Origin of the sequence: Williamsia muralis (genome assembly GCF_051487485.1) — a bacterium.
Classification (GTDB): domain Bacteria; phylum Actinomycetota; class Actinomycetes; order Mycobacteriales; family Mycobacteriaceae; genus Williamsia; species Williamsia muralis_B.
Window position 1 is genome coordinate 576,482 of sequence record NZ_JAHVCV010000003.1, and the last position, 57,671, is coordinate 634,152.

51 protein-coding genes (1 of these 51 cut by a window edge) are annotated in these 57,671 nt (G+C 63.5%); 23 read left to right on the plus strand and 28 right to left on the minus strand.

Going from position 1 to position 57,671, the window contains the following annotated elements:
• From KXR83_RS11055 to malQ, 9 genes are all read left to right on the plus strand, one after another.
• On the plus strand, positions 1-1,094 hold the 3' portion of the coding sequence (locus tag KXR83_RS11055; protein WP_437424957.1) for a ferredoxin reductase. The gene continues 16 nt to the left of window position 1, outside the view; 1,094 of the gene's 1,110 nt are visible here — the last part of the coding sequence; its start codon lies off the left edge, out of view; it ends in the stop codon at positions 1,092-1,094.
• A gap of 37 nt (positions 1,095-1,131) precedes the next feature.
• A complete protein-coding gene (locus KXR83_RS11060) occupies positions 1,132-2,370 on the plus strand; it encodes a fatty acid desaturase family protein (protein ID WP_437424863.1) in 1,239 nt (412 codons plus the stop codon).
• 27 nt (positions 2,371-2,397) lie between these two features.
• Positions 2,398-3,231 carry an adenylate/guanylate cyclase domain-containing protein gene (locus KXR83_RS11065; RefSeq protein ID WP_437424864.1) on the plus strand — a complete coding sequence of 278 codons (834 nt, stop codon included), beginning with the start codon at positions 2,398-2,400 and terminating at the stop codon, positions 3,229-3,231.
• 62 nt (positions 3,232-3,293) lie between these two features.
• Entirely contained in the window at positions 3,294-4,679 is a 1,386-nt protein-coding gene (locus tag KXR83_RS11070) for a bifunctional phosphatase PAP2/diacylglycerol kinase family protein (RefSeq protein ID WP_437424865.1), read from the plus strand.
• A gap of 362 nt (positions 4,680-5,041) precedes the next feature.
• Positions 5,042-5,431 carry a VOC family protein gene (locus KXR83_RS11075; protein WP_437424866.1) on the plus strand — a complete coding sequence of 130 codons (390 nt, stop codon included), beginning with the start codon at positions 5,042-5,044 and terminating at the stop codon, positions 5,429-5,431.
• A 60-nt stretch (positions 5,432-5,491) separates the two neighbouring features.
• Positions 5,492-6,067, plus strand: coding sequence for a (2Fe-2S)-binding protein (locus tag KXR83_RS11080; RefSeq protein ID WP_437424867.1), 576 nt, complete (start codon positions 5,492-5,494; stop codon positions 6,065-6,067).
• Positions 6,064-7,062 (plus strand): FAD binding domain-containing protein, encoded by a 999-nt coding sequence (locus KXR83_RS11085; protein WP_437424868.1) that lies wholly within the window; start codon positions 6,064-6,066, stop codon positions 7,060-7,062. Before KXR83_RS11080 ends, KXR83_RS11085 begins: the two co-directional genes overlap by 4 nt.
• Complete coding sequence (locus KXR83_RS11090; protein ID WP_437424869.1) at positions 7,059-9,170, plus strand: xanthine dehydrogenase family protein molybdopterin-binding subunit; 2,112 nt, start codon at positions 7,059-7,061, stop codon at positions 9,168-9,170. Before KXR83_RS11085 ends, KXR83_RS11090 begins: the two co-directional genes overlap by 4 nt.
• 91 nt (positions 9,171-9,261) lie before the next feature.
• Entirely contained in the window at positions 9,262-11,382 is a 2,121-nt protein-coding gene (malQ, locus tag KXR83_RS11095; protein WP_437424958.1) for a 4-alpha-glucanotransferase, read from the plus strand.
• Between the two features lie 59 nt (positions 11,383-11,441).
• On the opposite strand, the gene KXR83_RS11100 is transcribed toward malQ, so the two are convergent.
• The 3 genes from KXR83_RS11100 to KXR83_RS11110 all read right to left on the minus strand — a co-directional run bounded on the left by KXR83_RS11100 (position 11,442) and on the right by KXR83_RS11110 (position 13,138).
• A complete protein-coding gene (locus KXR83_RS11100; RefSeq protein WP_030162860.1) occupies positions 11,442-11,942 on the minus strand; it encodes a hemerythrin domain-containing protein in 501 nt (166 codons plus the stop codon).
• 301 nt (positions 11,943-12,243) lie between these two features.
• A complete protein-coding gene (locus tag KXR83_RS11105) occupies positions 12,244-12,399 on the minus strand; it encodes a hypothetical protein (RefSeq protein ID WP_437424870.1) in 156 nt (51 codons plus the stop codon).
• Between the two features lie 28 nt (positions 12,400-12,427).
• Positions 12,428-13,138, minus strand: coding sequence for a GAF and ANTAR domain-containing protein (locus tag KXR83_RS11110; protein WP_437424871.1), 711 nt, complete (start codon positions 13,136-13,138; stop codon positions 12,428-12,430).
• A 539-nt stretch (positions 13,139-13,677) separates the two neighbouring features.
• Between KXR83_RS11110 and KXR83_RS11115 the strand changes: the two genes are divergently transcribed.
• Complete coding sequence (locus KXR83_RS11115; protein WP_437424872.1) at positions 13,678-14,580, plus strand: manganese catalase family protein; 903 nt, start codon at positions 13,678-13,680, stop codon at positions 14,578-14,580.
• Positions 14,581-14,615: 35 nt separating this feature from the next.
• Here KXR83_RS11115 and KXR83_RS11120 read toward each other — a convergent pair whose 3' ends face one another.
• The 4 genes from KXR83_RS11120 to KXR83_RS11135 all read right to left on the minus strand — a co-directional run bounded on the left by KXR83_RS11120 (position 14,616) and on the right by KXR83_RS11135 (position 18,055).
• Complete coding sequence (locus KXR83_RS11120; protein ID WP_437424873.1) at positions 14,616-16,106, minus strand: Mur ligase family protein; 1,491 nt, start codon at positions 16,104-16,106, stop codon at positions 14,616-14,618.
• A gap of 93 nt (positions 16,107-16,199) precedes the next feature.
• Positions 16,200-16,880: an IF2 family translation initiation factor gene (locus KXR83_RS11125; protein ID WP_437424874.1), complete on the minus strand. Its 681-nt coding sequence runs from the start codon at positions 16,878-16,880 to the stop codon at positions 16,200-16,202.
• Between the two features lie 33 nt (positions 16,881-16,913).
• Positions 16,914-17,471 (minus strand): CsbD family protein, encoded by a 558-nt coding sequence (locus KXR83_RS11130; protein ID WP_437424875.1) that lies wholly within the window; start codon positions 17,469-17,471, stop codon positions 16,914-16,916.
• Between the two features lie 146 nt (positions 17,472-17,617).
• Entirely contained in the window at positions 17,618-18,055 is a 438-nt protein-coding gene (locus KXR83_RS11135) for a hypothetical protein (RefSeq protein WP_437424876.1), read from the minus strand.
• Between the two features lie 189 nt (positions 18,056-18,244).
• Here KXR83_RS11135 and KXR83_RS11140 point away from each other — a divergent pair, with 189 nt between their 5' ends.
• The 8 genes from KXR83_RS11140 to KXR83_RS11175 all read left to right on the plus strand — a co-directional run bounded on the left by KXR83_RS11140 (position 18,245) and on the right by KXR83_RS11175 (position 33,890).
• Positions 18,245-19,297, plus strand: coding sequence for a LysR family transcriptional regulator (locus KXR83_RS11140; RefSeq protein ID WP_437424877.1), 1,053 nt, complete (start codon positions 18,245-18,247; stop codon positions 19,295-19,297).
• A gap of 83 nt (positions 19,298-19,380) precedes the next feature.
• On the plus strand, positions 19,381-21,063 hold the full coding sequence (locus tag KXR83_RS11145; RefSeq protein WP_437424878.1) for an AMP-dependent synthetase/ligase: 1,683 nt from the start codon (positions 19,381-19,383) through the stop codon (positions 21,061-21,063).
• 168 nt (positions 21,064-21,231) lie between these two features.
• Entirely contained in the window at positions 21,232-22,467 is a 1,236-nt protein-coding gene (locus KXR83_RS11150; protein WP_247208826.1) for an NAD(P)/FAD-dependent oxidoreductase, read from the plus strand.
• Positions 22,464-23,069, plus strand: a complete 606-nt coding sequence (locus KXR83_RS11155; protein WP_437424879.1) for an SGNH/GDSL hydrolase family protein — start codon at positions 22,464-22,466, stop codon at positions 23,067-23,069. The genes KXR83_RS11150 and KXR83_RS11155 overlap by 4 nt, the downstream gene beginning before the upstream one ends.
• 41 nt (positions 23,070-23,110) lie before the next feature.
• The gene (locus tag KXR83_RS11160) at positions 23,111-29,410 is read left to right on the plus strand and encodes a beta-ketoacyl synthase N-terminal-like domain-containing protein (protein WP_437424880.1); all 6,300 of its coding nucleotides are present in this window, start codon (positions 23,111-23,113) and stop codon (positions 29,408-29,410) included.
• A 35-nt stretch (positions 29,411-29,445) separates the two neighbouring features.
• On the plus strand, positions 29,446-31,482 hold the full coding sequence (locus tag KXR83_RS11165; RefSeq protein WP_437424881.1) for a beta-ketoacyl synthase: 2,037 nt from the start codon (positions 29,446-29,448) through the stop codon (positions 31,480-31,482).
• 1 nt (position 31,483) lies between these two features.
• A complete protein-coding gene (locus KXR83_RS11170; RefSeq protein WP_437424882.1) occupies positions 31,484-33,040 on the plus strand; it encodes a PfaD family polyunsaturated fatty acid/polyketide biosynthesis protein in 1,557 nt (518 codons plus the stop codon).
• Between the two features lie 22 nt (positions 33,041-33,062).
• Positions 33,063-33,890, plus strand: coding sequence for an alpha/beta fold hydrolase (locus KXR83_RS11175; RefSeq protein ID WP_437424883.1), 828 nt, complete (start codon positions 33,063-33,065; stop codon positions 33,888-33,890).
• Positions 33,891-33,923: 33 nt separating this feature from the next.
• Here KXR83_RS11175 and KXR83_RS11180 read toward each other — a convergent pair whose 3' ends face one another.
• From KXR83_RS11180 to KXR83_RS11265, 18 genes are all read right to left on the minus strand, one after another.
• Complete coding sequence (locus KXR83_RS11180) at positions 33,924-34,361, minus strand: PaaI family thioesterase (protein WP_437424884.1); 438 nt, start codon at positions 34,359-34,361, stop codon at positions 33,924-33,926.
• The gene (locus KXR83_RS11185) at positions 34,342-36,192 is read right to left on the minus strand and encodes a fatty acyl-AMP ligase (protein WP_437424885.1); all 1,851 of its coding nucleotides are present in this window, start codon (positions 36,190-36,192) and stop codon (positions 34,342-34,344) included. The genes KXR83_RS11180 and KXR83_RS11185 overlap by 20 nt, the downstream gene beginning before the upstream one ends.
• Positions 36,189-36,929: a thioesterase II family protein gene (locus KXR83_RS11190; protein ID WP_437424886.1), complete on the minus strand. Its 741-nt coding sequence runs from the start codon at positions 36,927-36,929 to the stop codon at positions 36,189-36,191. Before KXR83_RS11190 ends, KXR83_RS11185 begins: the two co-directional genes overlap by 4 nt.
• Positions 36,926-38,146: a cytochrome P450 gene (locus KXR83_RS11195; protein ID WP_437424887.1), complete on the minus strand. Its 1,221-nt coding sequence runs from the start codon at positions 38,144-38,146 to the stop codon at positions 36,926-36,928. The genes KXR83_RS11190 and KXR83_RS11195 overlap by 4 nt, the downstream gene beginning before the upstream one ends.
• A 68-nt stretch (positions 38,147-38,214) precedes the next feature.
• Positions 38,215-39,120, minus strand: coding sequence for a class I SAM-dependent methyltransferase (locus KXR83_RS11200; protein WP_437424888.1), 906 nt, complete (start codon positions 39,118-39,120; stop codon positions 38,215-38,217).
• Positions 39,117-39,383 carry an acyl carrier protein gene (locus KXR83_RS11205; protein ID WP_437424889.1) on the minus strand — a complete coding sequence of 89 codons (267 nt, stop codon included), beginning with the start codon at positions 39,381-39,383 and terminating at the stop codon, positions 39,117-39,119. The genes KXR83_RS11200 and KXR83_RS11205 overlap by 4 nt, the downstream gene beginning before the upstream one ends.
• On the minus strand, positions 39,380-40,357 hold the full coding sequence (locus KXR83_RS11210; RefSeq protein ID WP_437424890.1) for an acyl-CoA desaturase: 978 nt from the start codon (positions 40,355-40,357) through the stop codon (positions 39,380-39,382). The genes KXR83_RS11205 and KXR83_RS11210 overlap by 4 nt, the downstream gene beginning before the upstream one ends.
• Before the next feature lie 11 nt (positions 40,358-40,368).
• Positions 40,369-40,983 (minus strand): hypothetical protein, encoded by a 615-nt coding sequence (locus tag KXR83_RS11215; RefSeq protein ID WP_437424891.1) that lies wholly within the window; start codon positions 40,981-40,983, stop codon positions 40,369-40,371.
• Complete coding sequence (locus KXR83_RS11220) at positions 40,980-42,407, minus strand: pyridoxal phosphate-dependent decarboxylase family protein (RefSeq protein ID WP_437424892.1); 1,428 nt, start codon at positions 42,405-42,407, stop codon at positions 40,980-40,982. Before KXR83_RS11220 ends, KXR83_RS11215 begins: the two co-directional genes overlap by 4 nt.
• Positions 42,408-42,501: 94 nt before the next feature.
• Positions 42,502-43,248, minus strand: a complete 747-nt coding sequence (locus tag KXR83_RS11225) for a carbohydrate ABC transporter permease (RefSeq protein WP_038253562.1) — start codon at positions 43,246-43,248, stop codon at positions 42,502-42,504.
• Positions 43,249-43,390: 142 nt separating this feature from the next.
• On the minus strand, positions 43,391-44,344 hold the full coding sequence (locus KXR83_RS11230) for a carbohydrate ABC transporter permease (RefSeq protein ID WP_437424893.1): 954 nt from the start codon (positions 44,342-44,344) through the stop codon (positions 43,391-43,393).
• Between the two features lie 6 nt (positions 44,345-44,350).
• On the minus strand, positions 44,351-45,214 hold the full coding sequence (locus tag KXR83_RS11235) for a metallophosphoesterase (protein WP_062798230.1): 864 nt from the start codon (positions 45,212-45,214) through the stop codon (positions 44,351-44,353).
• A complete protein-coding gene (locus KXR83_RS11240; protein ID WP_437424894.1) occupies positions 45,211-46,572 on the minus strand; it encodes an ABC transporter substrate-binding protein in 1,362 nt (453 codons plus the stop codon). The genes KXR83_RS11235 and KXR83_RS11240 overlap by 4 nt, the downstream gene beginning before the upstream one ends.
• 10 nt (positions 46,573-46,582) lie before the next feature.
• The gene (locus tag KXR83_RS11245; protein ID WP_437424895.1) at positions 46,583-47,749 is read right to left on the minus strand and encodes an ABC transporter ATP-binding protein; all 1,167 of its coding nucleotides are present in this window, start codon (positions 47,747-47,749) and stop codon (positions 46,583-46,585) included.
• Positions 47,746-48,657, minus strand: a complete 912-nt coding sequence (locus KXR83_RS11250) for an alpha/beta hydrolase family protein (RefSeq protein ID WP_437424896.1) — start codon at positions 48,655-48,657, stop codon at positions 47,746-47,748. Before KXR83_RS11250 ends, KXR83_RS11245 begins: the two co-directional genes overlap by 4 nt.
• Positions 48,657-49,187, minus strand: a complete 531-nt coding sequence (locus KXR83_RS11255) for a YiiD C-terminal domain-containing protein (RefSeq protein ID WP_437424897.1) — start codon at positions 49,185-49,187, stop codon at positions 48,657-48,659. The genes KXR83_RS11250 and KXR83_RS11255 overlap by 1 nt, the downstream gene beginning before the upstream one ends.
• 23 nt (positions 49,188-49,210) lie before the next feature.
• Positions 49,211-50,392: an acyl-CoA dehydrogenase family protein gene (locus tag KXR83_RS11260; RefSeq protein WP_437424898.1), complete on the minus strand. Its 1,182-nt coding sequence runs from the start codon at positions 50,390-50,392 to the stop codon at positions 49,211-49,213.
• 437 nt (positions 50,393-50,829) lie between these two features.
• On the minus strand, positions 50,830-51,216 hold the full coding sequence (locus KXR83_RS11265) for a VOC family protein (RefSeq protein WP_437424899.1): 387 nt from the start codon (positions 51,214-51,216) through the stop codon (positions 50,830-50,832).
• A 215-nt stretch (positions 51,217-51,431) separates the two neighbouring features.
• On the opposite strand from KXR83_RS11265, the gene hpnE reads away from it, so the two are divergent.
• Complete coding sequence (gene hpnE, locus KXR83_RS11270) at positions 51,432-52,823, plus strand: hydroxysqualene dehydroxylase HpnE (RefSeq protein ID WP_437424900.1); 1,392 nt, start codon at positions 51,432-51,434, stop codon at positions 52,821-52,823.
• Positions 52,824-52,895: 72 nt separating this feature from the next.
• Positions 52,896-53,609 (plus strand): DUF6319 family protein, encoded by a 714-nt coding sequence (locus KXR83_RS11275; RefSeq protein ID WP_437424901.1) that lies wholly within the window; start codon positions 52,896-52,898, stop codon positions 53,607-53,609.
• Positions 53,610-54,028: 419 nt separating this feature from the next.
• Here KXR83_RS11275 and KXR83_RS11280 read toward each other — a convergent pair whose 3' ends face one another.
• Positions 54,029-54,754, minus strand: coding sequence for an SDR family oxidoreductase (locus tag KXR83_RS11280; RefSeq protein ID WP_437424902.1), 726 nt, complete (start codon positions 54,752-54,754; stop codon positions 54,029-54,031).
• 81 nt (positions 54,755-54,835) lie between these two features.
• Between KXR83_RS11280 and KXR83_RS11285 the strand changes: the two genes are divergently transcribed.
• On the plus strand, positions 54,836-55,420 hold the full coding sequence (locus KXR83_RS11285) for a TetR/AcrR family transcriptional regulator (RefSeq protein ID WP_437424903.1): 585 nt from the start codon (positions 54,836-54,838) through the stop codon (positions 55,418-55,420).
• A 256-nt stretch (positions 55,421-55,676) separates the two neighbouring features.
• On the opposite strand, the gene KXR83_RS11290 is transcribed toward KXR83_RS11285, so the two are convergent.
• The gene (locus tag KXR83_RS11290; protein WP_437424904.1) at positions 55,677-55,808 is read right to left on the minus strand and encodes a hypothetical protein; all 132 of its coding nucleotides are present in this window, start codon (positions 55,806-55,808) and stop codon (positions 55,677-55,679) included.
• Between the two features lie 433 nt (positions 55,809-56,241).
• Between KXR83_RS11290 and KXR83_RS11295 the strand changes: the two genes are divergently transcribed.
• Together KXR83_RS11295 and KXR83_RS11300 are read left to right on the plus strand one after the other, a co-directional pair.
• Positions 56,242-56,598, plus strand: a complete 357-nt coding sequence (locus KXR83_RS11295) for a hypothetical protein (protein WP_437424905.1) — start codon at positions 56,242-56,244, stop codon at positions 56,596-56,598.
• Positions 56,599-56,789: 191 nt separating this feature from the next.
• Positions 56,790-57,098 (plus strand): ArsR/SmtB family transcription factor, encoded by a 309-nt coding sequence (locus KXR83_RS11300; RefSeq protein ID WP_437424906.1) that lies wholly within the window; start codon positions 56,790-56,792, stop codon positions 57,096-57,098.
• Between the two features lie 34 nt (positions 57,099-57,132).
• Here the strand turns inward: KXR83_RS11300 and KXR83_RS11305 are convergent, their stop codons facing one another.
• Positions 57,133-57,645 carry a flavodoxin family protein gene (locus KXR83_RS11305; protein WP_437424907.1) on the minus strand — a complete coding sequence of 171 codons (513 nt, stop codon included), beginning with the start codon at positions 57,643-57,645 and terminating at the stop codon, positions 57,133-57,135.
• Positions 57,646-57,671: the final 26 nt, after the last annotated feature.

A 57,671-nucleotide genomic window follows, 5' to 3' on the forward strand; every position in this document is an offset into this window, starting at 1 on the left:
GGAGTAAGCGCCCGGCTGCCGAGGTCGAGGCAACCAAGCCCCAGGTGAACGTTTTGCGGGGGTTGGTGGCGCGTGCCACCACACCGCTGTTGCCCGACGACTACCTGCATCTGCTCAACCCGTTGTGGTCGGCTCGGGAACTGCGTGGCCGAATTGTGGCCGTACGCAAGGAAACCGACGACACAGCCACCGTCGACATCGAAACCGGGTGGGGTTTCAGCCACCGATACAGTCCCGGACAGTACGTCGGTATCGGACTGCAGGTCGGGGGCCGCTGGCACTGGCGTTCCTACTCGCTGACCTCGATTGCCGGTGACGCCAAGGTGATCTCGGTGACCATCAAGGCCAATCCCGATGGCTTCCTGTCGAGCCATCTGGTCGACGGTGTCTCACCTGGCACCGTGATCCGCCTGGCGGCACCCAAAGGTGACTTCTCGCTACCCAATCCGCCGCCGCAGAAGATCCTCTTCGTCACCGCGGGCTCGGGCGTCACACCCGTGATGGCGATGTTGCGGGCGCTACAGCACCGAGGGGACATGCCGGACGTCGTCCACGTCCACTCGGCACCGGACCGCGAGAGTGTCATCTTCCACGACGAGCTCCTTGCGCTGCAAGAGAATTCGTCGACCTACAAACTGACGATGCAGTTCACCAGGGAGAACGGCAAGGTTGACCTCGCCGACCTCACTCCGCTGGTTCCCGACTGGCGTGACCGCGAGGTCTGGGCCTGCGGTCCCGTTGCAATGCTCGACGTCGCCGAACAGGTCTGGGAAGAAGCGGGGCGCTCCGACCATCTCCACATCGAGCGTTTTGCGATCGCCCGCACCGACAAGGGCGGCGAGGGCGGCACGGTCACCTTCGCCAAATCCGGTAAGACCGCCGAAATCGACGGCGCGACAACTCTTCTCGAAGCCGGAGAAGGGCTTGACATCCAGATGCCGTTCGGCTGCCGAATGGGCATCTGCCAGTCGTGCGTGGTACCGCTCAGCGGCGGCTACGTACGGGATCTGCGCTCAGGAGATGAGCGTCGAGAAGGAGACCGGATCCAGACGTGCATCAGCACGGTCTCCGGTGAATGCACGCTCGACCTCTGACCTGCACACATCCAGACCAACAGGAGGTATCCCACCAGTGGCGATCACCGATATCGACCGATACACACACCTGACAGAAGCCGACGTCGACGCGCTGGGCGCGGAGTTGGACGCCATCCGGCGAGACATCGAGGAGTCTCGCGGGGAGGCCGACGCTCGGTACATCCGTCGCGCGATCGCCATCCAGCGTGGACTGGCCGTCGGCGGACGCGCAATGCTCTTCGCGAGCAACAAGAAGCCGGCGTGGGCCGCGGGCACCGTGATGCTCGGTTTGGCGAAGATCATCGAGAACATGGAACTCGGGCACAACGTGATGCACGGGCAGTGGGACTGGATGAACGACCCGGAAATCCACTCGTCATCGTGGGAATGGGACACCACGTGCCCGAGCAGTCAATGGAAGCACTCACACAACTTCATCCATCACAAGTACACGAACATCGTGGGGATGGACGACGACGTGGGCTACGGCATCCTGCGGGTCACCCGTGACCAACCGTGGGAATGGTGGAACATCGGAAATCCGGTGTACAACCTCGTTCTCGGCACTTTCTTCGAATACGGTGTCGCACTTCATCATGTCGAGACCGAGAAGGTTCGCAAACGCGAGAAGAGCCTGCGCGAGGTGGGTCGTGACCTCCGGGTGATCGGACGCAAGGTCGGGAAGCAAGCGGCCAAGGACTATCTGATCTTCCCGGCGTTGAGTGGGCCGAACTGGAAACACACGATCGCGGCCAACGTCACCGCAAACTTCATCCGCAACTACTGGACCTATGCGGTCATCTTCTGCGGCCACTTCCCTGATGGGGCCGAGAAGTTCACCGTGCAGGAGTACGAGAACGAGGACCAGGCGCGGTGGTACCTGCGTCAGATGCTCGGGTCCGCCAACTTCAGGGCCGGTACCTTGATGCGATTCATGAGTGGCAATCTCAGTCACCAGATCGAGCACCACCTGTTCCCCGACCTCCCCAGCAACCGGTACGAAGAGATCGGCGTCCGGGTCCGCGAGCTCTGTGACAAGTACGACCTGCCGTACACCACCGGGACCTTGTGGCACCAGTACATGCTGACCTTCCGGACCATCGCGAAACTTGCGCTGCCCAATGCTCTGCTGTCTGCCAGTGCGGACGACGCACCGGAAACGGCCTCCGAACTTCGCTTCAACATCCGCGAAGGCATGCAATCCGGGTTCGCCTCCGATCCCCAGACAGGCACTCGGCGCGGTCTGAGAACCGCTCTGCGTGAATTGCGCGAGTCAAAGGTGAAGGTGGCGTAGGACACCGGTGCACCTAGACTTCGAGCTGTGAGTAAGGCCAACAACCGCGGCAGCGATCGCCCAGAAGGGCAGCGACCGTCCATAGGGCGGGTTGCTGACTTCTTGTCTCGCGCCGACAGCAACGACAACGTCCTTCGCGTCGCCCGTGCCGCACGCCGAGCGGTACCTGGTGCCAGTCCCGACGTGGATCCTGCTCGGCTCAGGCACTCGGAACGAGTTGCCAGTCTGATCGCGCAGGCGCGCGGGGAGCGGGCCAGTGCAACCCGCGAGTTGGCGCTGGCAGCCGTCGAGTCGTGGCAGGCGATCGTGACCCGCCGCCGCAGCGGGAAGCCACGATCCGATGGCCCGGTCACCATTTTGTTCACCGACCTTGTCGGATTCTCGACGTGGGCGCTGGGTGCGGGTGACGATGCGGTGCTCGAACTCCTGCGTCAGGTCAACGACGCCAGCGCGGCGGTCATCAAGCGGCGGGGTGGCATCGTCACAAAACACCTCGGCGACGGTCTGATGGCGGTGTTCGCCGACGGCGCCGAGGCGATCGAAGCCGCACATGAGGCGGGCCTTGCCGTCAGTGCCATCACATTGGACGGATATCGCCCGGCGTTACGCGCCGGTCTGCACACCGGCGAGCCACGCCACGTCGGAGACGACTACCTGGGCGTCGACGTGAACATCGCCGCCCGCGTCGCCGACGCGGCGTCCGGTGGCGAGGTGCTCGCCACGGAGGCAACACTCGCGGCAACCGACCAGTCCAAGTACATCAAGCGGCGCAGACGGTTTCGGGCAAAGGGAACACCAAAAGATCTGGTGGTGTACGAAGTCCTGCCAAGGTACGACGACTCGGCCGACCTTTCACGTTGACCGCCTGACTACGCACCCGGCGAAAACATTGCGGTTGCCCGGCAGCGCCATAGACTCCGAGGGTGCTCTCACCCAAAGACGCAAGGCGCACGGTGATCGCCCCCAGTTGGTCTGACACCGCGCTGCGACAGCTCACACTGGCGGCCAACCACGGCAAGTTGTGGATGGCCATCGCGGTGGTGATGTCGCTGATCGGAAAAAGACAGCGGCGCGCGGGTCTACGCGGACTCGGTTCGCTTGCGGGCGCCAGTCTGGTGTCCAACACCGTTCTCAAGCCACTGATCGGGCGGCGTAGGCCGACGTTGGACCCCGCCCATCCGCATCCGCTGGTTCGGATGCCGTGGACGTCGTCGTTTCCCAGCGGACACAGCGCTTCGGCCGCCGCGTTTGCCGTCGGCGCAGCACTCGAGCGCCCCCGGACCGCCGCCGTGCTGTTCCCGCTGGCAGCCGCGGTCGGGTACTCACGTGTGCATGTCGGCGTCCACTACCCGAGTGACGTGATCGCCGGGGCGGCCATCGGTGGCGGTGTCGCCCTGGCCGGCCAACGCCTGTGGCCGGCGGTGCCCACCACAGCTGCGCAGACGGGTCCCGGGTCGGCTCCTGCGCTCCCACGAGGTGCGGGGTTGACCGTTGTCCTCAATTCGGAATCCGGGTCATCGGCAGGCGCCGACACTCGCATCCTCGCTCTCTTACCTGATGCGAAGATCGTGCACTGGGATCCCGATTACCCACTCGACGAACAGATTTCAGACGACTCGCGTGCGCTGGGAGTGGCCGGGGGAGACGGAACGGCCGCCACCGTGGCGCAGATCGCCATCGACAGAGATCTCCCTCTCGCAGTGTTTCCGGCCGGCACCCTGAACCATTTTGCTCGCGCGCTGAGCCTTGAGACGTACGCCGATACCGCAAGGGCAGTGGTCGCCGGCTCGGCAGGCACGGTTGATGTCGGACGAATCAATGGCTGTCTGTTCCTGAACACTGCGGGCCTGGGCGGATATCCGGAGATGGTGCGGCTTCGTGAACGGTTGGAGCACCGGATCGGCAAATGGCCCGCCGCCGCCGTGGCCTTGTTTCGGACATTAAGCGGCCACAAACCGCTCGATCTCGTCATCAACGGCAAGCGCCGCTCGGTGTGGGCGATTTTCATCGGGAACGGGGAGTACCGACCCCGCGGCCTCACCCCGTCGAATCGATCGAGCCTTGCCGACGGCGTCCTCGACGTCCAATACCTCCGAGCGGACCGTCGTCTCGGGCGGACAACGGCAATCGCCGCATCACTGTTCGGCACGGTTGAGCGGGCTCGGGTGCTCGGCGCGATCCAAGCCGATCACCTGGTGATCGAGTCCCATTCGGGACCGATCCTCACCGCCCACGACGGCGAGGTCACCGGACCGGTCGACCACATCGACCTGGAACTCGATCCGTTGGCGCTCACCGTCTACCACTGACCCGCGTCGACGCCCGACCGGACCGGGGTGGATTCTGATCTTTCAGATGATCGTCGGACCCGGGGAGGGATCGGGATTCGGCGGCTGCGGCGAGGGAGACGGCACCGGGTCAGGTGTCGGAAGCGGTGGTTCTGGCGACGGCACCGGGGGTGTGGGCGGCTCGGTCCCCGGTTCGGGAATCGGTCGGTCCGGGGCGGGAATCGGTTGTCCCATGGTCGGACTCCTCAGGGTTGTTCGATCAGGTCGGACGAACACAACGTTGCTTCGCCCGTTTGTCTCACCCTTCCATCAATACCAGCCGTTCCCTCGCCCTCGGGGCATGCACCATTCGGGGGATCGGAACGGTCCGGTAGACATGACCCATGGAGGTACTCAGCGGTCGAGTCATCGTGCAGCCTTCCGACCCCGAAGCGGCTGTCCGCTTCTATCGGGATCAGCTGGGTCTGGCCATCGCACGGGAGTACCCCGGCGGCGTCGTCTTCCACGCGGGTACCGCCCTCATCGAAGTCGCGGCACACATGGGCGGAGGCGACAAGCCGTCACCGGGCTGCGTCCTGTGGTTGCAGGTCCGCGACATTGCCGGCACGAGGTCGGAGTTGGAAGGTCGGGGCGTCGCGATCCTGCGCGAAGCCCGCACCGAGCCGTGGGGACTGATGGAGATGCACATCGCCGACCCGGACGGACTGAAGATCATCATCGTCGAGGTGCCCGCGGATCACCCGTTGAGACGGGATACCCGCGCCGGCAAATGAGGTGATCGGGCGCCGTTCGGGAACTGTTTATGTGCAGCTCCGGGTGGGTAGACCACCCCAATGGACGACCAGCCCCCATCGTGCCATCATTCCTCCGACACCTCGCTCGAAACGATCACCCTGAACGTCAACGGCCGCGATCTCGACGTGCAATGCGATTCGCGCTCAACGCTTTTGGATGCACTACGTGACAATCTGTCCCTGACCGGATCGAAGAAGGGTTGCGATCGCGGTCAGTGCGGAGCCTGCACGGTCCTGATCGACGAGCGCAGGGTGGTGAGCTGCCTGATCTTTGCCGTGGCCGCACAGAATCGCCGCATCACCACCATCGAAGGCATCGCCGACCTCGAGTCCGGATCTGACCTGCAGCAGGCGTTCGTGGATCACGACGGCTTCCAATGCGGCTACTGCACTCCGGGACAGATCTGCTCGGCAGTCGGCATGCTCGACGAAGCCAAACGCGGGTGGCCCAGTGCGGTGACACCGGCGTCCGGCGTGGAAGACGGTCTGCTCGACGACGACGAGATCCGCGAGCGGTTGAGCGGCAACATATGCCGATGTGGCGCCTACGTCAACATTCTGGCCGCTGTACGCACCGTCGCCGGAGACGTACTCGCCGACCAGGACGCATCATGAAGACCTTCGAATACACGGCACCTCAGAACACAGACGAGGCGATGCTGCGTCTCGGGTCGGATCCCGGGGCACGAATACTCGCCGGTGGCACCAATCTCGTTGATCTCATGAAGTTGGGTGTGGTTGCGCCCACCACCTTGGTGGACATCGGGGGACTATCGCTCGACGACGTGACCGTCACCGACACCGGAGCACTCCGCATCGGCGCCAACGTTCCCAACAGTGATCTCGCTGCTCACCCGCTCGTGCGGTCGCGGTATCCGGTGCTGTCGCAAGCGCTACTGGCCGGTGCGTCGGGGCAACTCCGCAACATGGCGACCACCGGGGGAAACCTGTTCCAGCGCACCCGGTGCCCCTATTTCATGGATCCGGGAAAGGCGTGTAACAAACGCGAACCGGGTACGGGCTGCTCGGCCGTCAACGGCCTCAACCGCGACATGGCGATCCTGGGTGCGTCTGACAAGTGCGTGGCGACGCATCCCTCGGACATGGCCGTGGCAATGGCCGTCCTGGAGCCGGATCTCGATGTGCTCGGACCGGCCGGACCGCGCTCGGTCCCCTTCGACGAGCTCTACCGGCTGCCGGGCGAGCAGCCACAGCTGGACACGACCTTGGACCGGGACGACCTGGTGACCTCGCTGACCATCCCGGACAACCCGGCCGCGCAATCCTCGGCCTATCGTAAAGTCCGCGATCGCGCCTCGTTCGCGTTCGCGCTCGTGTCGGTTGCCGCAATTCTCGACGTCGAGGACGGGGTTGTCGCCGATGTGCGGATCGCGCTGGGCGGAGTGGCGCACAAGCCCTGGCGGGCTCGGCGAGCGGAGGAAGAGCTACGGGGAAAGGTCGTGAGCCGCGCCGAGTTCGCCCGCGCTGTGGATTCTGAGCTCTCCGACGCGAAACCGTTGTCCTCCAACGGCTTCAAGATCCCGCTGGTGCGCTCTGTGGTGACACAGGCCTTGATGGGTCTGGTCGACGAGCAGGAGGCATCGCGATGACCTCACTCGGAACTGCGCACGCTCGGATAGAAGCCCAGGACAAGGTGGGGGGCACGGCGCACTACACCGCCGACCGCGTGCCGCCTGGACAGCAGATCGTCCACTGCGTGCACGTCGGTGCGCAGATCAACGTCGGCCGGGTGACAGGCGTGAACGATGGCGCCGCCATGCAGATGCCGGGGGTGTTGGGCGTGATGTGGCATGGCAACGCCACGCGGCTGGGTGAATCGGAGGACGCCGAGCTACACGTACTGCAGGGACCCGACGTCCACTACCGAGGGCAGATCGTCGCGGCAGTCATCGCGATTTCCGTCGAACAGGCGCGCGCTGCCGCCGAGTCGCTCGACATCGCCTACGAGCGGGCCGAGGGTTTCGACAACGTCCTGCACGCCACCCACCCCGCGCGGTACACACCCGAAGAGGTCAATGCGGGATTCCCCGCCGAGGCACGCCGCGGGGATCCCGAGGCAGCGATCGCAGACGCCGACCACGTGGTCGACCACTGGTACTCGACCCCCGCAATGCACAACGCACCGATGGAGCCGCACGCCACCATTGCGAGCTGGGAACAGACCGACGACGGGGAGACCCTGACCGTCTGGGACTCGACGCAGGCGCCTTCGGGTGTTCAGGGCGATCTGGCGACCCTGTTCGACGTCGAGCCCGACAACGTCCGCGTCATCGCCGAGCATGTCGGGGGAGGGTTCGGCGGCAAGGGGAGCACCAGGCCCAACGCCGTCCTCGCCGCCATGGCCGCCAGGTTCGTCGGCCGGCCGGTCCGGGTGGTGCTTCCCCGATCGGCAACGTTTGCGTTTGTCGGCTACCGGACGCCCACATTTTCCCGGGTCGCACTCGGCGCCGATGGGAAAGGCAACCTCGAGGTCGTCTGTCATGACACCGTGCAACAGACATCGAAGATCGTCGAGTTCGTCGAACAGACCGCCGAGGCGACGCGTCACATCTACGACACCGAGCACATCAGAACCACCCACGAAGTGGCAGCACTGGACGTGTCGACCCCGCGGTGGATGCGCGCACCCGGCGAATCTCCCGGTATCTACGCGCTCGAGTCGGCGGTGGACGAACTCGCTCATGAACTGGGGCTCGATCCGATCGACTTGCGCACCCGCAACGAACCCGACGTGGATCCGGCGTCGGGTACCGCTTTCAGCTCCCGGAACGTGGTGTCGGTGTTACGCAGGGGCGCGGACCAATTCGGCTGGGAGCGACGCGATCCCACTCCCGGCAGCATTCGGCGGGGACGCAAACTGGTCGGGATGGGTGTGGCACTGGCGTCATATCCGACGATGACCTCGCCGAGTACAGCACTGGCAGTCGCTCAACCGGACGGCACCTTCGACGTGTCGGTGGCCGCGTCGGACATCGGGACCGGCGCTCGCACCGTACTGACCCAGATCGCTGCCGACGCACTGCACGTGCAGGCGGACAGGGTGCGACTTCACCTGGGGGACAGTGCACTCCCGAAGGCGCCGGGCGCCGGCGGGTCGGCGGGAACGTCTTCCTGGGGATTCGCTGTCCACAAGGCGTGTAAAAGCCTGCGCGACAACATCGGGAGCGGACCGGTCGATCGACCCGTCGAGCAGTTCGCCGACACCACCGCCGACGTCGAAGCCGCCTCCGATCTCCATCGCGAAGCGTTCGGTGCGCACTTCGCGGAGGTCGCGGTCGACGTGGACACCGGCGAGGTGACGGTTGATCGCATGCTCGGCGTGTTCGCGGTCGGCAAGGTCCTGAACCCACGTCTGGCCCGCTCCCAACTCATCGGCGGAATGACCTTCGGCCTGGGAATGGCTCTGATGGAAGAAGGACATCCGGACGCGCAGTACGGCGGTTTCGGGAACGAGAACCTCGCGGACTACCACGTGCCCTCGCACGCAGATGTGCGAGACATCGAGGCCGTCTGGATCGACGAGGTGGACGACAACATCAATCCCATGGGCAGCAAGGGCATCGGCGAGATCGGCAACGTCGGTTCGGCGGCCGCCATCGCCAACGCTGTCTTCAATGCAACAGGAGTACGCGTGCGGGACCTGCCCGTGCGCCCGGACAAGATTGTGGAGCAACTTGACCCGCGATACCGCGACTGAAGCGAACACCGGCGGCAGCGACCAGGACAAGACGGCTGAGGGCACCCCGGTGGGCGAGCGGGGACCTCTGAAACCTGGCAGCATCGGCGCGGTGGGTTACGCCGAGCAGTTGAGAGTTCTGGCCGATCGCTGTGGCGTTGCCACGTCGTATGAGGGCTGGGACAAAGAACGCCGCGACGTCAGCGACGACACGTTGCGGCACATCTTGACCGCCCTTGGTGTGGCGGCTGGCTCGGAGAGTGAGATCCGTCGATCGCTCCAGGTTCTCGACGAGGCACCGTGGCGTCAGGTCCTGCCTCCTGTGGTCGTCATGGTCGAAGACGCGGTTGTCCCTGTTCCTGTCCACGTGCCCCATGGAGAGCCGGTCTCGGTGTGGGTGATCACCGAGGATGGCGAGCGGCTCAACGCTCCACAGCTGGACATCTGGGTCGATCCGAAGGAAATCGACGGCGAAATGATCGGGCGCGCAACGTTTGCCGTGCCGAATGGGTTGCCGACCGGGTGGCACACCCTGCACGCAGAGGTGGGCACCGGCACCCTGGCGCAGACCACACTCGCGGTGACGCCCAAGCGCCTGACAACGGCCGAGAAGCTGGGACCCCAGCAACGATGGGGCCTGACGACGCAGCTGTACTCGGTGCGGTCCGAACGGTCGTGGGGGATCGGGGATCTGTCCGATTTGGCCGACATCGCTTACATCGCAGGCTCGGTGCACGGCGCGGACTTCGTCTTGGCCAATCCACTGCACGCTGCACAACCGCAGCCCCCGCTCGAGACGTCCCCATATCTGCCGACAACCCGGCGGTTCGTCAATCCCATCTACATCAGGGTGGAGGACATCCCGGAAGCAGCGCGCCTCCCCGATGCCGAGTATCACGCCATGCGGCAGTTCGCCGACAAGTACTCACGGTGGAACCGAGACGCCGGCAAGATCCGCCGCAATTCTGTGTACCGGTCCAAACTCGAAGTGCTGGAGGCCATTCACGCGGTGCCGCTGAGCCCGCGCAGACGTGGCGAGTTCGACCGCTACCTCGAGGAGGAAGGCGAAGGCCTGCTCGGTTTCGCCACATGGTGCGCGCTCGTCGAGAAATACGGTGCCAACAGTCCGAAATGGGGTAAGTCGCTGAGGGATCCGGCACGGGTTGCCGAGCTCCGCGAAAAACTGGCCGGCCGGATCGCCTTCTACAGTTGGCTGCAATGGATCTGTGACGAGCAACTCGCCACCGCACAGGCTACGGCGGTCGCGGCCGGTATGGACATCGGCATCATCCACGACCTCGCGGTGGGAGTTCAGCACGGCGGCGCCGACGTCTGGGCACTCGGAGACGCTCTGACGCCTCGTGTGTCGGTCGGCGCCCCGCCTGATGCGTTCAACCAGCAGGGCCAGCTGTGGAACCAACCGCCTTGGCACCCATGGAAGTTGGCGGAACAGGGCTACCTCCCGTTCCGCGACATGCTCCGCACAGTCCTGCGACGTGCCGGAGGTTTGCGCATCGACCACATCCTGGGTTTGTTCCGGCTGTGGTGGATTCCTGAAGGCGAGTCGCCGGCAGCAGGTGCGTACGTGCATTACGACTACGAGGCCCTCATCGGAGTTCTCGTTCTCGAAGCCGAACGGGCCGGAGCAGTGGTGATCGGCGAAGACCTCGGCGTGTTCGAACCGATCGTGCAGGACTACCTGAGCGAGCGTGGCGTCCTCGGCACGTCCATTCTCTGGTTCGAACACGGTCCGGATGCACCCGTTCCCCCTGAGGAGTACCGGCGTCTGTGCCTGACCTCGGTCACCACGCACGACCTGCCGCCGACCGCCGGATATCTCGCAGCAGAACACATCAGGCTGCGGTCCGAACTCGGCCTGCTGGAGCAGGACGAGGCAACCGAGCGAGCGAACGATGCCCGCGACCGTGAGGCCATCCTCGACGTCGCCAGGGAGCGGGGGTTGCTGCCTGCCGATGCCGATGAGGAGCAGACGGTGGCTGCCCTGCATTCGCTCATCACGCGTAGTCCATCTATGCTGCTGGGCGTTGCACTCACCGATGCGGTCGGTGAGCGACGCATCCAGAACCAGCCGGGCACCGACTCGAGCCAGTACGCGAACTGGTCGGTTCCGCTGGCGGACGGGGACGGCAAGGCGGTACTGGTGGATGACTTGGCAGCGCACCCGCGTTTCACCCGTCTCGTGCGGTCCCTGCGCCGCACTGCCGCCGACTGAAACAGGCTCCGGCCACCGACTTGTCGGTCGGTGGCCGGAGCCGTTGGCGCGAAGGCGCGTTACTTGATGACGGCGTCGATCGTCTTCTTGAGAGCCGAAGGCTGCGCCGGACTGCGCGGCGCCTTCTTCTTGAGCTCGAGCAGGTGCTCACCCAGCTCTTGAAGTTCCTTGCGCCCCAATGCTTCTCGGACCTTGGGGAACCACTCTGATTCCTCTTCGTCGATGTGGTGCTCGACGTTCTCGATCAGTACGGTTGTCTTGGCATCGAACCGCTCGCTGTCGGGGCTCAGAGCAGCGAGTTCCATCACCAACACATCCGCGACGTGGTGCTCCTCGTAGGACTCGAGGATGTCGTCTTCGACATCGGGCACGCGCTTGCGCACATCGGGGTACATGCCCTCGTTCTCGATGTACGTGTGAACAGTGAGGGCCTCGATGATCTTGTTGACGATGTCGCCCTTCTTCTTTGTCGCGCCCTCACCGGCGGCGCGAAATTCTCGGAAGAGCTTCTTGATGTCTTTGTGGTCCTGCTTGAGAATGACGATCGCATCTGTGGACATGATCACTCCAGTTGTTGGTCGACGTGGCACGCCGTCCACGGGGCTGCGTGAACGACGTATCGATGAGCGCCCGAAAGCACTTACTGCACTGGGTCTGCCACGGCACAGCCGAGTCTTCTTCCCGGAGTCCGCCGCCTGAGCTTAGCCGTCGCCGGGCACTGTGCGAGTGGTCTTCGACGATCACTCACCTGATCAAGTCACGAGGCCGAATGGCTCACCAATCAAGGGCGGCAACAGCAATCGCCCCGGCTCCTGCGGATGTAAGCCGTTTGGCTTCCTGGACCCGCCGCGAGTGTGAGGGTCAGTCGTCGTTGTCTTCGCCGTCGCGATGGACCAATTCGGGAGTCACCTCACGCGTTGCCATGCCGCCCGAGCCACCCTCGTCGACAGGCCCGGGTCGTCCACCCTTGGGCTCCTCGACCTTGCTGTCTTCTGGCTTCTTCTTGTTGTCGGTCATTGTTCGATCCTATGCGTGGGCGTCGTCTTCACTGCTTCGGCGGATGGTCTTTGTGGACCAGATCAGCTGCCAATCGGGCAAGGGGAGTGTTGGTGTCCTGCGACAATTTGCGGAGCAGTTCGAATGCTTGCACGGCGTTGATGTCGAAACGCTCCATGATCATGCCCTTTGCCTGGCCGATGATGTCGCGGCTGGCCAGAGCGCTCATGAACTGCGAACCCCGTTCGGTCGCGGCCCACGCCACCGCGGCATGTGCCGCATAGACCTGGCCGATTTCCTCGGATTCTTCGGTGAACGCGAGCGGGGCGCGCGAGTAGAGCGTCAACGAACCCAGCGTCTCGCTGTGTGTGTACAGCCGGAAAGACATGAGCGAACGAAAGGGGGTGAGCGCGACCGCGTCTGCCGCGTAGGCCGGCCAGCGAGTCTCCGAAGTGAGGTCGTTGACCCGGACGACGGGCTGGTCCCAGGCGGCCACCAGGCATGGCCCCTGTCCGTGCTTGATCTGAATATCGTTGTGCAACTCGGCAATCGGATCCGTCGCTACCTGAGTGGTCAAGGTGTCCCGGTTGGTTGTGACAGTTATGCCGGCATACTCCGCACCGGGCACGTTCGACACCGCACCCTCGGCGACGTTTGCCAGTACAGACTGGAGATCGCGTTGTTCGGTGGCGTGAAGTTGCCGGGCCAACTCGGCAATGGCCGCATGTACATTCCGTGCGCCGTCGGTGTGGTTGGTCATGGTCGCCTCCTTGGGCCATCTGGCCGTCGAGCAGGTGTTCGTTGTAGGTCGTCGATCTAGGTCGCCCCGCCGCAGACGACCCGGTCTGCCGATTCGGCATCGAGCCGTCGCCGCCATACCCCGAGATTGCAGATGTCTAGTCGGAGTTGAGGTTTCACTCGAAGCAGGCATCCGCATCGTCTCCCGGGCACCACGCGCGGGCAAGCAACGCCAGGTTTAGACCATGCTCACGATCACTTCACCGTACCGCCGCCGACTCGAAGTAGTCGCATTCTCGGTCTCGGAGATCGGCTGGTTTGACTGCATCTGTAGCCGGGTATCGCGATTGCAGCGGTTGTTCATGTTCGGTTGCGCAGCAGACGGCCGCTAGGTGGTGTTCGACGCAACCCGGAGTCGAGAAATGAGCATGGCCGGGCATCGCCGCAAGGTCGGGTTCACCAGACGCCTCGTGCGTTGTGTCGGGGACGGTACCTCGGTATCGACCTGTGAGACCTGTGCCTTGCAATCAGGAACCGCAGATTCCGATTGAAAGAGGACCCATGTTCAAGCACACCGATTACCTGCAATTCGACGTCAAACCAGAAAAGCCGGACCCGGTCTATGCCCACAAACTGCAGGAACTCATCGGCGGCGCGTTCGGTGAGATGACAGTGACCATGCAATATCTCTTCCAGGGCTGGAACTGTCGCATGGAGGGCAAGTACAAGGACCTGATCATGGACATCGCCACCGAGGAGATCGGGCACGTCGAGATGTTGGCGGTCATGGTCGCGCGGCTTCTCGAAGGCGCACCTGCCACGGAGTCCAGCAAGGCTGCCGGCGGTGATCCAGTGGTCGCTGCTGTGATGGGCGGGATGGACCCGCAACAGGCGATTGTCGCCGGCGGCGGAGCACTTCCCGCCGACAGCAACGGTTACCCCTGGAACGGTCGCTATGTCATCGCAAGCGGCAACTTGCTAGCCGACTTCCGTGCGAACGTCACCGCGGAGTCTCAGGGTCGACTGCAGACAGCACGCCTCTACAACATGACTGACGACCCGGGCGTGAAGGCCATGCTGAAGTTCAATCTGGCCCGCGACACACACCATCAGAACCTCTGGTTGGCCGCGATCGAGGAATTGCAGGCTGATGGCCTGGCCAGCGTGGTTGCTCCTGATGCGCTCCTCGATGAAGAGCATGCAGAGCACGCGACCGACATCTGGCATCTGTCGGATGGAGAGTTCTCGTCGACCGGGGGATGGGCAAATCGCACTGCCCCCGACGGTATTCATCAGATGGGCTTCCTCGCCGATCCCCAGCCACTCGGAAACAAGGCGTCGACACCGCCGCCGGATCCGAAACTGTATGCGACCTACGACGGCTCGAAGGGCACGCCGCAGAATGCTCAGCTCGGTACCGAGAAGGGCGTCATGGGCAAGCTGAAGGACGCAATCCCGGACTGATCAGGGCTCGTCTGTCTCGGCAGCTGCCGGCCGGTTCATCCGGCCGGCAGCTGCGTGCTCGATGGGTGCCGACGCAGAACTGCCTCGCGCACCACCGCTCGATCATCGAAGGGTTGACTTCTCTCACCAGAGACGAGGGTGGGGGAGTGACCACGTCCGGCCACCACCACGACGTCGCCTTTCTCTGCTAGACCGACGGCGAGCTCGATTGCTGCGGCGCGGCCGGGTTGTTCGACGACGTGGGCGGCACAGGCTGCCCGGGCTCCGGCGACCACCGGTGCGCGCAGCTTCACAGGGTCTTCCGAATGGGGACTTTCGTCGGTGATCACCACGATGTCTGCCATACCGCCGGCGGTGAAGCCGAGCGGGAACCGTTTGCCGGGATCGCGATCGCCGGTCGCCCCGATCACTGCGATGACCCGACGCGACGTCAACGACCGAAGGAATGGGAAAACGGTCTGCTGGCCTGCGGCGTTGTGCATGTAGTCGACAAACGCCAGGAACGACTGCCCCGCATTGACGGGTTCGAGCCGACCCGGAATGCCGGTGAGCTTCTCGACACCACGAATCGCGGAGACGATGTCGTTTCCGGTGGCCGCGACCGCCGCGACCGCAGCCAACGCATTGTCCGCCTGAGCAGATCCGAGCAGCTGCAGATTCACGGGGAAGCGGCCATAGGGGCTGTGCAGGGTGAAGGACGTTCCGCGCGCGTGCGCTCGTACGTCCGCGGCGTAGAAGTCGGCTACTGGATCGGCAGTGGACACACTGACCGTCTCGATACCGATCTGGGCGGCGAGTCGGTTGCCGTACTCGTCGTCGATGTTGATCACACCCAACCGGCACCGCTCGGCGCGGAAGAGGGAGGCCTTGACCCTGAAGTACTCGTCCATGTTCGGATGGAAGTCGAGGTGGTCCGGGGAAAGATTCGTGAAGACGCCGGCACGCAGATATGTGCCATCAACCCTGCCGTACGCCAAACCGTGACTCGAGGCCTCGAACGCCACGGCATCGACACCTTGGTCGCGAAATGATGCGAGCGTCGCCTGCAGTGACGGCGCTTCAGGAGTGGTTCGGAGCCCGGGACAGTTTGTTCGCGGGCCTCGGACGACAACACCCGTGATGAGCCCGGTGGTGCGATGGCCCCCGGTGAGTGCCGCATCGATCAGGTAGGCAACCGACGTCTTACCGTTCGTGCCGGTTACGCCGTAGACGTCCATGTCACGTGAGGGGTCCCCGTAGACAGCCGAGGCCAGCGGACCGAGCACCGCCCGCGGTCTGTCCACCACCAGCGCAGGCAACATCGATGTGGGCGCATCGCTGACCACCGCGACGGCCCCTCGCCTGGCGGCTTCGCCGACGAAGTCCATTCCGTGGAATCGGTGACCAGGCAAAGCCACATAGATGTCGCCGGGCCGTACCTGCCTCGAATCGACACTGACGCCAGAGGCGAGAAGCCCTGGCGTCAGTGGATCGTCGTCGATATTGACGGGCACATGGAGGAATTCCGCCACGTCCCCGATCGTCATGTAGTTGTGAGTGTGCCGGCCATTGCGGCCGGGTTCGGGCTCACGCGCCGTGATCATCTACTCGGTGACCTGCACCGTGAGCCCGGACCGTACTCAGTTCTTGTTGTTGGCGCGCTCGGCCTGCCGCTTCGACTTCTCGGCGTCGGCCAATTCCTCGACTCGATCAGCCTGCGCACGCTTGCTCTCGGCGTCATCACGCTTGGCGGCGGCGTCCTGCGCCTTCGCCTTCGCCGCTGAGGTCGCCTTGTCTTCGGCGGCCTTGATCTTGGCTTGCTCATCGCGTTTTGCGGACTCGGCTGCCTGCTTACGCTTGGCGGCCAGCTCGTCGGCCTGTTGTTTCGCCTTGGCCGTTCTTTCCTCGGCGGCCTCTTCTGCGGCCTGCTTGCGCTCGGCGGCTGTTTGCTCGGCCTCTTTGATCTCGCGCTGCTTGTTCTCGCGGGCCTGCTTCTGCTCGTCGATCGCGTTGTCGCGCTTGGCCTTCAGCTCAGCGTCGGCCTGCTGACGCTTGCGCGTCGCCTCCTCTTCGAGCTGCGCCGCCCGACCCAGCTTCTCACTGCGCTCGGTCAGGGCCGAACCGCGCTTTTCGATGGCCGGATCACCGAGCAGACCGCCGATTGTGGAGTCGAGCACTCCGAGCGAACGCTCGTAGAGCAGGCGTGCGGGTGCTTCGGAGTCGAGCCGTGACACGACTCGGTCCTCGATCAACTGCAACGGGAATCGGGCAATCTTGTACTGCACGCGCAGTACTGCGAACGGAACTTGGATGACGTTCATGGGTGTACTCCTGAGTCTGATGAGCGCGTTGCTCTAAGAAAGGTCTGCCTGATCGGTGAGGCTGTCGGCCTGACGGCGGATTCGATCGGCCTCTGCCTGTGCGTCAGATGCCTCTTTGACCGACTCTTGATGCTCATCTGCGGCCTCGACCACGTCGTCGGCAGCATCGGCGAGCTCAGCGCGCTCCTCGGCCCTTGCCTGCTTCTCCTTGGCACGGGCGTCGAGCTCGGCCTGGGTCTGCTCGACCGCGACCTTCTTTTGTTCTTGCTGTTCTGCAGCACGCTTCTGAGTTTGCTGCGCCTCATGAGCAGCGCGCTCCGCTGCCGCCGTCTCCGCACTCACCTCGATGCGCTCTTCGGCGCTCTCGGCCCGGGCTTTCTGGGCCTGCGTCCGTGCCTGCTCGGCCTCGGCATCCGCAACGGCCTCGACGCTATTGGCTTCTTTGCGTTCCTGGGCCTGGGTCTGCTCGAGTTGGCCTTCGGCAGTCAGCGAGTCGTTGCCGGTCACGGCACCGGCAACCTCTTTGGCCTTGCCCTTGACCGAGTCGAAGAGGCCCTTGCGGGCCTGGTCGGCCTTGCTGTCCTCATTCATCTGAAAAGACTCCTTCTGGTGACATCTGTTCGAGTACTCGGTGTGAGTCTCGGTGGGTGTCTGCGGACAAGTGGTTCCCCGCGCCGGGCTGTTTGAACCGGATTTGGCCCGCCATTGTGACCGGGACCACAGAATGGTTTCGCTGGTCAGGGCTTCTCTTCGTGATGGCGTCGGCCGTGGGTGCGCCGACGCTGCTTCATCTCCGCCTCGAACACATGCCGGACACCGCCTTGGAGTTCATCCCTGATCTGTTGGTCGTGCTGTCGGAACTGCGACCAGTAGTTGTCGTCGAAGTCTTCGACGATCTGGAAGGTCCACCTGTCTTCGATCACATTCCGGCCGACCATGTCTTCCTGCAATCGGTCGGCCTGCTCGTGATGGCCGGCGTCGCGTAGTGCTTCGACCGCCTCTCCGAGCAGGAGGTCGGCGTGACCCATGAGCTGGTGGAAGGAGTAGAGGTGCCCACGCGCACGATCGGCGCATTCGAGAGCTTCGGACACTTTGCCGACGGCCGACACGGTGGCATCGGTGACCCCTTCGGGCCGGCGCTGATCGAGGGGTGCGGATTCACTATTTTTCGACACGTGCGAGCTGTACCCAGGTGCGGACGAAATATCCCACACGCCTAGGTGCCGCCGCAGGTGACCGGGCACACATTGATCTCAGGGTCCCGCGTCGGCTTGGTTCCTTCGACACCGAGGGGGCACCTGACGTTTCACCGCGGGTCACCCGGCCTCGCTAGTCTTCCGAGCGAGTCCAGATAAGGGGGCGCAATGGATTTTCGACATCTCAAGTCATTCATCACGCTCGCTGAAGAACTGCATTTCGGCAGGGCCGCCGCACGTCTGCATCTGTCACAGCCGTCGCTCAGTGCACAACTGCAGAAGCTGGAAAAGTCACTGGGTGTCACTCTCGTGGTCCGCACGTCCCACGAGGTCCAGTTGACATCGTCGGGTGTCGAGTTCGCCAAGCAGGCCAGAGTGGTGGTCGCACAGATGGAAAAGGCTGTCGATGTCGCGAAGTCGACAGCCGCCGGCCAGGTCGGATCTCTGAACATCGGTTACAACTTCCCGGCGAGCAGACACGTCCTGCCCGCGGCGTTGACCAGGCTCAACGAGCGGCACCCCAGGATGGCAGTGTCTCTGTGGGAGAAGCGCACGGGACCACAACTCGGCGGGCTCCAGGACGGTTCGCTCGACGTCGCCCTGGTCTACGGTCGGCCGCAGCTGCCGGGATTGCGGGCCAGGTTGCTGTTGTCCAAGGTTCCCATCGTGGCCGTGGTCGGTCGCTCGCATCCGTGGGCCGGCCGGTCGAGCGTGCAATGCGCAGAGCTGGCCGCCGAACGATGCGTGCTGTTCGCCCGCGAACAGTGCCCCGCGATGTACGACGTGATCGTCGCTGCGGCGACGGAGGCCGGGGTTTCACTGACGATCGCGCAGACCTCGGACGACCCGAGCGGGACAGCGCACATGGTTGCGGTGAAACCATATGTCGCATTTGCATCGCTGTCGCGAGCGGCGGCAGTGGGCATGGGCACCGCGGGTGCGTCCTCCGTGGCGGTCAAACTCGTTGACCCGATTCCCACCATCGACCTGTACATGGTGTGGTCGGCTTCCACGGTGAACAGCGCGGTGGATGCCTTCGTCGAATGCGTCGACGAGATATGTGACGAGGACGAAACAGCCAGGCGCGCCGGAACGTTGGCAGCTCAGTCACAGAACACTCCTCCAGATGCGCATTCGCAGAACGTGTCCAGGACCTCGTCGTCCCGGGTCCCGGCACAATCTCCGGCCGGCCCGGGCCACCGGATTGCTGCTGTTCACTGACTGCCATAGGCAAAACCTCTGGCACGGTCGGAAAGTGACGCTCGTACTGCCCTGCCGGAAGGCCACGAACAACCATTGTTCTCATGAAGCAGATATCGCACGGCGGTACCGGCCTTGACCTCCTGGCCGACGAGAACCTGTACGACCGGGTTCGAAAAGTGTTCGGAAGCAATTCTTTACGGCAGATACTCGTCGCGGGTGCGGATGGAACCGCGCTGTCCGGCGCCCAGGCCGACGACGAGGTTCGCCAGCGTGCGGGGATCCTCTCCGAGCGTGGTGTGCGCCGGGGTGATCGGGTTGCGATCCTGTCGACAACCAGCCTCGACTGGGTGCTGATCGACCTTGCTGTTCTCGCGCTCGGAGCCGTGGTGGTTCCGGTGTACCCGACGTCGTCCGCCCACCAGATCGCGCACATTCTGGCCGATTCGGGGGCGGTACTGGGCATCGCCGACACCGACACGGACAGTGATCGACTCGTCGAAGGGGGCGTACCGGCGATCACCTTCGACGATCTGATCGACGCGTCGGCGGCCGCGCTCGACATCGAGGACACTCTGGCAGCGTGTGTGGCCGACGACGTCGCGATGATCGTATACACCAGCGGCACAACGGGTCCCGCGAAGGGATGTGTCATCTCCCACCGCAACATGTTCGCAGCGGCGTCGAACACCGTGCTGCGAACCGGTGACATGTTCGTCGATCCAACAGCGGTGACAGCTCTGGCTTTGCCACTGTCGCACGTGTTCGGTCAGACGATTTTGTTCGCCGGTTTGCTGGGCGGCACCAAGACCCACTTCATCAGCAGCATCCCTGAGCTGATCCCGCAACTTCCCTCGATCTCGCCGAACTTTCTCGCCCTGGTGCCTTACGCACTGGAGAAGATCCGCAAGATCGCCCGGCAAGGTCTCACCCCGGCAGACGAGGCCGGAGCGATCGCGCGTGGTCACACGGCGTTGACGTCGACCGAACTCGAAGCCTCCGAACCCGTTGCCGGATTGCTCGGCGGTCGCCTGACCAACGTGATCTCAGGTGGCGCATCGCTCGATGCGACAACTGTTGCGTTCTATGCGGGGTTCGGGGTGCGACTCCTCAACTGTTACGGCATGACAGAGACCGCCACCGCCGTGACGGTCAACGAGCCCACGACCAACCGGGTCGGCACTGTGGGACGCCCCATCCCGGGGACGACGGTCGCGATCGCCGACGACGGCGAAGTGCTTGTGGGAGGAGTGAACGTCAGCCGTGGGTACTGGGGCGCGGCCGCGGACAAGACCGCCGTGGACGCGGAGGGATGGCTCCACACCGGCGACATCGGCGAGCTGGACGCCGACGGGTACCTCGTCATCACGGGCCGCAAGAAGGAGATCCTGGTGACCAGCGGGGGAAAGAACGTCGCCCCCACACCACTCGAGGACAGGATCCGCCTGCACCCGCTGGTGAGCAATTGCATCGTCATCGGCGACGGCCGACCATTTGTCACCGCACTGGTGACGCTGGATCAGGCCCAGTACGCTCGCTGGCGGAAAGAAACGACGGACGCCACCGACGACCTCACGGATACACGGTTGACCCGCGCTGTGCAGCAGGCGATCGACGATGCCAACAGCCTGGTGTCGCGTGCCGAGTCCATTCGCGAGTTCCGAATCGTCGACGGTGACTTCACGGTGCAGGAAGGCCTCCTGACCTCATCGTTGAAACTCAAGCGCAGCAACATCATCGACACACACCGGCATCTTGTCGATGAGCTGTACGCAATCCGGGTGTAACCAGTCCGTAGCAGCATGAACGCGCGATGAATTCTGAAAGCTGTTAGCTGGCAATAGCTTACGTCGATGGACCGATGAGACTACGCATGACGGCCTGGAGCCCTCATCCATTCCGCAGAAGACTGAAGTCATCACACATCAGATCGCACTGATCGCAGGGAGAATCGCATGTACGACGTAATCGTGGTCGGCACCCGGGTTTCGGGATCGTCGGTGGCAATGTTGTTGGCACGCAGTGGGCTCAAGGTGCTCGCGGTCGACGGGGCAACATTCCCGAGCGACACGGTCTCCACCCACTACATCCACCAGGCCGGGCTGTCCCGACTGCAGGATTGGGGACTGCTCGACCGGGTGATCGCCAGCGGCTGCCCGCCCATTCGGCACCTGAACTTCTCTTACACCGACATCGCACTGAGCGGAATGGCCGACCCCATCGACGGAATCGATGCGGTGTACTGCCCTCGCCGGACTGTGCTCGATTCCATTCTCGTTGATGCCGCGCGTGAGGCCGGTGCCGAGATGATCGAGGGATTCACTGTGCGCGACCTGATCTTCGAGGGTGACCAGGTGGTGGGTATCCGCGGCAGCCGCGCCGGTGGGTCCACCGAAGAGTTCAGAGCCGCCTTCGTGGTCGGAGCGGACGGCGCGAACTCCACCGTGGCCAAGCGTGTCGACGCGCAGAAGTACGACCAGTCGGCCGGCGCATGCTTCGTCTACTACTCGTACTACTCCGGGCTCGACTGGGGCATGCAACATCGCACCGGTTTCGGGGAACAGCAGTTCGCCGCATGGCCGACGAACGACGATCTCTATCTTGTTGCCGTGATGCGCAAGCGCGACCGTCTCAAGGAGTTCCGTAAGGACCCCGATGCGAACATCCAGGAGATCGTGGACGCCATCGACCCGAAGTACGGAGAGAGCCTCCGTGACAACGGCACCCGGGTGGAGCGGTTGCGGCCGATGACCTACCCGGACAATTACCGCCGTACCTCTTTCGGCCCGGGGTGGGCATTGGTGGGCGACGCCGGCTATCACAAGGACCCGTTCACGGGCTGGGGCATCACCGACGCCTTCAAGTATGGCGAGATGCTCGCGCATCGCCTGGTGGAAGGCCTGGGCGGCCAGCGCCCGTTGTACGACGCCCTCGCCTCCTATCAAGCCGATCGGGACGCTCAGAGTGCCGGGACGTACGAACTCACCAAGAGCATCTCGGAGCTCTCCTTGACCCCGTACTACGACTCGGTCTTCCGGGCTGCGAGCAAGAGCCCTGACTACACGACGAAGTTCTTCGGTCTCATTGCCGGTGGGTACCCGGGTGAAGAGTTCTTCGCGCCCGACAATCTCGCAGAGTTGTACGCGACCGTCGATCTGCCGGTCGGCGATCGGCACCTGGTCCAGGCATGAGCGGCTACGGGCTATGTGCCATCGGCGACAGTTTCGTCGAAGGCCGGGGCGATGAGAATGCCGGTGGCGGCTTCCGCGGATGGGTTCCTCGACTTGCCGGCCAACTCGGCCTCCGCTCGGCCAAGGTCTGCAACCTCGGCGCGCACGGCGCCACCAGCTCCGTTGTGATCAGTGACCAACTCGAGCGGGCAATCAGCGCGCGGGCACCATTGACCGGAGTCATCGTGGGCGTCAACGACCTTGTCAGCGACTTCGACCGAAATCGATTCAGCGACAACGTGAACACCATCTTCGAGACATTGAGAGCTGTATCACCGACCGTGTTCACGGCCACCTACCCCGACATCCCGGCTCGTCTGCCGGTCCCCGCATCGTTCGCCGATCTGCTCCGCGAACGTTTCGAGTACGCGAACACCGTACTGGCCGACGTGTGCGACCGCACCGAAACAGTGCTGCTGGACATCGCTGCCGACCGGCAGTGGGCGCGCAGTGACCTCTGGTCGGCAGACGGATTGCACCCCAATGCGCTCGGGCACAGCACTTTTGCGCAGTCCATTGCGGCAACCATCGCACGGCGTGCGGACACGGACCTCGCGGCCTGACCCGATCGATCCTCGCACTACCAACTCCAGTGGAGACAGACGTGACACTCGCATCACCCCACGACGCGGCCGGCCACGGCCCCGAATCGAGCGATCCCAGAAGCGATTCGCCGCAGTCCGATGGACCCGACACCGAATATGTGAACCGGCGGCTGGCCGACACCCCGATCGCGATCGTCGGCATGTCAGCGCTGCTACCCGGCGCCAAGAACATCCGAGATTACTGGCAGAACATCGTCGACGGGACGGACTGCACCACCGAGGTGCCGCAGTCGCGGTGGGACCTGGAGGACTACTACGACGCAGACAGGACTGCGCCTGACAAGACCTATTCCAATCGGGGTGCGTTCATCCCGGACGTCGAGTTCGATCCCATCGAGTTCGGTATGCCACCGAATCAGCTCGAGGTGACCAGCACCATGCAGACTCTGAGTCTTGGTGTTGTGCGTGACCTCCTCGGAGACGCCGGCGCAAAGGATTCGTCCTGGTATGACCCTTCCCGCACCGGCGTCGTCATCGGCACCACCGGTCCGGTGCCTCTGATGCATCCTCTTGCCGCCCGGCTGTCGACACCGGTCCTCAAGGCGGCCGCTCGTAGCTGCGGTCTCAGCGAGGCCGACACCGAGGCCGTTGCCGAGAAGTACGTGGCCGCCTTTGCGCCGTGGGAAGAGAATTCGTTTCCAGGCCTCCTCGCCAACGTCGTCGCAGGGCGTATCGCCAACAGGTTCGGCCTCGGCGGTATGAACTGCACCGTCGATGCCGCCTGCGCCGCATCGCTGGCAGCCATTCGTACCGCGATCGCGGAGTTGGTCGACGGCCGAGCAGACACGATGATCACCGGTGGTGTCGACACAGAGAACTCGATCTTCATCTACCTCTGTTTCTCCAAGGTCGGCGCGCTGTCGCCGACCGGGCAGATCAGCCCCTTCTCGGACAACGCCGACGGCACGCTCCTCGGTGAGGGCATCTGCATGCTTGCCCTGCGTCGACTGTCGGACGCACGTCGGGACGGCAACAAGGTCTATGCGGTCATCAAGGGAATCGGGTCATCGAGTGACGGACGATCCAACAGCATCTACGCTCCCCACGCCGATGGCCAGCGGGTGGCGCTCCAACGTGCGTACGACGATGCCCGCTGCGAGCCTTCGTCGGTCGAACTGTTCGAGGCACACGCCACCGGTACAGCAGTCGGCGACAAGACCGAACTCACCGCACTTGGAAAGATGCTGCGTGCCAACACCGATGAGGAGGCGTTTGCTGCGCTCGGTAGTGTCAAATCGCAGATCGGGCACACCAAAGGCGCAGCCGGTACAGCCAGCCTGATCAAACTGGCGCTTGGCCTGCATCACAAGATCCTGCCGGGCACCATCAACGTGAGCCGTCCCAACCCGGTCATCACAGATGGCGCGCCCTACTACGTCAACAGCCTCACCCGCCCCTGGGTGCTCGATCCACATCGCCCGGTGCGGAGGGCGGCGGTCTCGGCAATGGGATTCGGCGGCACGAACTTTCACATGGTTCTCGAGGAAGCAGACACGGACCGAAGTGAGGTGCGGACCTGGCACCAGACGCCGACGGCGTCGCTCTGGCACGCGCAGGACGTGCCGGCGCTCATCGAGAAACTCCAGAGCGGTTCGCCGGTCGATGGGGGCGACATCCCGCCAACCGACGCCAGAATCGGCTTCGTGTGGGTCGACGAGGAACAGCGCACCCGGCTCATCGAGGTCGCGTTGGAGACATTGGCGCGCGACGCTGACTCGCCGGCCTGGAATCACCCAGAAGGCATATATTTTCGCCGGCATGCGCAGGCCGACCTCAAGGTGGGCGCACTGTTCTCCGGACAGGGCAGCCAGTACGTCAACATGGCGTCGTCCTCGGCCATGAACCTACCGCCGGTGGCAGGGGCCTTTGATGACGCCAACGCCGCTTTCGAAGGTGTGAAGCGCCGACTCGGCTCCATCGTGTTCCCGCCCCCGGCCTTCGACGACGATGAACGGGCCGAGCAGGAGGAGCTCCTCAAGCTCACAGAGCATGCGCAACCGGCGATCGGAGCGGTATCGGTCGGTCAGTACCGATTCCTGTCAGAACTGGGCTTCACCGCCGAAGCGTTCGGCGGACACAGTTTCGGGGAGCTGGGCGCGCTCTGGGCGTCCGGCGCACTCGAGACCGGAGACTACTTCCGGCTGGCGCGCGCTCGCGGCGCCGCGATGGCAAAAGATTCGGGCTCGGACCGGGGAGCGATGTTGGCCGTTCGCGCTTCGCGCTCGGACGTCGACGAGCTGGTCGACCGCACCGACGACGTTTACGTGTGCAATCACAATGCCCCTGACCAAGTGGTGGTCGGTGGTGGCAGTGAAGCCGTGGCGGACTTCGCCGAACAATGCGCTGAGCTCGGCTGGAACACAAGGGCATTGCCGGTGTCGGCGGCGTTCCATACGCCTTATGTCGCACACGCCACCGGCACGTTCCGCGAGGCGGTGGACTCGGTCACCATCGGCGCCCCCCAGGGCGCGGTGTACGGAAACGATCCCGAACGTGCCTACGGACCCGACGCCGCAGGCAACGCCGACATCCTCGTCGATCAATTGATGCACCCCGTCGAGTTCGTGGCGGTACTCCGAGGAATGCGCGACGCGGGCTGCACGACCTTCGTCGAGTTCGGTCCCAAACAGGTGCTCACGTCTCTGGTTCGGCGCACGCTGGGTGATGAGGTCATCGCGATTCCCACCGACATCGGACCGATGGGAGACGGGGACCTCGGGCTCAAACGGGCCGCGGTCGCCCTGGCGGTGTTGGGAATGCCGTTGTCCGGCATCAATCGGTATCAGGCCGACCCGCCGGCCCCACCGCGCACGTCGGCGATGGCGGTCACCATCTCAGCACCGGAATACGTTCCGGAAACCCGTCGTAAGGCGTACGCCGACGTACTGGCCAACGGCTATCGGATCAAGACGGTGGGCACTGACGACCTCGATGACCCCGTTCGACCCGCTCCGGTCCGCCCCCAACCGCTCGATGCCGACGAACACCCGACGACCACACCACTCACACCCGTAGAACGTCCTGAGGAGTTCACAGTGACACAACACCTTTCCCGCGCCGGGGACCCGAATGACGGTCACCTGAACTCGGCATTGAATCAGCACCTCGACACCCACCGCGAGTTCCTGGGGGCCCAACTCGGAATCGCTCGCGACCTCGCCGACGCGCTGCGTCGCGGCAACCTCGACGACGGATCGATCCGAGCGATCGAAGCGGTCAGCAATCAGTCGGTCGCATTGAGTGACAGCCATTCCCAGGCAGCCCACGTGTTGGTCGGGCTCGCCGAGCTCGAAGCAGGGTTGTCGCCTGAGGCAACTGCGGTCCCGGCCCGCGCTCGGCGGTCTGTCACCGTTCAGTCGTCGCCGGCGCCCGCCATCTCCGCACCAGTCGGCACGGAGCCGTCACGGTCCGATCAGACGCCGAACGCTCCGGCCGCGCACACTGCCCGGCAGGACAATGCTGCATCGGTCAGCACCACCTCGACGCCTCCGGCCGAGCCCTCGATACCCGGTTCGGATCTGTCGGAGCCGGCCGCCGAGCCCTCCGCGGCCCCTAGCGTGCCGGCAGTGGACGGGAACGAGGCTGCTGCCGATGACCTGCACACCGCCCTTCGGGAGGTCATCGCCGAAAAGACCGGGTATCCGGTCGAGATGATCGGCAGCACGATGGATCTCGAGTCCGACCTGGGCGTCGACTCGATCAAACGGGTTCAGGTGCTCGGAGCGGTACAGGAGCGGTTCCCACATCTACCGAGTCTGGGTCCCGAGCAACTCGGTGAGCTTCGAACGATCGACCAAATCGTCGAGGTCATCTCCGAGGGGAGTGATGCTTACCCAAAAGCGCCGGCCGCGGTGGCGCCGCGGCTCACTGATCACGCCCTGACCTCAGAGCACACTGATCCGATCTCCGTAATTCCTTCGGCCGAACGGACACCGGTCGAACTCGTCGCCCTGCCTCGGATCGACCGCGCTGTCGACGTGTTCACTGCCGATCCGACCGCATCCCTGTTCATCGTCGGGAACGTCAGCTCCCGGCTCGTCGACGCGCTGTCCGAAGCACTGCGGGCGCAGCGCTGGCGGGTGACGGGCTCACATGCGCACTCCGGCACCAACGGTTCGTCCGAAACTGCAACGGATCAGCCGGCGGAATCGCAGGCTGACCTCTGCGTGGTGATCCTGGGTGAGCCGACGACGATCTCAGAGGCTCAACAAGTTCTCACCGACTCGATCCTCGCCATCAAGGCAGCCTCCAAAGCACTCATCCCGAGGGATCGGCGCGCCGCCTTGCTGGCAGTCACCACCGTCGACGGTGCCCTCGGCTTCGGCGACCTCGATGTCGACCCGGTGGCGGCCATGGCCGCCGGCATCGGCGGTGCAGTGAAGACTCTTGCTGCGGAAAGGCCCGAGCTGTTCTGCCGCACAGTGGATGTCAATCCTCTGGTCGACCCGGACCAGTTCGCCCGGACGATCATCGACGAGTCACACGATTCGGCGGTCGACACCCTCGAGGTGGGTGTCGGTGAGCTGGGGGAGCGGCACACCCTGGTTCCCAGCGGACACGGAGCCCCGTCCACAGAGTTGTCTGCGGTCGGTGAGGACCCGCTCCACGACATGTCGGTGGGCGCGGACGATCTCCTGGTGGTGTCCGGCGGAGCCCGCGGCGTGACCGCCCTCTGTGTTCGTGAACTGGCCGCCCGCACCGAAGCCCGCTTCATCCTTTTGGGGCGCACCGATCCTTCACCGGACCCGGATTGGGCGAAGGGAGTCGACGACGCCTCGCTACAGGGTGCGGCGATCAGGGCGTTGGCCGGAAGTGGATTGACGCCCCGCGACATCAACGCTCGCTGTGCGGGCGTGCGGGCGGGACGCGAGATTCGGGAAACCTTGGACGCGCTGGGAGAACGTGGGCGATACCTGAGCGTCGATGTGACCGACGCCGACGCATTGCGCACTGCGCTTGCGCCCTACAGGCAGTCGGTCACGGGCATCATCCACGGTGCAGGTGTTCTTGCCGACTCACTGATCGCGACGAAAGAAGATTCAGAGATCGCGCGGGTCCTCACCCCGAAACTGCGTGGGATCGACGCGCTGATGGACGCCTTGGACTCTGCCACCGATGACTCGCCGGTCGAGCACCTGGTGTTGTTCACCTCCGTGGCCGGGCTCTTCGGCAATCGGGGTCAGAGTGATTACGCCACCGCCAACGAAGCCCTGGGTCGATTCGCGGTTGCCACGAAGCGTCGGCACCCTGACCTTCACGTCACCGCCATCGACTGGGGAGCGTGGGACGCCGGCATGGTCGATGACGTGCTACGGGCGCACTTCCGCGACAACGGGGTCGAGTTACTCCACCCACGAACCGGCGCAGTGGCTTTCGCAGAACAGTTCTCGGCAGAACGCAGGGACGATGTAGTGGTCTTGATCGGGCCGACGCGTCCGTTGGCTTCCGGGTCCGCCACGGATCCGGTTGCCTTCACCGCACACCGCGTCATCGAGGATCTGGCGCGCCACCCGATCATCGAGGCGCACCGGATCGGCGAGAAGGTGGTCCTCCCCGCCACTTTCGCACTCGGCGCGATGATCAACGTGGCAGAGAGAGCGTTGCCGGGTCGATGCGTCCGAGGGGTCAGAGACTTCCGTGTACTCAACGGCGTCTCCTTCCCGTCGGGTTCGACGGTTCCGCAGCTGCTGGTACATGCCGAGCCGACACGCGACGCGACCACGTTGTCGGTCCGGGTCACGAGTGTTGACGGTGAACGCGTCATCCCTCATTACGTCGCTCAGCTCCTGTTGGCCGACAACGAGCCGCCGACCGCATTCGATCCCGACTGGGGCCACGTCGGCAAGGACGCTCAGTTCATCTACGACGAGGGGCGGCAGTTCCACGGACCAGCCCTTCGTGGGCTCGCGGAGGTTCTGGAGTTGTCCGAATCGCGATTGGTGGTCACCGCCTCGCTACCCGAAGCGGTTGTGGCGCTTGGTGCGTATCAGGGAATGTTGCACAATCCCGTGCAAGCCGACCTGATCCTGCAGGTGCCACCGGTACTCGCGCACAGCGCGCTGGGAGCGGCGTGCCTGCCGATGGGCGTGGGTTCCATAGACTTCTACCACCAACTGCCGACCGGCGAGGCATTCACCATCGTCGCCGACAATCTCAGGCGCGATGCGTTGTCGGCCACTGTTGATGCGGTGGCGGTCGCGCAGGACAACACGGTCTTGCAACGCTGGAACGACGTGTCGGTGGTCACCGCGCCGGACCTTTCAGCAATGTTCCTTGAGTCGGCCCGGCAATGGAACTGACCACCCGGGACCGCGCATCGAAGACAGGAAGATCTATGGCACACATCCGCTTTGACGGCATCGTGTTCAATCCCGTACCTCCCCGACCCGCGGACGTGGTGGAGGCCGCGCCGAGATCCGCCGGCAGCCGGACGCGCGAATCGATTGCACCGCGAGAAGCTGTGCCGGTGGGGACGATGGCACAGCTGGCCGCAGTCCGAGACAGCGTTGTCCGTGCTCACCAGGCCACCATTGCTGCAGCGTCGGCTGTCGCACGGGCGACACTGCACGGTGGCCTCAACCCGGCACCGAGACAACTGGTGGAAAGGACGTGGCCCGAGACCGTGGACACGTTCTCCACCACTCGCGCTGCCGAACTCGCGGCTGTGCGTTGCTTTCGACCTCTGGCCCGATCCGCCAAACGGGAGCTGTCCTCCGAAGACCTCGATGTCCTCACCCGCGGCGGGATCGAGCAGGTGTTCGGCCCGACGCACCGCCAAACCGCCACCGATCATGCGACCGGCCGAACCACCACCGCGAACAGCATGTTGACGGTCGCGTCCCACGGACAGGTACAGAGCATCGAAGGTCTGGAGTCGTCGGCACGCGGGGCCGACTTCGGCGGCCTCACAGTGAGGTACGACGGTGACCCCGTTGCGGCCGCACGGTCCGCGGCCGAGATTTTCGGTGTGTTCGTAGGTCTGCATCTGTGCATGTCCGATTGCGTGGCCGAATCGCAGGCACACGGCACCACACCGAATCCACCGTCGTCACAACGATTGTCATTGCGCGTGGTGGAGATCGATCTCGTCCCGATTCCGCATCTACGGGCGCGCGTGAGTATCGATGGGTCAGAACCATCCCCGGACAACGGTTTCGATGTCACCGTTGACTTCATACCTCGCGGTGGTGTCGCGTTGGGCCCCGGTACCAACGGTCACCTGCAGGACTGGACCGGACGCGTGGCGACCACCGGCCGGCAGGCACTGTTGAGCGAGTTCCACATGGCGCATCTGGCCCGCGGTGATCAGGGGATCGCGTTCGGACCTGAGTTCTCGCGCTACACCGGCAACCGGGCCACCCGGCTGCCCACCGGCGGGTTGTTGCTGGTTGACCGGGTCACAGAGTTCTCCGGCACACGAGGCAACTGGGACGCCGGTGCGGACTATCGCACCGAATACGACGTGCCTGCCGACGCGTGGTATCTGGAGGACACTGCAAACGGATCCGTGCCGCACTTCGTCTACATGGAGACATCGTTGCAGGCCGCGCTGCTGATGGGCTACTACCTCGGGCCCACGCTCGGGTCCACAGAAACCCTGCGACTTCGAAACCTCGGCGGAACCGCCACGGTCAGTCGCAGACTCGACCTCAGGGGAAAGACGATAGATCAAAGCTCGACGCTCGTGTCGACGACGCTGATGCCCGGGTCATCGCTACAGAGTTTCGACTACTCCCTTCGGGTGGATGGAGATGAGTTCTACAGCGGCACGACCATGTTCGGGTATTTCAGCGATTCGGCCCTGGACAATCAAACCGGGCTCGACGCAGGACGCCATCGACCGAACTGGCTCGAGACACTGGAGTCGGCACCGCAGATACGCACCATCGATGTGGCGGCACGTAGGGACCGACGCGAACCGCTGTGCTCCACGGGGGCGTTGGCTCTGGTCGACCACGTCGATGTGGTCGACGGAGGTGGCCAGTACGGCAACGGATATCTGCACATGACCCGCGACATCGAGGCAGACGAGTGGTTCTTCGACTGCCACTTCTACCTCGACCCGGTGATACCGGGTTCGCTCGGCGTCGAGTCGGTGATCCAGTGCATCCAAGAGTGGATGGTGGATGCCGGGATGCACCGGCAATGGCGTGACCCGCAGTTCCACATTCCCGAGAACGTGCCCTTCAACTGGAAGTACCGCGGTCAGTTCGTCCCAGACGACGGTCATTGTGAGCTGGAAGTCCACGTGAAAGACATTCGTACCCAGTCGGACTCGGTTGTTGTCGTCGCAGATGCGTCGTTGTGGAAACCGGGGTTGCGCATATACGAACTCATCGACATCTCGGTTGAACTCAGGGAAGGGATCTGACATGGTTGCGTCCTCCACAACATCCGGGACCGATGAGATCGCCCAGACGACAGCGGCTTTGTCAGACCTCTCGCGACCGTGCTGGGTGATCCGGGACCAAGACGACATCCGGGTGACGTCTGACGAGGCAGTCGCAGCTCGGTCAGAGGTGCTCACTGCCGTCGGGGCGTTGACGCCCGACCGTCTCGGCGATCGATCCTTCCAGCATTTTCACGGTGTGCGTTACGGGTACATGGCCGGCGCGATGGCCAATGGAATCGCATCGCCCGATTTGGTCAGCGCGCTGGCCAAGGCCGGATACCTTGCCTCCTACGGCGCTGCAGGCGTCGTACCGGCGAAGGTCGATGCTGCGCTGGCCGAGTTGGCCGCAACACTGCGCGATACCCCCTTTGCCTGCAACGTCATCCACAGTCCGAGCGAACCCGCTCTCGAGCGCGCCATCGTGGATGCATGCCTGCGCCATCGGGTGACCTGCGTCGAGGCGTCCGCCTTCATGTCCATGACGGCGGAACTGGTCCGCTATCGAGTACTCGGGCTCAGATCCGCTCCCGACGGGGGAATCGTCCGGGGTCACAGGGTGGTCGCGAAGGTGTCCCGGCTCGAGGTGGCGGAGGCCTTCTTACGGCCGGCGCCCGCTGCGTTGCTGCGTCAGCTCATGGAATCGGGTGACATCACCGCAGACGCGGCTCACCTGGCCGCGACGGTACCGATGGCCGATGACGTCACCGTCGAGGCGGACTCGGGTGGTCACACCGATCGCCGGCCGTTGCTGGTGGCATTACCTGAGATCATCGCGCTGCGCGACCGCATCGCCGGGGAATCACCTCTCGCCGCGGATGTTCGAATCGGGGCGGCGGGCGGCATCGGTACGCCGGCGGCCGCCGCGGCGGCTTTCGGACTGGGAGCGGCGTACGTCGTGACCGGGTCGATCAATCAGGCAAGTGTGGAGGCGGGTACCTCCGCGGCCACGAAAGAGCTTCTGGCCACCGCTGGTTCAGCCGATTGCGTGATGGCGCCGTCCTCGGACATGTTCGAGATGGGCGTGCAGGTGCAGGTACTTCGACGAGGAACCATGTTCGCCGGCCGCGCCGCTCAGCTGTACGACGCGTACCGCGCTTACGACTCGATCGACGCGATCCCGCAGAAGGTGCGCGACGGGCTCGAACGCGACATCTTCCGCCGGCCGTTGGAATCGGTGTGGGACGAATGCGTGCGTTACTTCACCGAACGTGACCCGAACCAGATCGCGGCTGCCCAGAACAACCCGCGGCGCCGGATGGCGCTGGTGTTCCGGTGGTACCTCGGCCTCTCGTCGGGATGGAGCATCGGTGGGGACGAGACCCGAACAGCGGATTACCAAGTGTGGTGCGGCCCGGCCATGGGAGCGTTCAATTCCTGGGCGGCCGGAACGCATCTGGCGTCCGCCCGCAACCGTCGCGCCGCGGACATCGCGCATCACGTCATGACCGGTGCCGCATTCCACACCCGCGTGGGCATCCTGCGCGGTGCGGGTGTGCACTTCCCGGCGCAAAGTGCGACCTACTGGCCGTCGCTGTAGTGCGTTCGACGGGGGAGTAGGCATGTCTGAGGTGGTGGTGGACGGGACCACCATCGGGTACCACGACACCGGCGTTCCAGCGGGCGTGCCCTGCGCGCAGACAGTGGTGTTTGCGCACGGGTTGTTGTTCGACAGCACGATGTTCGAGGCGCAGGTCGAGGTGCTGCGGGGACGCTACAGGTGTGTTGCCTTCGATTGGCGAGGGCAGGGAACATCACCCCCGACGGTCGACGGGTACGACATCGAAACCCTCACCAGGGATGCGCTGGGCGTGCTCCGGGCTCTCGACATCGGGCCCGTGCACTGGGTGGGGCTCTCGATGGGGGGATTTGTCGGTTTGCGCCTCGGCGCCCGCCACGGCGAGATGCTTCGGTCCCTCGCACTGTTGGACACCAGCGCCCGTGCCGAAACGCCCGGCACTGTACGGGAGTACAAGCGGCTGGCGTGGGCGCAGCAAGTGATCGGATTCGGACCGATCGCATCGATGGTCACGCCGCACATGTTCGGCCCGTCGTATCGGCGCGACCCGCGGAACAAGGCGTCGCTCGATCGCTGGCGACAAGCGGTGGGACGACGGACGCGCGCCAGCGTGCGCAAGGCGGTGTACGGCGTTGCCGAACGCGCCTCGGTAGATCACGAAATCGGCGCGATCGCCATACCCACTCTTGTGCTCGTCGGTGCGGACGACGTCGCCACGCCACCGTCGGAATCCGAACACATCGTGTCGTCGATACCGACGGCCCGACTGCAGGTGATCGACAACTGCGGTCACAGCAGCACGGTGGAACAGCCGGCGGCGGTTTCAGCTCATCTCGCGGACTTCCTCGCAGAGGTGTCCAGAACTCAGTGATCGGCCCGAGGGCACGTAGCTGAATCGCTGGTGTCAGTTCTTCATCAGTCGGATGTTGCGCATCGTCACCAACCCGGTGGCACATAACGTGTCACCGACTGCGGTTGACGTGAACACGTCTGCGGCAGCCACCGTGATGGTGCTGCCTGCCTTGAGTACTCGACCATGAACCACCAGTTTGTCGCCCTGTGCCGGTGCCAAGATCTTGATCGTGTAGTCGACCGTCATGTTGATCCAGCCGGGTGGGAGCAACGTTCCGGCTGCCGAACCGCCGGCGAAGTCTGCCAGGGAGCCGATGACGCCACCCTGGAAGAATCCGTTGTGTTGGGTGAGCTCCTCGCGGTAGGGCGCCACGAGTTCGACATCCCCGGGTTCGATGCGGGTGAAATCGAACCCCAGATGTTTGGCCGCGGGCATGCTGAGGACGACGTCCCTCACCGCCTGCTCGAAATCAGGGTTTGGAGCTTCCATCTCTACCGTCCTTTTCTGGGAATACTGAATCCGAGTCGATGCGATGCGGATCCAGCGTTGAGGTCTGTGTCTGTACACATTCGAAATCCCTTGCGACGTAGCGACGTCGAGCTGCGGCTCGCATGATCTTCCCGCTGGTGGTCTTGTGGAGTTGTCCCGGCGTCACCAAGAGAACATCGCTGACTGTCACCTGATGTTCGCGCGTGACCGCGCCTCGAATCGCGAACGAGATGTCGTGACACCGCGACTCGGGAAGTGGCTCTTCGCCTCTGATCTCCGCTACCACCACCAGGGCCTCCACACGGTCTCGTAACGTGGAGAACGCAGCGCAACCACCAGGCCGGACCGACGGATGTGCCGTCTGTACTGTGTGTTCGATGTCGTGAGGGTAGTAGTTCGTTCCCCGGATGATCACCATGTCTTTAAGGCGCCCCACAACAAAGAGTTCATCATCGATGAATGCACCGAGATCGCCGGTACGTAAGAAACTCACAGCGGGTGAGCCGTCGATGTGGGCATCGAAGGTCGCTGCCGACTCGTCTGGTCGACGCCAGTAACCCTGTGCCACATGATCTCCGGCCACCCAGATCTCACCGATCTGATCGGCGCGGCTTGGCCGTCGGGTATCAGGATCGATGATGCGGACATCTTCTCGCAGCAGGACTGTTCCCGATCCGACAAGCGTGGGTGACGGTTGCTCCGGACTGTGATTCGTCTCAGGAACAAGGCGTTTACGACCGCGCTCCGCGGGATCGACCCCGATGTGGCGAGCGCCCCGGCCTTTTCTCGCGGCCGTCACCAGAAGCGTCGCTTCGGCCAGGCCGTAGCAAGGCATGAACGCGGCCTCGGTGAACCCTGCGGGTTCGAATCGTTCAGCGAACCGTCGTACGGTGTCGTCGCGGATCGGCTCGGCCCCGTTGAACGCAACTTTCCAGTGGCTGAGGTCGAGTCCTGCGACCGTGGCGTCCGTGGCCCGCGCAACACACAGATCGAAGGCGAAGTTCGGGCCTCCACTCGTGTGCGCGCGATAGCGCGAAATCGCCGACAGCCACATCAGTGGCCGCCGGATGAACGCCGACGGTGACATCAGGACGCTGGTGGCACCGACGTAGAGCGGCTGCAGGACATTGCCGATCAGCCCCTGGTCGTGAAAGAAGGGCGCCCACCCCACCACGGTCGATTGACTGTCATGGCCGAAAGCCGCCTGGATCATCCGTTGATTGGCGACAAGATTGCCGTGCGTGACCATCACCCCTTTGGGGTCCGAGGTCGAGCCAGAGGTGTACTGCAGAAAGGCGACGTCGCCGATTGCGGGGCGCCGCGCCTCCAGTTCCGCATCCATCTGGTCGGTGAAGTCGGTGCCTGTAGGTGGCATCTGGTCGACGACAATCCAGCTGATCGTCTGCACGGTCAGCGCCGGCAGCGCCTGTGCCGACTCCAGCATCGAGCTCACGGTGAGGACAGTCGTGGGTTCACAATCCCGCACAATGCTCGCTGTGGTGGCCCGCAACCCATGTGCTCCCGGCGGAACAACCGGCACAGCGACAACTCCTGCGTACAGGCACCCGAAGTAGGCGACGATGAACTCCGGACCCTGAGGGAACACCAGAAGCGCGCGATCGCCGGGTCGGCAGCACGACAGCAGTCGCGACGCCACCTCCGTGGCCTGCCGGTACAGTGCCCCGTAGGTCAGCGTCACCGTCTCGACACCCGAATCATCCAGAAAGACATACGCTTTCCTGTCCGGATCTGAGTCTGCACGTTCACGCAGCAACTGCGGCAACGTCGTCGCCGTCGTCGATTCGGTCGGGGACCGTTGCGCCACGTTCACGTCGCCGGCACCACGTTGTCGAGCGCACGGACCATGTGAGCAGCGATGGCGTCGCGGTGCTGCTGGTGGAAGAAGTGGTCTCCTGTGAACTCATACGATCGAAATGCATTGTGTGAGTGTGCTGCCCAAGCTCGAACTTCTTCGGGGTCAACCACCGGATCTCCTGTCCCGTAGAAGGCCGTGATCGGACACGGCAGTGTTGTTGTGCGCCCGAACGTGTACTTCTCGGACAGTTCCAGGTCGGCTCTGATCAGGGCCAGCACGTACTGACGGAACTCCGGGCTCGTTGCCTCGATATCACCCATGCCCCCCATCGCGCGCAGCGCGGTGATCAAGTCCGGTTCTGAAACGTCATGTATCGGTGTCCTACTCGGCGAACGGTGAGGTGCTCGCCGTCCCGACACAAACAGGTGAACAGGTGGCGCACCGGCAGCACAGAGCTCGTGCGCCAGTTCGAACGCCACCAGTGCCCCCATGCTGTGGCCGTACAGCGCAACCCGTGAGTCGAGAAGACAAATGTCGGAGACCAATGCACTGACCGCCTCGCCGACCCGGCGAAAGTGCGGCTCGGCCGCTCGATCCTCTCGGCCAGGAAGTTGGGTTCGCACCACTGCGATGGTGGTGGGGAACAGGCCGAGCCATCGATTGAAGGACGCCGCGCCACCGCCGGCATGCGGGACGCATATCAAATGGACAGGGGAGTCGTCGGCGCCCCTCAACAGCACGGACGTGGTCATGCTGCCCCATTTATCAGTCGAACCGGGAGCTGGGAGAGCCCGCGGACGATCAAACTGTCTGTCTGCCAGTCGACGTGCTCGGTCGCCAGTTCCAGGCGCCGTACGGGATCGCCGAAGAGAACGCCGATCGCAACCTCTGCCTGTAGCCGCGCGAGGAGGCCGCCGAGGCAGCCGTGCATGCCGTGACCGAACGCGAGGTGCCGCTGACCGGTGCGGGTCAAGTCGAACTCATCTGGTTTCTCGAACACAGCGGGGTCTCTGTTCGCAGCCCCGATACAGAGCAGTATCTGGTCGCCGGCTTCCACCTCGCTCCCGCTGATCTCGACTCCGCGGGTGGCGACTCGTTTGGTCATCTGTAGCGGGCTCTGAAAGCGAAGGGTCTCTGTCACCGCTGCGGTTGCCAGGGACCGGTCCGACGTCAGCAGGTTTCGTTGCTCGGGGTGCTGCAACAGGGCCAGCACAGCGTTCCCGATCAGTGATTTGGTGGTCTCGTTGCCGGCGACAAAACACATGATGCACAGAAAGACGATCTCCTCGGATGCGAAGGCGTCGCCCCCTGAGGTCTTCGCGGCCAGTAGGTTGCTGATCAGGTCCGGGCCGGGGTGCGCTTTGCGGTGAGCCACCACGTCGTCGAACGCAGTGGTGAACTCCTCCACCACGTCGCACACTCGACTGAAGACCGCGGCACTCATCAGGCCTGGTTCCAGCAGGAACCGGATATCCCGAGTCCACGGCCCGACCTGTGCACGAATGCTGTCCGGAACGTCCATCCAGTCACACATCACGGTCACGGGCAAAGGTGCGGCATAGTCACCGATGATGTCCATGCCGTCGTGCCGCGTCTGCTCGAACAACTTCTGCGCGACACCGACAATTCGTGGCCGTAGCGAGGCGACAGCTCTACTGCTGAACGCCTGATTGATCAGGCCGCGCAACCGCGCGTGGTCCGGATTGTCGGTGAACACCAGCGACTTCTCTCCCAATCGCTCGATCCGCGCAACGTTGCTCTGCGACAGACGATCTGCTTGCCGATTCACCAATTGTGGTATCACCGCTGAGCTGAACGTCCGGTCCATCAACACCGATTCGACATCCGCGTGTCGGGTCAACACCCACATACCGAGTGTCTTGTGCGGTGCCGCTTGCTCTTGAAGGGTGCGGTACTGACGATAGGGATCGTCGCGAAACGCGGCGCTGAAGGGGTTGAACCGTGGCACGGGTCGAACTGTGCCGGGGGGAGTGACGGGGGTCGGACCTTCGCGAGCTACCGATGATGTGGTGCCGGTCATCTCGACGCACCGCCGAAGTGGCCGTCGGCATACGGCCGTAGAACCAGGCGCAGAAGACAGATCTTATTCATCCGGAACCCGATTGCGGACATCTTCAGGTACCGCTCGTACCGAGCAACCACATCTTCACCGACGAGGGCAGTGGCTTCCTCACGACGGGCGCGAAGCCGCTGAGCCCACTGTTCACAGGTCCAGGCGTAGTCGAGCCGGCCGTTGGCAACCGACTGCACCTCGAACAATCCGTCGGCGGCGCTGACTATCTCAGCCAACGAGGGAAGGTCGGCGTCGGGAAAGATCTCCTGTTGCATGAACGAATTGGCGTCGCTTCGGGACATGTTCGCGTAGGCGATGGTCTGCAGCGACAACGTCCCGTCTGTGTTGAGCCAGGTGCGGCACCGGGAGAAGAACTCGCGGTATATCCCGATCTTCTCCGTAGGGGTGTCGTCTGGTCGGGCGAAATGCTCGAAAGCACCGATGGAGATGATTCCGTCGAAACGGTCATCGGGCGCGAAGTCCATCCAGTTCTCGGTGCGCACTTCCACGCCGCGTAGGGCGAGCTCCCGAATGTGCCGAGTTTGAGCCTCACTCAACGTCAGACCCACCGCACGTGTCACGCCGTACTCCACCGACGCCTGCTCGAGTATCGCGCCCCATCCGCATCCCACATCGAGGATCGAACGCGCAGTGTCGGCCCGCACCGCATCGAGGTGGAAGCGGAGTTTGCGGTGCTGCGCGACAGCGAGTGTGTCCGTTGCGACAGTGGGCATGGCGCACGAGTACGACAGCGACGAATCCAGCCAGAGCCCGTAGAAATCGTTGCCGACGTCGTAGTGATGACGAATGGCGCGCGTGGCGGCGGACTTCCGCTCCTCTCCGGCGATCTCGTCGACCCGGGCGATCACAGTCGCACGGACTTCTCGTGTACGTAGCCGGCCACTGCCCGGAGTGTCGGGTTGTCGAACAGGGCCTCTGGCGGAACCTCGACTCCGAAATGCCCTTCGACGTCGATGAGCAGAGACACCGCCAGGGCCGAGTCGATGCCAAGCCGGTCGAAGGTCGCATCGGGATTCACTCTGTCGCCCGGCACTCCCAAGATGTTGCCCACGTAGTCCTGACACCAACTGACGATCTCGTCGCTGCGAGCGTTCATGTCTTTGTCACTCATGCCGGCACTCCACTCGTCGATGTGTCACAGGTGTTGTCGGGGATGCGTTTTGCCGCTTTACGTTCGTCTGACGGTAGGCCGACATCCCAGACGAGCCCGCACGCTGCCAGCAACCTGATGAGCCAGTACCCCGGGTCAAGCCGGTACCAGTCCAATCCGAACGAAGCCGACTCCGGGAAAGCGTGGTGGTTGTTGTGCCAGGACTCGCCGAGCGTCACTAGCGCGAACACTCCGCCGTTGCGGCTGTTCTCCCTCGACGCGTAGGGCCGCGTACCGAACATGTGCAGGAAGGAGTTGATGGCCCAGACGATGTGCTCGAGGACAAACATCCGGACCAACCCACCCCACAGAAGCCCACTGATCACCCCGGTCCAGCTCTGATACACCACACCGCCGATCACGGCGGGCAAGATGAGACCCAAGGCAACCCAGTAGTAGTACTGGCGCGCGACGCGGACAAGGGCACGATTCTTGATGAGGTCCGGTGCGTAGTGGACGACGTTCGGATACTCGTGTCGCCGCATCCACAGGAAGTGTGAGTGCATCAGGCCTCGGAGACGTCCCTTGACGTCGGAACCATAAAGGTTGGGGGAGTGGGGGTCTCCGTCCCGGTCACTGCATTCATGATGTCGGCGATGCAGGGCGACCCATGAGACCACTCCTCCTTGACCCGCCATGGATCCGAGGATCACCATCGCGGTGATCACCGACTGCTTCGCCTTGAAAGTGCGATGAGTGAAGAGCCGGTGGTAACCAACGGTGATTCCCAGGCCCGTCAGCAACCACAGCGAGAAGAACAAGACGAGCTCGGTGAGTCCGAGGGGGTGTACGAACAGGAACGCCAGCGCCGCTACGGTTCCGACGATCGGGAGGATGTCGAACAGCAGAAAGTGCCGACGTTGCAGCCGGTGCAGATACGCATTGCTCACCGTCTTGGTTCGCGGGGCCTGCGGTGCGCGGGGACTGTCGGTCATCTGTTCCCTGCCTACGCGGACCGAAAGATGGGATACAGACTGGGGCCCCCCGGAAGTGTGATCTCGCCACCGATTCGCTTCGATCCGAGACGTTCCCACAGCCGGAGACTGCGCAGCGACGAAGCCTCGGCGTACACCCCGAAACCGTGCGTGACACGGAGTTCGCGGAAGGCGCCGATCAACATCTCGCGCGCTCCGGTACCGCGGGTTTCCGGTCGGATAGCGGCGTACAACGCGTGAACGTGCAGCGGCAGATCAGTGGGGTGGTGCGCATCGAGAGTCTGCATGAGCGTGCTGACCTTGGGACCGCACGGTCCGCATGCCTGTTCCAACTCGGCCAGGACCGCGATGTCGTCCTCTTCGCTCGATGCCTCTGTCCCCGACCAGACGAGCACGCCATCATAGGACGTCGTCGCCGCGACGGCACCCCCGTTGTCGAGCAGCTGCCGTGTGGTGATGTCGAAGAACGCATCGAGGTAACGCGCCCGCTCCGGAACATCCTCCGGGATGGCCCATTTGATGACCGGGTCGTCGGCGAAGGCGCACGACAGCGTGGCGACGACTGCCGCGAGGTCGGGGTCCGAGGTGACTATGGGATCAGTTGATGAAGGTTGAGCAATGGTCATGGAACCAGAGGCCTTTCGGTGGTGTCGGTGTATGCCTTGATGATTGCCGCTGCGCAGGCGTCTATGTCCTCGGCGGTGGTCTGCCAGTTGCACACCGACAGCCGCAACGTGGGGATGCCACGCCAGACGGTGGGACTTGCCCAGCCCGTGCCACCGCGTTGCAGGGCTTCGACGATGTGGTCGAGACGAATCGAGGGATCATGAGGGTCGTCGGTGTCGAATACGACCAGCACCTGATTCAGTACCACGTCGTTGACTATCGAGATCCCGTCGACGAGTACCAACTGATCGGCCAATCGCCCTGCCAGCGAACAGCATCGATCGATCAGCTCGGCAACACCACGTGTTCCGAGGTGCCGCAACGTGGACCACAACACCAATCCACGGGCACGGCGAGACAGATCAGGTGTGTAGTCGGCGGGATCACGGGCACCCTCGGGTGCGACGGTGAGATAGTCGGCAGTGGTGCGCAGCGCGGCGCGATGGGCCTCGGGATCGGCGCAGAAGACCAAACCGCAGTCGTAGGGCACGTTGAGCCACTTGTGAGCGTCTGTGGCCCACGAATCGGCCGACGCCAAACCCTCGACATGTTGTCGCGCAGTAGCACTCGCGGCCGCCCACATTCCGAAGGCGGCATCGAGATGCACCCACCCGTCTCGTGCATGCGCCAGTTCGGCGATGGTGTCCAGCCGGTCGACCGATCCGGAGTCGACGTTCCCCACCTGACCGCAGACGATCAACGGCCCGGTTGTGTTCTCGAGAGTCGCCTCCAGTGCCGGAATCGACATCCGGCCCTGATCGTCCACATCCACGGGGTGTATCTGCCCAGCCATGCCGAGAAGCCGAAGCGCCCGATAGACGGTCGTGTGGCAGCCGCGGCTGACCAGCACCCGGGGCACCGGAGCGCCGAACAGGCCGTGGCGCTCCACATCCCATCCGGCTCTGGCCAGCACGGCGTGGCGGGCAGCGGCTAGGCCGCTGAGGTTGGCCATCGCGCAACCGGAGGTGATACCGGTCGATGTGCCCTCCGGCAGGCCGAACATATCGACCAGCCACCGGGCGACGGTCTCTTCGACAACGGACGCTGTCGGACTGGTTGCGTAGAGCGCGCCGCACTGATCCCACACAGAGGTGACCCATTCGGTCGCAATGGCCACCGGGTATGCGCCTCCCATGACAAAGCCGAGAAACGTCGGAGCACCTGAATGCAGCAGTCCGGGTTCCCCTTTGGTGAACAGCTCGCCGAGCACGGACCACGGGTCCAGACCCTGGTCCGGTAGTGGCCCGGCGAAGGAGGCCTCCAGCTCGGCGCGGGCCATCACACGCTCGGAGTTGTCGTCGGCCAGATAGTTGATGCTGTAGTCGCACACTGCGCGCAGCAAGTTGTCGATGTCGGTGGCAGAAGCGCTCTGTAGTGTCCTCATCTCGCGTCCCAGTCTTCTGCGGGCCCGCCGCCGGGAGGGGATGACGGGGCTCTTTGTCATGGACCGATCGGGCAGTGCTATCGCCGGAGCTGATCTACTTGAGACCGCTTCGCACAAAGGCGTTGACGATGTGGCGCTGCAGGATGACATAGAGAACGAAGATCGGCAGGCACGCCAGACCGGCCAGAGCCATCATCGGACCCCACTGATCGCCTTCGGTGCCCATGAAACTCCGCAGACCGAGTTGCAAGACGTCGTTGCTTGATTGAAGTACCACTGCGGGCCAGAAGTACTCGTTCCAGGAGTTGATGAACAACAAGATGGCCAGCGCCGCCAACGCCGGACGCAGGTTCGGAACCACGACTGTCCACAGGATCGACCACGAGGATCGCCCGTCCATCCGTGCTGCTTCGATCAATTCCTTCGGGAATCCGGACATGTGTGTGCGCATCATCAGGACGGCGAGCGCTGAACTGAGAGTTGGGACAACCACCCCGGACAGTGTGTTGAGCAGTCCCAACTGGTTCAGCAGAACGTAATTCGGCAGCATGGTCACCTGGTAAGGCACCAACCAGGTGCCGACAAACGCCAGGTACAGCAGGCCCTGGAACTTGAACCGATAGACCGCAAACGCGTACGAGGCGAGGATCGCGATGAGAAGCTGGCCGCAGGTAGAGGCAAGCGCAACACCGAAAGTGTTGAGCATCAACCTCGTCACGTCGACTTTGTCGGCGGCGTCGAAGTAGTTCTCCACCGACAGCGGCCACGGCAGGGGCGTCAAGGAGCTGACGTCGCCGGGACGCCGGAGCGACGTCGCGACCAGCCAGTAGATCGGGAACATACACGTCAGTGCGATGACCGCCAGTGTGAGGTGCCCCCAGATCCGCGCGAGCACACCACGTCCCGCGCCCGCGGTCGAGGCGGGCAATGTCGGCAGGGGAGGACGGACAGGCTCCGCCTTGTCCTCTGTCTTCAACATGCTGTCAGTTGTCATGGAAGGTGATCCGTTCCGACAGCCAGACCAAGAAGCCGGCGACAACGCCGAATCCGAGGAACAGGACGATGCCTGCCGCCGCGCTCAGGCCGGCATTGAATGAGTGGAATCCGTAGTCCCAGAGGAGGTAATAGATGTTTGTGGTCGCACCGGCCGGCCCACCCTGGGTCAGGGTGTCGATCAGCGGGAAACTCCACTGGGCGCTGAGCAGGATGGTCATGAGAGTGAGGAACACAAGAGTTGGCGACAGCAGAGGCAGGGTGATCCGCCGGCCGATCTGGAGCCGGGTTGCTCCGTCGAGCTGTGCGGCCTCGTCGTAGTCCGAGCTGATGCCGGCGAGACCGGCGGCCACTGCCAGCACCGCGAATCCGATCAGGTGCCATCCGGTGATGACGATGATCGCCAGTTGCGCCGTGTTCTTGTCGTAGATCCAGTTGTGGTCGGTTCGCAAGACCCTGTTGACGATTCCGCCACTGGGATCGAGCAACCACCGCCACACCGCTGCCCCTGCTACCGGCGCCACCAGGAAGGGCGCGAAGATGAACCCCTGGTAGATCCGCGAGCTTCGTACCGAGACACCCCGCATCGCGAACCCGATCACCACCGGAACCACCACGGTGAACGGCAGCAGACCGATGATGAGTACAACCGTCAGCCACACGGCATCACCGAGTGCCGGCAGTTCGAACAACTGCTTGTAGTTGTCGGTGCCCACCGACTTCATGGGACTTGCCGGAAGAAGGTTCCACGACACGGTGGACAACTGCACCGCTTGGACAAGCGGCCGGTAGGTCCACACCACCAAGAGGATCAACGCCGGGGTGAGGTACAGATAGGGCACGATGCCCCGCGTGAGCCGCGACCACCGCCGGGACCGCACAGGCGGTACCGGGGTGGTCGTCGAACTGTGTACGGGCGTCGGTGTCTCGACCGGAACGAACATCGTGGATCAGTTCGCGTTCGGGGTGAGCGACCAGAGTCGTTCGAGGGCCACCGACTGCGGTTCGCTGTACACATCCTCCACGCCGACGACGTCGACGGATGTGGCAACCGCAGATTCACCGAACAGATCGATTCGGCTGAACCCGAAACCGACACCGGCCCGGTGCCTTCCCTGCGGCGGTACCGGATCGGTGCGGTACGACAGCGGCGGGCCGATCCAGACCGGGATGCCCGATATGGCCGAGGCGCCGGTGTAATGCGCGTGGCCGCAGAGGATCATTCGCACATCCGAGCCGGCGATGACCGACTCGAGCGCGCTCGGGTCCGTCAGTCGGAGAAAGTCGACCGTGGCGACGGGCGACCGAACCGGCGGATGGTGCATCACCAGCAGCGTGCCGCGCGGGGCCCTGTCCTCCAATACCTTTGCCAGCCAGTCCAGCTGGACATCCTCGAGACTGCCGTCATGACGCCCCGGCGTGGTGCTGTCGAGTACCACGATGCGCAGTCCACCGATGTGGTGGACCGCATCGTACGGCGCGCCGAGGTCGGTCGACCCATTGCGACTCAAGTCCAGGCCGATGCGGAACCCGGCGCGGTCATCGTGATTTCCCATCGCGTAACACAGCGTTGCGCCGAGCCTCGCCGCGGTGGGCTCCAACATCGTTCGCAGCGTTCGGTAAGCCTCGGGGGACCCCGCGTCGGCGAGATCGCCGGACACGATGATCGCGTCCACCGACCCTTCCCAAGCGTCCAGGTGGTCGAGAACCTTACGCAGATTCCGTGTTGTGTCCATCATCCCGTGCATCAGATCGCCGCCGCCGCTCAAATGCGTGTCGGTGAGCTGGATGACGGTGTGGTCGGGCCCGGTCATGACACCGGCAGAAGCGTGTTCGCCTGCTCCTGCGCGGCCGTCAAGGCAGTCGCCGGATCGGCACCCTGGAATACCGCGGACTCCACGGCAGACATCATGCCGTCGCGAATCTGCAGATATTCATTGCCGGGCATCGAGATCCACGGTTCCATCGACTTCAGCTGCTCCAGGTTCGGCTCGAGGAGCGGGTTCTGAGCCGCCCACTCCTGCAATCCGGCCGGGTCGTCCATCAAACCGGTGCGCAGCGGGAGATAGCCGATGCCACTGGAGATCTTGACGTAGGCCTGTTCGCTGGTGAGGAACTTGATCAGCTCCCACGAAGCACGCTGCTTGGCGGGGTCTTGCGAGAAGATGAACAGCGAGGCACCGGAGTTGGTCGGCACGACGGGCTTGTCGCCGAAGCTCGGCATCGTCGTGGATCGCAGGTCCCATTTGTCCTTGGCGCCCTTGACGAACTGGTCTTGAATCGCGCTCGTCTCCAGGAGCATTCCCATCTCGCCGCGAGCAAATGCTTCATACCCCTGCTTTTGTGTCAGCTTCGGAGTGGCTCCCGAGTTGACCATCTGCTGTGCCATGCTGACCACCTCGACCGCAGCCGGGTCGGCGAACGTCAGCGTGTCCCGGTTCTCGGAGATCACCCGGCCGCCGTTCGAGCGCACCAGGCTCTGGAAGCACCAGTCTTTGGCGGTCTTGGTCAGGCAGTCGATGTAGGCGCCGCCCTTGCCCGTCTTGTCGGCGATGGCCTTGGCAGCGACCGCAACTTCGTCCCAGGTACGCGGCGGGTTGTTCGGGTCCAGGCCGGCTTGCTCGAAAAGTGTTGCGTTGTAGTAGAACACCGGCGTCGAGAACACGAACGGAACGCCGTATGTCTGACCGTCCCAGTCGCTCAACGTTCGGGCAGTCGGAGCGAACGGATGCGTGGTGCCCTCGAAGTTCTTGTCCACTGCCTCTTCGCCGACCAATTGATCCAGCGACTTGGCCTGGAGTTGATTCACCGTGAAGTCGAGATCGGAGAATCCCAGCTGTGCAACGTCAGGGGGATTGCCGGCGGTCATCTGATTGCGGATGCTGGAAATGGTGTCGGTGGCCGGGTTGGGACTGTTTCCAGCCGGCTTCTGCGGGGTGACGGTGATGTTCGGATGCTCTTTCGAGAAGTCTGCGAGCAAGCTGTTGAACGTGTCCGTCCACGCACCCGCCAGTCCATAGTTGTAGCTCTCGAAGACGATCGAGACCTTCTGGTCGTCCGCCAATTCGGGAATGGCTGAGGTTTCTGTTTCGTCCGAGGTACTCGACAAACAGCCGGTGAGCGTCAACAGTGACGCGATCAACGGCACGGCGATCTTGAGTCTGGCCTTCACGGCAGTGCTCCTACGTAAAAGAGAGTTGAGGATGGACGGGTCGTGCCGCCGGGTGCTGCCACTGCAGCCGCCGGCCGTTTTCGGGATCGAAGAGATGAAGATCGGAGCTGTCCGCGACGAGAGTGATCTCCGATCCGATGGTGATGTCGCGGACACTGCCCACCCGGGACACCCGGGCGCACAACGCGACCGAGTTGACCGAGCAGTGCAGCAGGACATCGCCACCGAGGTTTTCGGTGAGCGTCACCACGGCAGGCAGTCGCACCACGTTGCTGGTGGGGTCCTGGACGTGTTCCTCGAAGCGGTCGTCCAGTCGGAGACGCTCGGGCCGGACACCGAGGGTCAAGCGAGCGGTGTTCACCTCTGCCGGTGTGGCCTCTATGCCGAGGGGGACAACAGAGTTCCCGACATGTGCGACCAGTCGACCCGCTTGGACAACGACGTCGACGTCTATGAGATTCATCGGTGGGGCGCCGAGGAAGGCTGCGACAAACACCGACTGGGGCGTGTCGTACAGCTCCTCCGGAGTACCGACCTGCTCGACGCGCCCCTTGTTCAGCAGCGCAATTCGGTCAGCCATCGTCATCGCTTCGACCTGGTCATGGGTGACGTACAGGAAGGTCTTGTTGACGCGCTTGTGCAGTTCGATCAGCTCGGTACGGGTGACGGCACGCAGTCGTGCGTCCAGATTCGACAGTGGTTCATCCATCAGGAACGCGCCGGGATCGCGAACCATGGCTCGTGCCAGTGCGACACGCTGTCGCTGACCGCCCGACAGCTGTCCCGGTCGCCGGTCGAGTAGTTCCGTCAGGCCCAGCGAAGCGGCCACACGTTCGACCGTCATTTTTGCCTCTTGCTTGGCCACTTTCGCGGTACGCAAGGGGAAACCAATGTTCTTTGCCACCGTCAGATGTGGGTACAGCGCGTAACTCTGGAACACCATCGCCAGATTGCGCTCTCGGGGTGGTACTTCCGTGACATCGGTGCCATCGATCACCACGCTTCCCTCGGTCGGTGTCTCCAGACCGGCGATGATGCGCAGCAGGGTCGATTTGCCACATCCGCTCGGTCCCAGGAGCACCATGAACTCGCCGCTCGGTACGGTCAGATCAACCGACTCGAGTACCGTCGTCCCGTCGAATCGCTTGGTCACCCCATCGAGTAACAGTTCGCTCATTCGACAGGCCCGGGTGTGGCAAGCTCGCCGGTCTCGATCCACTGTCGCACCACGGGCGCCAGCAATCGCGAATCGGCCAGCCAATCGACGTGACCGCGATGGGTGATCGAAGAGTCGCCTTCGATGTGCCAGCGAGTTACTTTGGCGGAAGCCAGCTTCCGCACCAGGAAGTCGACGTTCGATTTCGGCCCGAGGGTGTCGTCGTCCAGCGAGATGGCCAGCACCGGGAGGTCGAGCTTGCTGATGAGCTCGTCATAGTTCAGCTTGGTGCCCTTCGGCCTGTAACGGGCGGTCAACGAATGCCTCGACCAGTCGATCATCACTCCGCCGGCCATCGGACCAGGGATCAGGATCCCGCCTGGCCAGGATCCCCGGACTCGAGCCACGAGTCCGATCCACTGGATGGTTGACAGCGCCTCGATCCAGCGTCGAGGCCCGAATGCGCGCCAGAAGACGGTGCCGGTCCCGATGATCGTGACAGAGGCGACCGGGCCCTGCGTTCCTTGTGCAGCGGTTCGCAGCAGAGCCAGCTGGCCACCCAGGCTGTGCCCGAAGAGGTGTATCCGGGTCGCCTCAAATCGTTGACAGACGGCGTCGATGATCGCAGGGAGATCTTCTTCGAGCATCTCTCGGTAGCCGAAGTCGGGACAGTCAGCGAGTGCCGGCCGCGCTTCACCTTGCGCACGTAGATCGCAGGTGGCCACCTGCACTCCGGACTTGTTGAGTGCTTTGATCAGGGGCGCATAGTGCTTGGCCTTCATCGCCATCGCGGGGAGGATCAGGACAACGGGTGCCTGCGCGTCGGTCGTGGGCCAGACGCGCACGGTGATCGTGATGCCCGGTGCCGACTCGACGACGATCGCCTCTTGCTGTTTGAACGCGTCCGGACGCCCGGTTGTCTGCGTCATCAGACGGCCTCTCCGTGCACCACATCGCAGACGTACTCGAACGTGAATTTCGCAACGGTGATGTCGTCGGTGTTCAAGACCACCGCTTTGGCCGAGATCTCGTGACGGCCGGTGCTGACCGACGACGTGATGACCTGGAGTTCGCGTTCGTCGACCGTCGCGACGGTTCGCAGGACACCCATCGCGGGCTTGCGGTACGACGCCGTGGCGGACTTGAGCACGAGACGTTCGATTGTGTGCAGCTTGGTCGCTGCGGCGCCGACAAACGCGGCCGCGCCTGCGATATCCGCCGCCGTGTAGATCGCGCCCGCATGCACGGTACCCATGTGGTTCAGACCCGATGCCTCGCCACCTATTTCGACTATGGCGTGTTCTGGGGTCAGTACGGTGATCGTTGTTCCCACATGCTTGCCGAAGGGCACGATCTCGTCAGAGCGTGATCGAAGTGTTTCGAAGTCGGGATCGGCGTAGTCGATGTTGCCGAAGGCCGCGCCGAAGCTGCCGACAGGAACTGTGGAGCTGGTTGACATGATTCTCCTGGAGTTGATGTTGGTCAGTTGGGTAGCCGGCGTAGTGCACGCCGGGCAATCGACCAGCGCAGCACCTCCGTCGGCCCCTCGTAGATCCGAAATGCCCTGGCCTCCACCAGGAACCTGGCCACCAGGTGGTCCTCACAGACGCCGAGCCCGCCGTGCAGCTGGACAGCGCGATCGAGGATCCGCCACACCGCCTCTGCCACAAATGCTTTGGCCACCGACGCGGCATGACGTGCATCAGAGGCAGCAGGCCCCTGAGCATCGATCACTTCCGCCGCCCGTCGGATCAGCCCCTGGCTCGCCGCAATGTCGATTTCGGTGTCCGCGATCATTGCCTGTGCAAAGCCGCTCTCCGCAATCGGCGATCCGAATGAGGTCCTAGTGGTCACATGCCGGCAGGCCAGGTGATGGGCTCGAATTGCGACGCCCAGCCAATTGACGCAGAAGATGACACGGGAGGGAGCAAGACGGGCCTGCGCGTAGACCATCGCGCCACCCACCTCACCGAGGCGCGCATCATCACCGACCTCGCAGTCGGCGAAACGAACAATGCAGTGGCCACCGGGCACACATCGGTCGAGCGTGGTCATCCGTTCCACGACCTCAACACCGGGGTTGTCGGCGTCGACGATGAACATCGTGGCACCGTGTGCAGTGTCGGCAATACAGATGAAAAACGCCGCACCATCTGCTCCGGTGGTGAAGTGCTTGTCTCCGTTGATGATCCAACCGGTCGACGTCTGTAGCGCCGAAGTCATGAGCATCGAAGGATCAGAGCCGGCGCCGGGCGCAGGTTCTGTCATCGCAATCGACGATCGAACCGTGCCGGACGCCAGGGGAGCGAGGTACCGCTCCTTCTGGTCCGGTGTTCCGGCGTGCTCCAAGAGATGCATGTTGCCGTCATCGGGTGCCGAGCAGTTCACCGAGATCGGACCGAGGAGGCTGGTGCCCGCCACCTCCATCACGTCGATCAGTTCCGTCAAACTCAGGTCCAACCCACCATGTTCACGCGAGGACAGCGGACCGAAAACTCCTGCAGCTCTGGCTTTTTCCTGGAGCTCGAGACGCATGTCGTCGGTTACCCGCAGGTTGTTGCGGATGACATCGATCTCGACCGGGATCACTTCGTCCGTGATGAACGTCTGCATCCGCGCCTTCAGTGACGCTGGTGCCTGTGGTGGCGTCGTGGTGGCGGTCATCGAAGCACTCCGTCCTTCGGAACGGGCCAGAACTATCAGGACCCGCTCGTGGCTGCCTCTAACCGAGGCGGTCTGGAGTCAGTTTCTCCGAGCAGACGAGCCTGAGCGATGGCGATAGGGAGCGTCGATTGCGCGAGTGAGACGTACCGGCCACAAGCCCCCTTGTCGTCGGTCATCAGGGCGAATTGCGAGCCCGTTTTCGGTCGACCACGCGCAAGCACTTCAACTGGCCGAGGGAGCTGAACCGTCTGGCGGCGATCCGAGCAATGCTCCTCCCGTCAGAGGGACGGCCGGTGGATCGCCGGTCAACCCGCAGCAAAGTCCGGACGACAACACTCCGCTACGACACGGCGTCGCATCGCAGACGCCCAAACGAGGAAAGTCCTGACAGTTTCGTTACCCGAGGCAGGCGATTGCTCACGACCTCGATGAACGGATCACGCAGGCTGGAACAGCTCGACCAAATTGCCTGAGGGGTCAGAGACAAGAATCTGCTGACCTCCGGGGCCGGTCACGATGTCACTGCGAAATGGGACGTCGGCAGCTCGGAGTCGGTCGATTTCCGCGGCCAAGTCTTCGACGATCAGGTGAATCCGGTTCCAGCCGCCCGCGGTTGGAACCGCACCGTCCGGCTGGGTGCGAGCGCCGGAACTCGTCGGTCCGGAGAGCAACAGACGCAGTGGACCTCGAACCACATCGGCGAATGCGGGAGCCGCGCTGTAACGCAGAGTGAAGCCGAAGTGTTCTGTGTAAAAGGCGATCGCAGCATCCACGTCAGTGACGATGTATCGCACATTTGCGAGACTCGGATCAATAGATGTCATCACAACGCCTCTCCGGTAGAACGGGTCTTCCGCCATCGGGATTTTAGCGGACAAGCACCGTCGATTTGCCGGCCCATCGGTCATGTCGCCCGAGGGCCACCGGTCGATGACCTGAAAACCCGACCTTGACCCCCTTGCCGTACCCGGGCCGGCGGCCATGCGCGAGGTTTACCCAGTCCGACCACACAGTCAGCACTGACCGTTACTGTGGCGGAATGCACTGTGTGGTGGTCGGCGGGGGACTGGCAGGACTGGCTTCGTCGGTGTGGCTCGTCGAGGCGGGGCACCAAGTCACGTTGCTGGAGCGGCGCGGATCACTCGGCGGACGAACTATCGCGATGCCGGTCGCCGCCGTCGACGATGTGCCCGACAACGGGCAGCACGTGTTCGCCAGTGGGTACCAGCATCTGATGCGTTACCTCGACAGTGTGGGGACGCGGGCCCACGTCGAGTTCCCGGGCCACATGACGATTCGGATGCCGGGAGGCGGAAGCCGCGTGTCCGCGTTCGGCGGGCTGTCCGGACTACGCGCTGCGGTCGGCGACCTGCCGGGTGTCACCGGGTTGGATCGGCTTCGCACCGCACGGGCGCAGGTGACATTGATTCGCCAAGCCCTGCGGCAGCCGACCTGGCTCGACGACATCACAGCAGACGAGTGGTTCCGTCGAATCGGTATGCCACAGAAGGCGCGTGACGCACTCTGGGATGGCATCGTGATCGGCCTGACCGGCGACAAGCCCGAGATTTCGTCGGCGAAGGTGCCCGCCGATTTACTCGTGACCGGCTTCAGGCGTGCCCGTGAAACAAAGACACCGATCTCGATCGGCTATCCCACAGTCGATCTCGACACATTGTTCGTTGACGGCGCAGAGAAGATCTTCGCCGACAAAGGGGTACAGGTCCGACATCGAGCCGTGGTGACTGCCGTTGATGTGTCCGACGGCGTTGTCGCGGGCGTGACGCTTGCCGATGGCGAGCGCATCGCTGCCGACGCAGTCATCTGCGCGGTACCTGTGTGGAGCGTGAAGGGGTTGCTCGATCAGGTTCCCGGTTACGAGAAAATCTACGAAGCCATCGAACAGCTGACGCCCGTACCGATCGTCAGCGTCAATCTCTACTTGGACCGATCCATCGGCATGACCGACTGGGGCGAGATCCTTTACGGCGGAACAGGTGTGCTCGAGCAGGTCTGGGATCGACAGCGGATGCATGAGCGCGACCAATCACGTCATCACCTGTACTCGACAACCGTCTCAGCGGCTTACGAGCTCATCAAGAAATCGAACGACGAGATCACCCGGATACAGATGGACATGCTCCGTCGGTTTTACCCCGAGGCCAGCGATGCTCAGGTGGTCCACAGTCACGTGGTGCGCATGCCGCGATCGACGTTCGCCCAGCGGCCAGGCACGGCCGGCATCCGGCCCGACCAGCGAACCAGTGTTCGCGGGTTGGCACTCGCGGGGGACTGGACTCGGACGGACTGGACAACCACCATGGAGGGCGCCTGCCAGAGCGCAGCCCGTGCAGTGGACGTCATTCTGGACGACGCCGGACGAGGAGTCACTACCGAGGTGTCGGTCTCTCGAAGAACACCGCACCCATGACGGTTCTTGCGGCTGGACTCCGCCCTTCTGCCATGGTCGCGTTATTCGCACACATGTGCGAATATGATCTAGATGAACGCGCGCGGAAAGACCGGACTGAGTACCGATGACTTGGCATCGCTGACCACGGCGCTTGCTGCCGGCAAGCGGGTCACCGTCTACCTCCGTGATCCGATGCCATCGCTTGATCTGCCCGCGGGAGCATCGGCGCGCGTGATATCCGTCGATGGGTCAACTGTGACAGTGCGCCCGAAAGGTGTCGACGACCAATTGCCGTTCGAGGCCGATGAACTGCTGAAGACCCGGACGGCAGCAATCCCAGCACCAGCGCGCCAGCGGCCGGTCAAGGCGACGCCCGCGCCATCCGCACCGTCAGGCGCGTCGACCGCACCGAAAACCATTGCGCCGGAGACAAAGCCAGCATCTGAACCTGTGAAAACACCATCGGTGCAACCGAACCCTGCGACGCCAAAACCGGTGCGACGCCCTAAACCTGCCACCGCGGTGAGTGTCACCATCACGTCGGTTGGCGACACCGCGTGGACGGTGTCGTTGTCGCACGGAACCAAGAAGCAGGGCAAGGCCACCGATGTCACCTCAGACCGAGTGGCGCGAGCTATGCAGATGCTCGGTGACGACGCCGCGATCCAAGCCGTCAACGCAGTGATCGAGTCGGCACGGGCGGCGGCCCAGAAAAGGATCGATGAGTTGAGCCAGGAGCTCGAAGCAGCGAAAGCTATGCTCGCACATCTTGAGGTACAGGCCGAGGGCTCTGACGACGAGTAGCTCGCCCCGCCGCGCCCTGTAGTTTCGTCACACGTGACGGAAAAGAGTACCGGCGGTATCAGCCTGGCGCGCCGAGGACCGTCCCGATTAGGCGAGAACATACGCATGGTCGTCGCTTACAGCCTTAGGTGACTGTCGACGCAGGATATTGGCAGTTCGCGCGACGAACGAGATTTTCGACGCGAGCTCGGCCATACGAACTCAGCACGCCGCCGGTCGCATCGAGTCTGGGCTGTAAACCGTGAGTGAAAGATTGAAGGCGAAACCAGCTCACATGTGCGCCGTTTAAGGGCGCGCAGGCTTCGAGCGTGCAGCGAAGCGGCGTCACCATTGGTCTCCAGTGGTCTTACACCAACGCCGATAAGAAACATTATGTCAAGTAAAGACGACATGGCGGGCTGGTGCCAAGCGACCATCTGTCAGGGGGTGAACCCGGCTAACTGCTCGTCAAGCCACGGATAGAGTTCCTCGGCCCTTACGCTGAGGCGCGACTTCAACTCCCGGGTCGTGTCGTCGGCCAACACCTCGAGCGAACCGTTCACCACGCCGTCGTAGGCCTGCGCCACAACACTTTCCGAACTCACCTTGGGAACGTCCAAGGCGACAGTCATCGGCGTGTCGATCATGCCCACCTGCAGGCCGACCACCTGCGTTCCCTGTCCGCGCAGCACCGTCCGCAACGCATTGGTGGCCGACCATGTCGCGGCCTTCGATGCGGCGTATCCAGTTGGAAGGTTGATCCAGCTCGACAGGGACAGGACGTTCAGCAGGGTCCCACCCCCGTTAGCGGCCAGCACCGGGGTGAACGCGTTCGCGACCCGTAGTGTGCCGAAGAAGTTTGTCTCGAAGATGCGGCGAAGGTCCTCCTCCGGGCCCGAGATCAGGTCGCCGGCCGGTGCGATTCCGGCGTTGTTCACCAAGAGATCGACATCCGATGCGGTGGCGGCGGCGCGCGACACATCCTCAACATTCGTGATGTCAAGCGTCAACGGCCGGATGCGCGGGTCATCCCACTGCCGCGGGGTGCGCGCCGCGGCATAGACCGCGTCGGCTCCGCGATCAAGCGCCTGGGCAACGAATTGTTCTCCAAGACCGCCATTTGCTCCGGTGACTAGCACCGTCCGCCCGGCCAACGACTTGTTCATCTAGACTCCTCCTATAAATGGGGATGCTCCCCATAAACAGTATGTGGGGATGCTCCCCGCATAGTCAAGAAGGGCGGGTTGATGGCTGTGTCAGATGCCACCGCGAAGGCGCCGCGTCCGTTGCGCGCTGACGCCAAGCGGAACCGCGACGCCATCCTGCGCGCTGCGCGTGAGGCATTCGACAACGAAGGGGTACTGGCTTCTCTCGATGGCATTGCCGTTCTCGCGGGCGTGGGAAATGCCACGCTGTATCGCAACTTCCCCACACGCGACGACCTGCTGTCGACGGTCATAGAAACGAACATCGACGCAGCCGTTCTCGAGTCAAAAGAGTTGTCGCGCAACATGGCGCCGCGCCAGGCGCTCGTGGAGTGGCTGATCTACCTGACGTGGCAGCTACGCATTTGGCACGACCTGCCGTATTGCATCGCCATTGCCCACTCCGACCCGAGCTCTCCCGTCACTGACGCGTGCAACCCGCTCGCGGCCGCGACCGCAGACCTTCTCGGCGCCGCGAAGAGTTCAGGCGACGTGGCCGAATCCATCACCGCCGATGAGGTTTTTGAGCTGGTCACTACCCTGTCGTGGGGGGTGGATCGCTTCCAGGACGACATTGTGGCCGCGCGACGACGGGTCACCGTGGCGACAGCGGGCATCTTCACGTAACGGCTCACCTTTGCCCGGCCGATGGAGTTGAATGCCTCGGGTCACCCCTCGCCGAGACACGTGCCAACCCCGTAAAGGTCAGCCGTTTGTCGTCCGCCGAGCCAATTAATTGATTGTGTCCCGTTGAGGATCAAAGCAATTGATGCGCAACGCATAGAGTAGTTTGTCGCTTCACCTGAGAGTGCAGTGTTACGGATAGTGACCTTCTGCGGGATTGAACCCCGCGCTGAGTTGCCGGGTGGAACCGTTGCGGGGCTCAACCGTCCGCGTCAACGCTGTCTTCGAGTACCGCGGCTAGGGATTCCTTGTAGAAGGTGTCAAGCACGTCGACTGCTTCATTGACGTAAGCCGGCTCGTCGTACATCTCGTAGTGACCTGCACCGTTCACGACATGGAAGCCCTTCGCATTCGGAGCTGTCTCCCACAGGGCGAGGCCGTCGGCATATGAGAATGTGGTGCCGAGGCGACCTCCGACGATGACCTGCAGTAGCGCTTGCGCATTGATTTGTTCGCGGCGAGCTAGGCCGGATCGAGCGACAGCAGCAGCTCGCGAATTCGTCCGGGGTATGTCGTTGCAGCGGTAGCGTCAAGACATGCGGATCACAGTTGCGTCAGTGTCGACAATCGTTGTAGTAACACTCGCCAGCTGTGCAGTCTCAACATCCGGTCCTTCAGACGTTGAACCCGCGTCGGCTTCGAGCTCCGAACCGGTGGCTGCACCGCGCGCCGAATTAGAGATCTATGCGGCTGTCGTTCGGCAGTTGGTAGTCCTCGACCACTCTTTCGGCAGTGGGCCACCCACACCGTTTAAGCAGGTGTACGTGATCGACAGCTATGCATCGCGGAGCGGCGACCTGTTCATCGTGGCTGACGGACCACCCTTGGACGCTGAACTCAGGCGTGCGATAGCGAACCAGCCCGACGAGATGCCCCCGGTTGAGTTCATCGCCGAGATCGAGGACAAAGCCAACCCCGAACGTCAGGGCCTCACCGGAGTCGAAAACGATGGAGTCATCGTCGGCCTCGCCGCCCTGGCGCATCAGAGCGACGGAACGGTGCATGTTGGTGCCGGTTACTGGTGCGGCGGTCTTTGCGGATTAGCTCTGACCTACGTTGTCGGAAAGTTGGACGGTCGTTGGCAGGTCACCGGCAGGACCGGCCCGGTGTCCATCTCCTAACACCCAGGGCCCAGCGCACCCTTCTCAACGACGTCATCCACCCGGTCACCGCCACGAGCCCGCGCGCGGACTACAGCCCCGGCGGACGATCGCGGTACCCCTGCCGTTCGGCGTTCTTGTCGCCTCGGGTCTGCTCGGGCCTGCTCGCATAACCGAGCGAATACGACAATGCTCGATGTAGTGTTCGCGAAATGGAGACCTCGATCCCCCGGGACGTGCTCGCAGATTTCGGAGCCGCACTGTCTGACCCGGTGCGTGCGGAAATACTGCTGGCACTCCGATTTGGACCCAGTAACCCAAGCGAGCTTGCACGAAGGCTCAGCATTTCCCGCCAGTGCGTGACCAAACATCTTGCCCGCCTCAGCCAATCCGGAGTCGTCGTTGCCAGCTCCCACAGTGGTCAGCACCAGCACGCACTGGCCGATCCGCACTTCGGGCGTCTGTTGAACGACTTGGCCGACATGATGGTCGCGGTGAGGCGCCCCGACACCCAGGTGTAAATGCACGATTCGGCGCGGTCCAATAGCGCCGTCCTCACAGACGGCGGCGATCGCGCCGTTGAATCGTCTCCCCGAAGCGTCGAGCTGCTTGGACGTCGTTGTCATCAGGGCGGCCCTTGTTCACGCCGCCAGTCAGTTTGAACGGTCCCCACGTGTCGACACCTCGACACGTAAACGAACCCACAACCTCGAATCCACGGTTCTCAAGAATGCTCCCCAGCCGCTGCGTGTACCGAAGAAAAGGCGGCTCCGGCAGCCCGCTGGTACCAAACACGAATGCCTCGCGGCCAGTCATGTCGGAAAGCGCTTGAATGCAGTGCAGGAGCCGCTTGTCGAAGCCCATCCAGTAGATCCCCGAGCCAAACCCGACTCGATCGGCTTCACGGAGGACGGTAGGAGTTGCTTCTTCGGGAGCCAGCACGCGGGCGCCTAGGACCTCGCCGATGGCGTCGGCAATTCGACGGGTGTTGAGATGCTCCGACCGAGATGATGTCACCAATACGGTTTGCACGAGACAACCTTCCTGTTGTGGAGTTTGCGGATACATCTATCTAGACCGTGGCGACAGCTGAT

Excerpts from the sequence above, each read along its gene's own strand:
- KXR83_RS11155 (WP_437424879.1), top strand. The coding sequence starts at position 22,464 with ATGAGCGGCTACGGGCTATGTGCCATCGGCGACAGTTTCGTCGAAGGC.
- KXR83_RS11115 (WP_437424872.1), top strand. The coding sequence starts at position 13,678 with ATGTTCAAGCACACCGATTACCTGCAATTCGACGTCAAACCAGAAAAG.
- KXR83_RS11275 (WP_437424901.1), top strand. The coding sequence starts at position 52,896 with ATGAACGCGCGCGGAAAGACCGGACTGAGTACCGATGACTTGGCATCG.
- KXR83_RS11265 (WP_437424899.1), bottom strand. The coding sequence starts at position 51,216 with ATGACATCTATTGATCCGAGTCTCGCAAATGTGCGATACATCGTCACT.
- KXR83_RS11190 (WP_437424886.1), bottom strand. The coding sequence starts at position 36,929 with ATGACCACGTCCGTGCTGTTGAGGGGCGCCGACGACTCCCCTGTCCAT.
- KXR83_RS11140 (WP_437424877.1), top strand. The coding sequence starts at position 18,245 with ATGGATTTTCGACATCTCAAGTCATTCATCACGCTCGCTGAAGAACTG.
- KXR83_RS11165 (WP_437424881.1), top strand. The coding sequence starts at position 29,446 with ATGGCACACATCCGCTTTGACGGCATCGTGTTCAATCCCGTACCTCCC.
- KXR83_RS11080 (WP_437424867.1), top strand. The coding sequence starts at position 5,492 with ATGGACGACCAGCCCCCATCGTGCCATCATTCCTCCGACACCTCGCTC.
- KXR83_RS11145 (WP_437424878.1), top strand. The coding sequence starts at position 19,381 with ATGAAGCAGATATCGCACGGCGGTACCGGCCTTGACCTCCTGGCCGAC.
- KXR83_RS11170 (WP_437424882.1), top strand. The coding sequence starts at position 31,484 with ATGGTTGCGTCCTCCACAACATCCGGGACCGATGAGATCGCCCAGACG.
- KXR83_RS11245 (WP_437424895.1), bottom strand. The coding sequence starts at position 47,749 with ATGAGCGAACTGTTACTCGATGGGGTGACCAAGCGATTCGACGGGACG.
- KXR83_RS11260 (WP_437424898.1), bottom strand. The coding sequence starts at position 50,392 with ATGACCGCCACCACGACGCCACCACAGGCACCAGCGTCACTGAAGGCG.
- KXR83_RS11225 (WP_038253562.1), bottom strand. The coding sequence starts at position 43,248 with ATGTTCCCGATCTACTGGCTGGTCGCGACGTCGCTCCGGCGTCCCGGC.
- KXR83_RS11285 (WP_437424903.1), top strand. The coding sequence starts at position 54,836 with ATGGCTGTGTCAGATGCCACCGCGAAGGCGCCGCGTCCGTTGCGCGCT.
- KXR83_RS11220 (WP_437424892.1), bottom strand. The coding sequence starts at position 42,407 with ATGAGGACACTACAGAGCGCTTCTGCCACCGACATCGACAACTTGCTG.
- KXR83_RS11235 (WP_062798230.1), bottom strand. The coding sequence starts at position 45,214 with ATGACCGGGCCCGACCACACCGTCATCCAGCTCACCGACACGCATTTG.
- KXR83_RS11305 (WP_437424907.1), bottom strand. The coding sequence starts at position 57,645 with ATGTATCCGCAAACTCCACAACAGGAAGGTTGTCTCGTGCAAACCGTA.
- hpnE (WP_437424900.1), top strand. The coding sequence starts at position 51,432 with ATGCACTGTGTGGTGGTCGGCGGGGGACTGGCAGGACTGGCTTCGTCG.
- KXR83_RS11100 (WP_030162860.1), bottom strand. The coding sequence starts at position 11,942 with ATGTCCACAGATGCGATCGTCATTCTCAAGCAGGACCACAAAGACATC.
- KXR83_RS11125 (WP_437424874.1), bottom strand. The coding sequence starts at position 16,880 with ATGAACGTCATCCAAGTTCCGTTCGCAGTACTGCGCGTGCAGTACAAG.
- KXR83_RS11280 (WP_437424902.1), bottom strand. The coding sequence starts at position 54,754 with ATGAACAAGTCGTTGGCCGGGCGGACGGTGCTAGTCACCGGAGCAAAT.
- KXR83_RS11210 (WP_437424890.1), bottom strand. The coding sequence starts at position 40,357 with ATGACCGACAGTCCCCGCGCACCGCAGGCCCCGCGAACCAAGACGGTG.
- KXR83_RS11205 (WP_437424889.1), bottom strand. The coding sequence starts at position 39,383 with ATGAGTGACAAAGACATGAACGCTCGCAGCGACGAGATCGTCAGTTGG.
- KXR83_RS11120 (WP_437424873.1), bottom strand. The coding sequence starts at position 16,106 with ATGACGATCGGGGACGTGGCGGAATTCCTCCATGTGCCCGTCAATATC.
- KXR83_RS11215 (WP_437424891.1), bottom strand. The coding sequence starts at position 40,983 with ATGACCATTGCTCAACCTTCATCAACTGATCCCATAGTCACCTCGGAC.
- KXR83_RS11250 (WP_437424896.1), bottom strand. The coding sequence starts at position 48,657 with ATGACGCAGACAACCGGGCGTCCGGACGCGTTCAAACAGCAAGAGGCG.
- KXR83_RS11150 (WP_247208826.1), top strand. The coding sequence starts at position 21,232 with ATGTACGACGTAATCGTGGTCGGCACCCGGGTTTCGGGATCGTCGGTG.
- KXR83_RS11110 (WP_437424871.1), bottom strand. The coding sequence starts at position 13,138 with ATGACCAACCACACCGACGGCGCACGGAATGTACATGCGGCCATTGCC.
- KXR83_RS11175 (WP_437424883.1), top strand. The coding sequence starts at position 33,063 with ATGTCTGAGGTGGTGGTGGACGGGACCACCATCGGGTACCACGACACC.
- KXR83_RS11255 (WP_437424897.1), bottom strand. The coding sequence starts at position 49,187 with ATGTCAACCAGCTCCACAGTTCCTGTCGGCAGCTTCGGCGCGGCCTTC.
- KXR83_RS11085 (WP_437424868.1), top strand. The coding sequence starts at position 6,064 with ATGAAGACCTTCGAATACACGGCACCTCAGAACACAGACGAGGCGATG.
- KXR83_RS11300 (WP_437424906.1), top strand. The coding sequence starts at position 56,790 with ATGGAGACCTCGATCCCCCGGGACGTGCTCGCAGATTTCGGAGCCGCA.
- KXR83_RS11090 (WP_437424869.1), top strand. The coding sequence starts at position 7,059 with ATGACCTCACTCGGAACTGCGCACGCTCGGATAGAAGCCCAGGACAAG.
- KXR83_RS11075 (WP_437424866.1), top strand. The coding sequence starts at position 5,042 with ATGGAGGTACTCAGCGGTCGAGTCATCGTGCAGCCTTCCGACCCCGAA.
- KXR83_RS11105 (WP_437424870.1), bottom strand. The coding sequence starts at position 12,399 with ATGACCGACAACAAGAAGAAGCCAGAAGACAGCAAGGTCGAGGAGCCC.
- KXR83_RS11130 (WP_437424875.1), bottom strand. The coding sequence starts at position 17,471 with ATGAATGAGGACAGCAAGGCCGACCAGGCCCGCAAGGGCCTCTTCGAC.
- KXR83_RS11180 (WP_437424884.1), bottom strand. The coding sequence starts at position 34,361 with ATGGAAGCTCCAAACCCTGATTTCGAGCAGGCGGTGAGGGACGTCGTC.
- KXR83_RS11230 (WP_437424893.1), bottom strand. The coding sequence starts at position 44,344 with ATGTTCGTTCCGGTCGAGACACCGACGCCCGTACACAGTTCGACGACC.